48 protein-coding genes, 3 tRNA genes and 1 riboswitch (2 of these 52 only partly in view) are annotated in these 56,796 nt (G+C 61.0%); of the genes, 26 read left to right on the top strand and 25 right to left on the bottom strand.

All coding sequences use genetic code 11. From position 1 onward, the window contains the following. Positions 1 to 240, top strand: the final stretch of a protein-coding gene (locus tag Aeroheme_RS06100; RefSeq protein ID WP_394294542.1) for an APC family permease. Its footprint begins 1,140 nt before the window's first position; 240 of the gene's 1,380 nt are visible here — the last part of the coding sequence; the start codon falls outside the window, past its left edge; the stop codon is at positions 238 to 240. A gap of 435 nt (positions 241 to 675) precedes the next feature. Then, on the top strand, positions 676 to 1,986 hold the full coding sequence (locus tag Aeroheme_RS06095; RefSeq protein WP_106887887.1) for an APC family permease: 1,311 nt from the start codon (positions 676 to 678) through the stop codon (positions 1,984 to 1,986). Between the two features lie 78 nt (positions 1,987 to 2,064). On the opposite strand, the gene Aeroheme_RS06090 is transcribed toward Aeroheme_RS06095, so the two are convergent. Continuing rightward, positions 2,065 to 2,457, bottom strand: a complete 393-nt coding sequence (locus Aeroheme_RS06090) for a hypothetical protein (RefSeq protein ID WP_163147315.1) — start codon at positions 2,455 to 2,457, stop codon at positions 2,065 to 2,067. 250 nt (positions 2,458 to 2,707) lie between these two features. Between Aeroheme_RS06090 and Aeroheme_RS06085 the strand changes: the two genes are divergently transcribed. From Aeroheme_RS06085 to Aeroheme_RS06070, 4 genes are all read left to right on the top strand, one after another. Next, positions 2,708 to 3,862 (top strand): Na/Pi cotransporter family protein, encoded by a 1,155-nt coding sequence (locus tag Aeroheme_RS06085; RefSeq protein ID WP_213345071.1) that lies wholly within the window; start codon positions 2,708 to 2,710, stop codon positions 3,860 to 3,862. 151 nt (positions 3,863 to 4,013) lie between these two features. Continuing rightward, positions 4,014 to 4,484 (top strand): FKBP-type peptidyl-prolyl cis-trans isomerase, encoded by a 471-nt coding sequence (locus tag Aeroheme_RS06080; RefSeq protein ID WP_106886177.1) that lies wholly within the window; start codon positions 4,014 to 4,016, stop codon positions 4,482 to 4,484. 272 nt (positions 4,485 to 4,756) lie between these two features. Continuing rightward, positions 4,757 to 5,524, top strand: a complete 768-nt coding sequence (locus tag Aeroheme_RS06075; protein WP_411166873.1) for a DODA-type extradiol aromatic ring-opening family dioxygenase — start codon at positions 4,757 to 4,759, stop codon at positions 5,522 to 5,524. 161 nt (positions 5,525 to 5,685) lie between these two features. Then, positions 5,686 to 8,898: a response regulator gene (locus tag Aeroheme_RS06070; protein WP_411166872.1), complete on the top strand. Its 3,213-nt coding sequence runs from the start codon at positions 5,686 to 5,688 to the stop codon at positions 8,896 to 8,898. 193 nt (positions 8,899 to 9,091) lie between these two features. On the opposite strand, the gene Aeroheme_RS06065 is transcribed toward Aeroheme_RS06070, so the two are convergent. Then, positions 9,092 to 9,292, bottom strand: a complete 201-nt coding sequence (locus Aeroheme_RS06065) for a YbfA family protein (RefSeq protein ID WP_025327782.1) — start codon at positions 9,290 to 9,292, stop codon at positions 9,092 to 9,094. Between the two features lie 214 nt (positions 9,293 to 9,506). Between Aeroheme_RS06065 and Aeroheme_RS06060 the strand changes: the two genes are divergently transcribed. Beyond that, positions 9,507 to 9,800, top strand: a complete 294-nt coding sequence (locus tag Aeroheme_RS06060) for a hypothetical protein (RefSeq protein ID WP_411166871.1) — start codon at positions 9,507 to 9,509, stop codon at positions 9,798 to 9,800. A gap of 75 nt (positions 9,801 to 9,875) precedes the next feature. On the opposite strand, the gene Aeroheme_RS06055 is transcribed toward Aeroheme_RS06060, so the two are convergent. Continuing rightward, positions 9,876 to 9,949 (bottom strand) — tRNA-Cys (locus Aeroheme_RS06055). A gap of 57 nt (positions 9,950 to 10,006) precedes the next feature. Then, a tRNA-Gly gene (locus tag Aeroheme_RS06050) sits at positions 10,007 to 10,082 on the bottom strand. A 248-nt stretch (positions 10,083 to 10,330) separates the two neighbouring features. Between Aeroheme_RS06050 and Aeroheme_RS06045 the strand changes: the two genes are divergently transcribed. Continuing rightward, the gene (locus tag Aeroheme_RS06045) at positions 10,331 to 13,768 is read left to right on the top strand and encodes an ATP-binding protein (protein ID WP_411166870.1); all 3,438 of its coding nucleotides are present in this window, start codon (positions 10,331 to 10,333) and stop codon (positions 13,766 to 13,768) included. A 23-nt stretch (positions 13,769 to 13,791) separates the two neighbouring features. Here the strand turns inward: Aeroheme_RS06045 and Aeroheme_RS06040 are convergent, their stop codons facing one another. Together Aeroheme_RS06040 and Aeroheme_RS06035 are read right to left on the bottom strand one after the other, a co-directional pair. Continuing rightward, a complete protein-coding gene (locus tag Aeroheme_RS06040) occupies positions 13,792 to 14,622 on the bottom strand; it encodes an SPOR domain-containing protein (RefSeq protein ID WP_411166869.1) in 831 nt (276 codons plus the stop codon). A gap of 451 nt (positions 14,623 to 15,073) precedes the next feature. Beyond that, a complete protein-coding gene (locus Aeroheme_RS06035) occupies positions 15,074 to 15,958 on the bottom strand; it encodes a LysR family transcriptional regulator (RefSeq protein WP_411166868.1) in 885 nt (294 codons plus the stop codon). A gap of 207 nt (positions 15,959 to 16,165) precedes the next feature. On the opposite strand from Aeroheme_RS06035, the gene Aeroheme_RS06030 reads away from it, so the two are divergent. From Aeroheme_RS06030 to Aeroheme_RS06015, 4 genes are all read left to right on the top strand, one after another. Further along, positions 16,166 to 17,302, top strand: coding sequence for an alpha/beta hydrolase (locus Aeroheme_RS06030; protein ID WP_289976262.1), 1,137 nt, complete (start codon positions 16,166 to 16,168; stop codon positions 17,300 to 17,302). Positions 17,303 to 17,402: 100 nt separating this feature from the next. Next, positions 17,403 to 18,908 (top strand): cyclophilin-like fold protein, encoded by a 1,506-nt coding sequence (locus Aeroheme_RS06025; protein WP_289976261.1) that lies wholly within the window; start codon positions 17,403 to 17,405, stop codon positions 18,906 to 18,908. Between the two features lie 110 nt (positions 18,909 to 19,018). Continuing rightward, positions 19,019 to 20,143, top strand: a complete 1,125-nt coding sequence (locus Aeroheme_RS06020; protein ID WP_411166867.1) for an MFS transporter — start codon at positions 19,019 to 19,021, stop codon at positions 20,141 to 20,143. A 100-nt stretch (positions 20,144 to 20,243) separates the two neighbouring features. Then, positions 20,244 to 21,305, top strand: a complete 1,062-nt coding sequence (locus tag Aeroheme_RS06015) for an NAD(P)-dependent alcohol dehydrogenase (protein WP_234675872.1) — start codon at positions 20,244 to 20,246, stop codon at positions 21,303 to 21,305. Between the two features lie 483 nt (positions 21,306 to 21,788). Here Aeroheme_RS06015 and Aeroheme_RS06010 read toward each other — a convergent pair. Continuing rightward, positions 21,789 to 21,878: transfer RNA gene (locus Aeroheme_RS06010), tRNA-Ser, on the bottom strand. 373 nt (positions 21,879 to 22,251) lie between these two features. On the opposite strand from Aeroheme_RS06010, the gene Aeroheme_RS06005 reads away from it, so the two are divergent. Together Aeroheme_RS06005 and Aeroheme_RS06000 are read left to right on the top strand one after the other, a co-directional pair. Then, positions 22,252 to 23,169 (top strand): L,D-transpeptidase family protein, encoded by a 918-nt coding sequence (locus Aeroheme_RS06005; protein WP_106886166.1) that lies wholly within the window; start codon positions 22,252 to 22,254, stop codon positions 23,167 to 23,169. A gap of 19 nt (positions 23,170 to 23,188) precedes the next feature. After that, on the top strand, positions 23,189 to 24,187 hold the full coding sequence (locus Aeroheme_RS06000; RefSeq protein WP_411166866.1) for a DUF481 domain-containing protein: 999 nt from the start codon (positions 23,189 to 23,191) through the stop codon (positions 24,185 to 24,187). Positions 24,188 to 24,250: 63 nt separating this feature from the next. Here the strand turns inward: Aeroheme_RS06000 and Aeroheme_RS05995 are convergent, their stop codons facing one another. The 3 genes from Aeroheme_RS05995 to Aeroheme_RS05985 all read right to left on the bottom strand — a co-directional run bounded on the left by Aeroheme_RS05995 (position 24,251) and on the right by Aeroheme_RS05985 (position 26,807). After that, complete coding sequence (locus tag Aeroheme_RS05995; protein WP_163153423.1) at positions 24,251 to 24,973, bottom strand: MaoC family dehydratase; 723 nt, start codon at positions 24,971 to 24,973, stop codon at positions 24,251 to 24,253. A gap of 252 nt (positions 24,974 to 25,225) precedes the next feature. Beyond that, positions 25,226 to 26,167 (bottom strand): 23S rRNA (adenine(1618)-N(6))-methyltransferase RlmF, encoded by a 942-nt coding sequence (gene rlmF / locus Aeroheme_RS05990; protein WP_411166865.1) that lies wholly within the window; start codon positions 26,165 to 26,167, stop codon positions 25,226 to 25,228. 151 nt (positions 26,168 to 26,318) lie between these two features. Beyond that, complete coding sequence (locus tag Aeroheme_RS05985) at positions 26,319 to 26,807, bottom strand: C40 family peptidase (RefSeq protein ID WP_025327795.1); 489 nt, start codon at positions 26,805 to 26,807, stop codon at positions 26,319 to 26,321. A gap of 276 nt (positions 26,808 to 27,083) precedes the next feature. On the opposite strand from Aeroheme_RS05985, the gene Aeroheme_RS05980 reads away from it, so the two are divergent. Next, positions 27,084 to 27,806 (top strand): 4'-phosphopantetheinyl transferase family protein, encoded by a 723-nt coding sequence (locus Aeroheme_RS05980; protein ID WP_111910004.1) that lies wholly within the window; start codon positions 27,084 to 27,086, stop codon positions 27,804 to 27,806. After that, the gene (locus Aeroheme_RS05975) at positions 27,803 to 28,651 is read left to right on the top strand and encodes a tetratricopeptide repeat protein (RefSeq protein ID WP_411166864.1); all 849 of its coding nucleotides are present in this window, start codon (positions 27,803 to 27,805) and stop codon (positions 28,649 to 28,651) included. The genes Aeroheme_RS05980 and Aeroheme_RS05975 overlap by 4 nt, the downstream gene beginning before the upstream one ends. Positions 28,652 to 28,783: 132 nt before the next feature. On the opposite strand, the gene Aeroheme_RS05970 is transcribed toward Aeroheme_RS05975, so the two are convergent. After that, a complete protein-coding gene (locus Aeroheme_RS05970; protein WP_025327798.1) occupies positions 28,784 to 29,026 on the bottom strand; it encodes an Lpp/OprI family alanine-zipper lipoprotein in 243 nt (80 codons plus the stop codon). A gap of 223 nt (positions 29,027 to 29,249) precedes the next feature. Then, positions 29,250 to 29,903: a 3,4-dihydroxy-2-butanone-4-phosphate synthase gene (gene ribB, locus Aeroheme_RS05965; protein WP_106886160.1), complete on the bottom strand. Its 654-nt coding sequence runs from the start codon at positions 29,901 to 29,903 to the stop codon at positions 29,250 to 29,252. A 104-nt stretch (positions 29,904 to 30,007) separates the two neighbouring features. After that, a riboswitch (FMN riboswitch) is annotated at positions 30,008 to 30,165 on the bottom strand. 209 nt (positions 30,166 to 30,374) lie between these two features. Between ribB and purU the strand changes: the two genes are divergently transcribed. Then, a complete protein-coding gene (gene purU, locus Aeroheme_RS05960) occupies positions 30,375 to 31,211 on the top strand; it encodes a formyltetrahydrofolate deformylase (RefSeq protein WP_005326970.1) in 837 nt (278 codons plus the stop codon). A gap of 64 nt (positions 31,212 to 31,275) precedes the next feature. Here the strand turns inward: purU and Aeroheme_RS05955 are convergent, their stop codons facing one another. Both Aeroheme_RS05955 and cls read right to left on the bottom strand, forming a co-directional pair. Then, positions 31,276 to 32,544 carry a DUF945 family protein gene (locus tag Aeroheme_RS05955; RefSeq protein ID WP_163147757.1) on the bottom strand — a complete coding sequence of 423 codons (1,269 nt, stop codon included), beginning with the start codon at positions 32,542 to 32,544 and terminating at the stop codon, positions 31,276 to 31,278. Between the two features lie 107 nt (positions 32,545 to 32,651). Then, complete coding sequence (gene cls, locus Aeroheme_RS05950) at positions 32,652 to 34,133, bottom strand: cardiolipin synthase (protein ID WP_106886158.1); 1,482 nt, start codon at positions 34,131 to 34,133, stop codon at positions 32,652 to 32,654. A 96-nt stretch (positions 34,134 to 34,229) separates the two neighbouring features. Here cls and Aeroheme_RS05945 point away from each other — a divergent pair, with 96 nt between their 5' ends. Continuing rightward, positions 34,230 to 34,781, top strand: a complete 552-nt coding sequence (locus Aeroheme_RS05945) for a DUF1439 domain-containing protein (protein ID WP_161507403.1) — start codon at positions 34,230 to 34,232, stop codon at positions 34,779 to 34,781. On the opposite strand, the gene Aeroheme_RS05940 is transcribed toward Aeroheme_RS05945, so the two are convergent. Beyond that, positions 34,772 to 35,212 (bottom strand): GNAT family N-acetyltransferase, encoded by a 441-nt coding sequence (locus tag Aeroheme_RS05940; protein WP_289976245.1) that lies wholly within the window; start codon positions 35,210 to 35,212, stop codon positions 34,772 to 34,774. The two genes, Aeroheme_RS05945 and Aeroheme_RS05940, sit on opposite strands and share 10 nt — an antisense overlap. 325 nt (positions 35,213 to 35,537) lie before the next feature. On the opposite strand from Aeroheme_RS05940, the gene Aeroheme_RS05935 reads away from it, so the two are divergent. Continuing rightward, a complete protein-coding gene (locus Aeroheme_RS05935) occupies positions 35,538 to 36,236 on the top strand; it encodes a lytic transglycosylase domain-containing protein (protein ID WP_111910000.1) in 699 nt (232 codons plus the stop codon). Positions 36,237 to 36,604: 368 nt separating this feature from the next. Here the strand turns inward: Aeroheme_RS05935 and aqpZ are convergent, their stop codons facing one another. The 4 genes from aqpZ to Aeroheme_RS05915 all read right to left on the bottom strand — a co-directional run bounded on the left by aqpZ (position 36,605) and on the right by Aeroheme_RS05915 (position 39,602). Then, entirely contained in the window at positions 36,605 to 37,291 is a 687-nt protein-coding gene (gene aqpZ / locus Aeroheme_RS05930; RefSeq protein ID WP_234691193.1) for an aquaporin Z, read from the bottom strand. A 314-nt stretch (positions 37,292 to 37,605) separates the two neighbouring features. Beyond that, the gene (gene ruvC / locus Aeroheme_RS05925; protein ID WP_025327806.1) at positions 37,606 to 38,127 is read right to left on the bottom strand and encodes a crossover junction endodeoxyribonuclease RuvC; all 522 of its coding nucleotides are present in this window, start codon (positions 38,125 to 38,127) and stop codon (positions 37,606 to 37,608) included. 263 nt (positions 38,128 to 38,390) lie between these two features. Next, positions 38,391 to 39,299 carry a Gfo/Idh/MocA family protein gene (locus Aeroheme_RS05920; protein ID WP_411166863.1) on the bottom strand — a complete coding sequence of 303 codons (909 nt, stop codon included), beginning with the start codon at positions 39,297 to 39,299 and terminating at the stop codon, positions 38,391 to 38,393. 63 nt (positions 39,300 to 39,362) lie between these two features. Further along, the gene (locus tag Aeroheme_RS05915) at positions 39,363 to 39,602 is read right to left on the bottom strand and encodes a hypothetical protein (protein ID WP_163147754.1); all 240 of its coding nucleotides are present in this window, start codon (positions 39,600 to 39,602) and stop codon (positions 39,363 to 39,365) included. Positions 39,603 to 39,981: 379 nt separating this feature from the next. On the opposite strand from Aeroheme_RS05915, the gene Aeroheme_RS05910 reads away from it, so the two are divergent. Both Aeroheme_RS05910 and Aeroheme_RS05905 read left to right on the top strand, forming a co-directional pair. Further along, the gene (locus tag Aeroheme_RS05910; protein WP_163136624.1) at positions 39,982 to 40,401 is read left to right on the top strand and encodes a hypothetical protein; all 420 of its coding nucleotides are present in this window, start codon (positions 39,982 to 39,984) and stop codon (positions 40,399 to 40,401) included. A gap of 307 nt (positions 40,402 to 40,708) precedes the next feature. Beyond that, entirely contained in the window at positions 40,709 to 41,518 is an 810-nt protein-coding gene (locus Aeroheme_RS05905; protein WP_163136622.1) for a GIY-YIG nuclease family protein, read from the top strand. A gap of 130 nt (positions 41,519 to 41,648) precedes the next feature. Here the strand turns inward: Aeroheme_RS05905 and Aeroheme_RS05900 are convergent, their stop codons facing one another. The 4 genes from Aeroheme_RS05900 to Aeroheme_RS05885 all read right to left on the bottom strand — a co-directional run bounded on the left by Aeroheme_RS05900 (position 41,649) and on the right by Aeroheme_RS05885 (position 48,844). Further along, positions 41,649 to 44,087: a YgiQ family radical SAM protein gene (locus Aeroheme_RS05900; protein WP_411166862.1), complete on the bottom strand. Its 2,439-nt coding sequence runs from the start codon at positions 44,085 to 44,087 to the stop codon at positions 41,649 to 41,651. Between the two features lie 101 nt (positions 44,088 to 44,188). After that, positions 44,189 to 44,560, bottom strand: a complete 372-nt coding sequence (locus Aeroheme_RS05895) for a hypothetical protein (protein ID WP_411166861.1) — start codon at positions 44,558 to 44,560, stop codon at positions 44,189 to 44,191. Positions 44,561 to 44,654: 94 nt separating this feature from the next. Next, complete coding sequence (locus Aeroheme_RS05890; RefSeq protein ID WP_411166860.1) at positions 44,655 to 47,792, bottom strand: efflux RND transporter permease subunit; 3,138 nt, start codon at positions 47,790 to 47,792, stop codon at positions 44,655 to 44,657. Continuing rightward, a complete protein-coding gene (locus Aeroheme_RS05885; RefSeq protein WP_411166859.1) occupies positions 47,792 to 48,844 on the bottom strand; it encodes an efflux RND transporter periplasmic adaptor subunit in 1,053 nt (350 codons plus the stop codon). The genes Aeroheme_RS05890 and Aeroheme_RS05885 overlap by 1 nt, the downstream gene beginning before the upstream one ends. Before the next feature lie 210 nt (positions 48,845 to 49,054). On the opposite strand from Aeroheme_RS05885, the gene Aeroheme_RS05880 reads away from it, so the two are divergent. Both Aeroheme_RS05880 and Aeroheme_RS05875 read left to right on the top strand, forming a co-directional pair. Further along, positions 49,055 to 50,611 (top strand): diguanylate cyclase, encoded by a 1,557-nt coding sequence (locus tag Aeroheme_RS05880; RefSeq protein ID WP_411166858.1) that lies wholly within the window; start codon positions 49,055 to 49,057, stop codon positions 50,609 to 50,611. Positions 50,612 to 50,644: 33 nt separating this feature from the next. Next, positions 50,645 to 51,508: a patatin-like phospholipase family protein gene (locus Aeroheme_RS05875; RefSeq protein WP_262111006.1), complete on the top strand. Its 864-nt coding sequence runs from the start codon at positions 50,645 to 50,647 to the stop codon at positions 51,506 to 51,508. Positions 51,509 to 51,577: 69 nt separating this feature from the next. On the opposite strand, the gene Aeroheme_RS05870 is transcribed toward Aeroheme_RS05875, so the two are convergent. Both Aeroheme_RS05870 and Aeroheme_RS05865 read right to left on the bottom strand, forming a co-directional pair. After that, the gene (locus tag Aeroheme_RS05870) at positions 51,578 to 52,939 is read right to left on the bottom strand and encodes a sodium-dependent transporter (RefSeq protein WP_163153459.1); all 1,362 of its coding nucleotides are present in this window, start codon (positions 52,937 to 52,939) and stop codon (positions 51,578 to 51,580) included. Between the two features lie 195 nt (positions 52,940 to 53,134). Further along, a complete protein-coding gene (locus Aeroheme_RS05865; protein WP_005298604.1) occupies positions 53,135 to 53,401 on the bottom strand; it encodes a helix-turn-helix domain-containing protein in 267 nt (88 codons plus the stop codon). Between the two features lie 258 nt (positions 53,402 to 53,659). On the opposite strand from Aeroheme_RS05865, the gene Aeroheme_RS05860 reads away from it, so the two are divergent. From Aeroheme_RS05860 to ompA (Aeroheme_RS05850), 3 genes are all read left to right on the top strand, one after another. Beyond that, entirely contained in the window at positions 53,660 to 54,253 is a 594-nt protein-coding gene (locus Aeroheme_RS05860; protein ID WP_139744056.1) for a hypothetical protein, read from the top strand. A gap of 308 nt (positions 54,254 to 54,561) precedes the next feature. Next, positions 54,562 to 55,581 carry a porin OmpA gene (ompA, locus tag Aeroheme_RS05855; RefSeq protein WP_025327822.1) on the top strand — a complete coding sequence of 340 codons (1,020 nt, stop codon included), beginning with the start codon at positions 54,562 to 54,564 and terminating at the stop codon, positions 55,579 to 55,581. Positions 55,582 to 56,006: 425 nt separating this feature from the next. Further along, positions 56,007 to 56,796: the 5' portion of a porin OmpA gene (gene ompA, locus Aeroheme_RS05850; protein WP_106886139.1), read on the top strand. The gene runs 209 nt beyond the window's last position; only the first 790 of its 999 coding nucleotides appear in the window; its start codon is at positions 56,007 to 56,009; the stop codon falls past the right edge of the window.

Below are 56,796 nucleotides of genomic sequence, written 5' to 3'. Positions count from 1 at the left end.
AACAAAACCTGGCAGGATCGCCTGCAATACCTGGTGCTGCCCCTGCTCGGAGCCGGGACAGTGGCCATACTCTGGCTCAACCTGGAGCAGACCTCCCTGATGCTGGGGCTGATCTGGGCCGCCATCGGCGGGATTTACCTGTTTTTGCGCACCACTGTCTGGCGCGTCTCGCTGCCGAGCCAACCGGCGCAAAGCCTTGCCAGCAGCGGGCTGGCCCCCCTGCCGTCGACACCGGAATAGGCGCGGTTTATTGATGTAAACCCTGTCCTTGTGCATTCTCTTGTCGGGAATGCCGATCCTGGCTTGTCATCCCCCCCCATCTGGGGCAAAATGCGCGCCGATTTGAATAACCGATGTGATCCTCACATCGGTTATTTTTCATTTTGAAAACAAGTGTCTACTTCGAGGCCGGAACCACTCCGGAAATGATATCTAGGTTCAGATGGACCTAATGCCGCAATGAGGAAAAACATGGGGCTCTTATTGGCTTTGTCTCCGGTTGTCGCCGGAACCTGCTTTGGTCGCCGCGCGACCAACGTCTGTGGTTTGCATACCGATCCGCTGCGGATGCGAGAAACCAGTCCCATGGCCTCACGCCATTCCACCTCCTGCCTGCCGTGCAAGGAGGAAGCCTGAGTGAGCCAGCAACCCGTTCGTCTGATAAAAACCCTCAGCATGTGGCAAGTGGTGGTGATGGGCCTGGCCTATCTGACCCCCATGGCCGTGTTCGACACCTTCGCCATCGTCGGTGACATCACCGAGGGCCGGGTCGCCACCGCCTACCTGCTGGCACTGGGCGGCATCCTGCTGACCGCCTTCAGCTACGGCCACCTGGTGCGTCGCTTCCCCTCGGCGGGCTCCGCCTACACCTATGCCCAGAAGGTGTTCCACCCCTATGTGGGCTTCATGGTGGGCTGGTCCTCCCTGCTCGACTACATGTTCATGCCGATGATCAACATACTGCTGGCCAAGATCTATCTGACCGCCATGTTCCCGAACGTCGATCCCTGGATCTTCATCTTCGGCCTGGTGACAGTGATGACCTTCCTGAACCTGCGCGGCATCAAGCTGGTGGCCAACCTCAACGGCTTCATCGTGTTTATCCAGGTTGCCATCATCCTCACCTTCCTCGGCCTCATCGCCTGGGGACTGCTGCACGGCGAAGGAACCGGCACCCTGCTAAGCAGCCGCCCCTTCCACCTGGAGTCCGCCGGCATGCTGCCGCTCTTCACCGGCGCCACCATTCTCTGCTTCTCCTTCCTCGGCTTCGACGGCCTGAGTTCGCTGTCGGAAGAGACCCCGAACGCCGGCAAGGTGATCCCGCGCGCCATAGTGCTGACCGCACTCATCGGCGGCATCATCTTCGTCACCGTCTCCTACAGCCTGCAGCTCTTCTTCCCGGATCTGGCCCGCTTCAAGGAGCCGGACGCCGTGCTGCCGGAGATCGCCCTCTACGTCGGCGGCACCCTGTTCCAGAGCGTGGTACTGGTGTGCACCACGGCGGCGGTGCTCGCCTCCGGCATGGCGGCCCACGCCGGCGTGTCGCGCATCCTCTACGTGATGGGGCGCGATCGCATGATCCCGGAGCGGGTGTTCGGCTACATCCACCCCACCTGGCGCACCCCGGCCATCAACGTGCTGCTGGTGGGGGCCCTGGCGCTCTCCGCGGTGTCGTTCGATCTGGACATGGCGCTGGCGCTGGTGAACTTCGGCGCCCTGGTGGCCTTCACCTTCGTCAACCTGTCGGTCATCGGCCAGTTCTGGGTACGTGAGAAGCGCAACAAGAGCCTGAAGGATCACCTGCTGTTCCTGGTGCTGCCGCTGCTGGGGGCCGCCACCATAGGGGCGCTCTGGATCAACCTGGAGCAGAGCTCCCTGGAGCTTGGCCTCATCTGGGCGGGGATCGGGGTTACCTACCTCTTCCTGCGCCTGGCGGTATTCCGCATCCCCTTCCGTCAGTACGAGGAAACGGCCGACGGCCAGTAAGTCCGGCCGGATGACAGCCAAACAGAAGGGGAGCCCATGGCTCCCCTTCTTGCATGCAGACCTGCGCAGGACTATCCCTCACCCCTGGTTGATCACCGCGGTGGCGGCCGCCTTGACCGGATCCTTGGCCACGGCTTTGACATCCTTGCGGGTCTGGTTGACCTTGTCCTGAGTCTGTTTCAGATCGGCGGTCTGCTTGTCCAGGGCCGCATTGGTATTCTGCTTTGCCTCTTTCAGGCCCGCCGTCTTCTTGTCCAACACATCCGTGGTGGTGTTCTTCATCTCGGCCTTGGCCTTCTCCTTCTGCTGACGCACCAGCTTGTCCGCATCGCAGTTGCCCTTGACCCCCAGGGTCGCATTCATCGCCTCGTTTCTGGCCGCCTTGTCGAGGTTGCACTCGGACTTGAACACGCTGGCCTGCGCACCGGCAGACAGCAGACCCAGGGAAAGACACAAAACCCATGCACGCATCATCACTTCCTCAGTTTGAAGACAGGAAAGCCTGGCAGCATATAACCCAGGGATCTCAGTGCAAGGTCAGGGGCTGACTCTGAGCCGGATGGCGCCATATCGGCATTTGCTCCGACACTTTTTGTCTGCGACGCCCCCTGCCGCCCTGTCACCAAAACATCATAAAAGTGTCACTTTGTCATATTTCTGTCATGGAGCGCTGCTGTAATGCGCCCGTCCATTTCAACGCAGAACGACCCCAAGAGGCCATATGCACAGCACCGCATCTTCCGCACCCCAGCAGACCCGCCGTCCCGGCCCCCTGTTCAACTGGCTCGCGGTGATCACGCTGATCTACCTGATCCTGGTCGCCGTTGGCGCCGTCTCCCACGGCTTCAAGGGCTTCTCCGGCGGCGCCGAGGGCGCGGCCCAGATCTTCGCTTTCGCCAACAACCCCTTCGTTGCCCTGCTGCTCGGCATCCTGGCCACCGCCCTGGTGCAATCCTCCAGCACGGTCACCTCGGTGATCGTCGGCCTGGTGGCCGGTGGCCTGCCCATGGAGATGGCCATCCCCATGGTGATGGGGGCCAACCTCGGCACCACCATCACCAACACCATAGTCTCCCTCGGTCACATCCGGGACAGGGAAGAGTTCCGCCGCGCCTTCGCCGCCGCCACAGTACACGACTTCTTCAACCTGCTGGCGGTCTTCATCTTCCTGCCGCTGGAACTGATGTTCGGCCTGCTGCAGCAGAGCGCTGAGTGGATCTCCGGCCTGCTGATGGGCTCAGCCGACATGTCGATGAAGGGGATGGACTTCATGAAGCCCCTCATCTCGCCGTCGCTGGATCTCATCGACGCTGCCGTCGCCTTCCTGCCGGGCAAGGGCCCCGCCATCGCCACCATAGTCATCGGCATACTGCTGATCCTGGGTTGCGTCACCAGCCTCGGCAAGGTGCTGCAACGGGTCATGGTGGGCCGTGCCAAGGAGCTGCTGCACAAGGCACTGGGCCGTGGCCCCCTGACCGGCATCGCCTCCGGCACCCTGGTGACTGTGATGGTGCAATCCTCCTCCACCACCACCAGCCTGATGATCCCCCTGGCCGGCGGCGGCGTGTTCAACACCCGCCAGCTCTACCCCTTCACCCTGGGGGCCAACATAGGCACCACCATCACAGCCCTGCTGGCCGCCACCGCCATCAGCGGTGCCGGTGCCCAGCTGGCGCTGACCATAGCCCTGGTCCACGTGCTGTTCAACCTGTTCGCCGTGGTGCTCATCTACGGGGTCCCCTTCCTGCGGGAGCTGCCCATCAAGGCCGCCGAGACCCTGGCCCGGGTGGGCAGCGAGAACAAGCTGCTGGCGCTGGGCTATGTGGCCGGGCTCTTCTTCGCCCTGCCCGCCCTGATGATGGTGGCGGTGAAGTAATCCGCCACATGAGACCAGGGGCCAGGTTCTGGCCCCCTGGTCCTCTGTCAGCCCCGTCACATCCTCCTGCGTCCCACTCGCCCTCCCTCCCCGACTGGGATAAGATGCCGTTCTCATTGCACTCTTTGCATTTCAGGGAATAGGAAAACCGATGAAATTCATTCTGATAGCCTTGCTCGTCGCCGGGGTGGCCTACTACTTCTACTCCAGCAGCAACAACAAGAAACTGGCCGAAGAGAACGTGCGCAAGGGCGCCGAGTTCCTCGCCAGCAACAAGGAGAAGCCCCTGGTGACCACCACGGCCTCCGGCCTGCAGTACGAAGTGCTGACCCAGGGCAGCGGCACTGTTCACCCCACTGCCACCAGCAAGGTGAAGGTGCACTACGAGGGCAAGCTGCTGGACGGCACCGTATTCGACAGCTCGGTCGCCCGCGGCGAGCCCATCGAGTTTGGCCTCAATCAGGTGATAAAGGGCTGGACCGAAGGGGTGCAGCTGATGGTGGAAGGGGAGAAGACCCGCTTCTACATCCCCGCCAACCTGGCCTATGGCGACCGTGCCGCTGGCAAGATACCGCCAGGTTCGGTGCTGATCTTCGATGTTGAGCTGCTGGGTATTCAGTAAGGCTTCTGGCTCGGCCACCACCAGGCGAGAGCCCGCCGGGCATCCAGCAATAACCGGCTGATGAAGAACAACGGGGCCAGCATGGCGATGCTGGCCCCGTTGCTTTAAGGTCATCTTCCGTCTTCATCTATCAACTCATAGTGAACAGTGCTTATACATATTGCCGCATTGTTAACTTCCTATTGGGGGCAGATAATGACCCCATCGTCAGTGCCCCCTTGCCCTGACCCGGCCATGCTCTGCGTGCCGGCCTCATTGATAGGAGTCTCCCTATGGCTATCGCCCCCGTCTGGTTTATCTCCCACGGCGCCCCGGATCTGGTTCTGCGGGATCAGCCTGCCACCCGGTTCCTGAAACAGCTGCGCCTTGAGGGTATCAGGGGGCTGGTGGTTCTCTCGGCCCACTGGTTCAGTCGCAGCGAGCTGCAGCTCAACGTCGAGCCGAACCCGGCCTTGATGTACGACTTCTACGGCTTCCCCGAGCCCCTCTATCGGATCCGCTGGCCGGCCAAGAGTCCACAATGGCTGCAGGAGGCGGTGAGCGATCAGCTGCTGCTGGCGGGCTTGCCCGCCACTCCGGTAAACCGCGAGCTGGATCACGGGGTCTGGTCGCCCCTCTCCCTGATGGATCCCCAGAGTGAGCTCCCCCTGGTACAGCTCTCCATCCCGGCCGGCTTCACCCCGGCCCAGCTGTGGCAACTGGGGGAGGCGCTGCAAGATCTGCGCGCGCAGGGCATCGCCATCCTCGCCTCCGGCGCCATCACCCACAACCTGAGGGCGCTCGGGCCGGACGACAGCCCTGTGCCCCGCTGGGCGAGCGATTTTGTGCACTGGCTGGAGCAGACCATGGATGAGGGTGACAGGGCGGCGCTGGAAGATTATCGGGCCCGGGCCCCTGGCGCCGTGGAATCCCATCCCCATGACGATCACCTGCGTCCGCTGTTCGTGGCGCTCGGGGCGGCGGGGAGCGACAGACCGACCAGGCTGCACCAGAGCTGGGACTATGGCAGCCTCTACATGGGCGCCTACCGGTTCGGCTGATCCCGGCAACCCCTGGGTATGGATGGCGGCTCACGCCGCCATCTTTGTGCCTTTCATGCTGGCTGCGGCCAAATAAGGGACTCGTTATAGCCATTTTCCGGTAGAATGGCCGCCTTTGGCCCAGACCCGGCAAGGATGGCTGTCCCGTTCCAGGTGGCATGATGAACCTCTATCGATCACTGATCCTGCTCTGTCTGCTGTTCATCCAGCCTGCGCTGGCGCTGACGCTGCACAGCCGTCACGACCCCGAGATAGCCCCTCCCCGCTGGTCCAAGGCCGAGCAGGCCTGGTTACGGCAGGCAAGGCAACTGCGGGTCGGCCTCCTCGCAGAGGATTACCGCCCCTTCAGCATGATCGTCTCAAAGCACAGGTTCGAGGGGATCTCCGCCGATTACCTCGGCATCCTCGCCCATCTACTGCAAAAGCCCCTGTCACTGCACCGCTTCGCCGACAAGGAGAGCGCCCTGCTCGCCCTGCGCCGGGGAGAGATCGATCTGGTCAACCTCGGCAACCTGACCCTGGCGGACACCGAGGCCACCGGGATCCGGCTGAGCAACCCCTACTTCAGCAGCGCCCTGGTCTTCTCGACCCCCAAACCCTATCAGGGCCCCCTGCTGGCACCGGGCCAGCGCGTCGCCGCCGTAGCGGGGCAGATTGATACCCAGAGGTTCAGGCTCTACTACCCCACCCTCACCCTGGTGACCCATCCCTCCAACATGGAGGCCTTCGACGCCGTCTTCTTCGGCCGCCAGGAGATACTGCTCAGCGACGCCCACGCCATGCACTACCTCAACAGCGAGCGCTTCGACCACCTCAGGCAGCGCGGTGAGGCACAACCCAGCCTGGCACCGGCCGACTTTCGCTTCGCAGTCTCCGCCCGGGTGCCGGCCCTGCTCGGCCTCATCAATCGCGGCCTGGAGGCCATCGACGACGGAACCCGCAACGCCATCTTCAGCCAGTGGAACGGGCCCATACGTGACATGAATGACAGCGCGAGCGAGCGCTATGACGCCGCCGAGCTGGCCTGGATGCGCCAGTCTCCCCCCATCAAGGTGTGGCTGATGGACAACCTCTACCCCTATGGCGCCATGGATCACGACGGCCAGCTCACCGGCATGACGGTCGACATGCTGGCCAAGGTGAGCAAGCGCACCGGCCTCTCCTTCGAGTTCATCCGCTTCGACTCCGACCGGCAGCGGGACAAGGCCATCCGATCGGGGCGCCTCGATTTCATCGGTGCCATCTCCCGGCCCGTGGCCGAGCGCTATGGCCTGCGCCCCTCGGTTCCCTATGCCACGGACGACATCTACGTGATCCTCACCCATCAGGGGGAGGAGAGCATAGACTCGCTGCGGAGTCTGGCGGGCAAGCGCGTGGGGATGACCCGCTACACCCCGCTCGCCAATCAGCTGGAGGGCAGCACGCTCACCATCATGGAGAGCGCCGAGGAGGCGATGCAGGCCGTCGAGGGGGGCAGGCTGGATGCCGCCATAGTGCCACTCTATTTTGCCCGCCACGCCCTGGACAATGATCCGCGAACCCGGCTGCGCATCGCGGGGCCCGCCGATGACGAGCCCATACGGATGGGCTTTGCCAGCCAGCCCGGCAACGAGATGCTGATGAATATCCTCGACAAGACACTGCTCGCCATCCCGCCCAACGAGCTGGCCATGACGAGCTACGAGTGGCGCAACCGCAAACTGCCGGTACCCGGCTTCGTCGAGCGCCACGCCCACGCCTTCTACCTGTTGTTTGCGGTGCTCCTCGCCCTGGCCCTGGTGCTGCTCTATCGCAACCTCATGCTCAAGCGGCTGGCCCGCGCCGAGCAGGCCTCCCGCCAGCAGTTGGAGGCCCACGTGAGGTTCATCAAGGCCCTCGGGGAGAGTCAGCCCCACCCCATAGTGGTGCGGGACAAGAGCGGCAAGGTATTGTTGTGCAACAGCAAATACCTGGCCCAGCTCGGAGCCCGCCCGGAAGAGGTCATGGGTCAGCCCTTCGCTCAGGGACTGGAAGGGCTGATCGACTCCCGGAGCATCTCAACCCTGGAGCAGGACTTTGCGAGGGTGCTGCAGCATGGCCAGCCCATCTTCGCCGATCGGATTTTCAATCGCGAAGGGAGCCAGACCCACATCTATCACTGGATGGTGCCCTACTTCGATGCCGAGGGGGCCATCAGCGGGGTGATCGACGGCTGGATCGACATCACAGACCGCAAGCAGCTGGAGGAGGCCCTGCGCCAGGCCAAGCTGCAGGCCGACAGCGCGAGCCGGGCCAAGAGCGACTTTCTCGCCACCATGAGTCACGAGATCCGCACCCCCATGAACGCCATCCTCGGCATGCTGGAGCTCGCCACCGAAGATCCCGCCCTCAGTCGTCACAGCGCCGAGCTGCTGCGCATTGCCGCAGACTCGGCGAACGGTCTGCTGGATCTGCTCGGGGATACCCTGGATATCGCCAGCATAGAGGCGGGCCAGATGACCCTGACCCCGACCCCCTGCGAGCTGACGCCGCTGCTGCTGTCGGTCACCCGGGTGTTCGGGGGCATGGCCGGGCAAAAGGGGGTGGCCTATAGTGTCGAACTGCCCGTCACCCCCCTGCCGACTGTACTGATCGATTCCCTTCGACTGCGGCAGATCCTCTTCAACCTGATCGGCAACGCCATCAAGTTCACGGAGCAGGGCGAGGTGAGCATCAGCGCCTCCCTGGCGGGAGACTCCCTACAGGCCCCCATGCTGCATCTGGTCATCGCAGATACCGGGGTCGGCATCCCGGCGGACAAGCTGCCCCAGCTGTTCACCCCCTTCTACCGTGCACACTCCCCCGAGCAGTACCCGGGCAGCGGCCTTGGCCTGAACCTGGCCCGCATCCTGTGCCAGATGATGGGAGGAGAGATAGGCATCGACAGCGAGACGGGACGGGGGACCCGCCTCGAGATAAAACTACCCCTGACCCTGGCCACCCCGGATCTCCCGCAGGTGACGGCCCCCCTCCCTCCCCGGGAGCCAGGGCCCCGGCTGCGGATACTGGTGGTGGATGACAACCATGCCAACCAGATCCTGCTGCGCCAGCAGCTCAAGCACCTGGGACACGAGGTCAGCGTGCGCAGCAACGGGCTGGAGGCCTTGCGTGCCGTCGGCAGCCACCCCTTCGATCTCGTCATCACCGACTGCCAGATGCCGGTGATGGACGGCTTCGAACTGACGCGCAACCTGCGCGCCCGTGGCCATGAGCTGCCGGTCTGGGGCTTTACCGCCCACGCCTTGCCTCGCGAGCGGGAGCTCTGCCTGGCCGCCGGCATGAACGACTGCCTGTTCAAACCCATAGGCCTAGCCCGCCTGCGCGCGGCGCTGGCCGAACTCGGCCGGGAGGCATGACGGGGCGCCATCGGGGGCAATCGTGGGTATGAAGGGGGAAGAGAGAGGCGCTGGGTGAGGATAAGCGCGGTGGAAACCCGCCCTGGTGCAAGCCAGGGGCTGACTTCTCAGCCATGCGGGAAAGAGGCCCATGCCGGGAGCCGGCCATAAAAAAAGACAGCCTGGGCTGTCTTTTTTCATTGTGGGCAGGGGATCAGTAGAAGATCCGCTCGCCCCGTTCGCTCATCTTGAGCCACACCGGCTTGGTGCTGGTCTTGTTCCAGATCCGGTGCAGGTAACTGTAGAAGCGTGCGCGATCGCGGCGAAACAGCATCACCGGGAAGGCGAGCAGACCCACCATCAGTACGAAGATGCGGCGAAGGATTATCTGAGTCAGGGAGAAGGGATGAAACATGATTTAACGCCTCACTGGTAAGACCACTGAGCAAAGATTACTCCACAAGCTGTAGGATTACTACACCAACAAGCCCCTTTTTTTATAAAAAAACCGCCTAAAAACCAGAAAGTGAAACTGGGTTACATTATTTAACCAAAGAGTAACAAGGCTGGCAAAAACCACGCCTTGGGCAAGAGTTAGAACATGGGCAGATGAATGGGGGGAGAAGCACATGAAACTGGCAGATGTTGCTGTCCTGAGCGTGCTCGGTCTGCTCGCCTGGTCACAGTGGCAGGAGTGGCGACTCAATCGGGATGACTCCATCACGCTGGCGTACCAGGGAGTGCCCGTCGTCAGCCTGTGGCAGTGCGGTCAACTGAAGCAGAAGATGGCCGATCTGACCGACCACGCCGCCGAGCTGCAACTTCAGTATCGGGGGCAATCCCTCGACGAGATAAGTCACTATCTGCAAAGAGAGTGGCGCCATCAGGGCTGCGAGTTGTTATTGACCCAGCAAGGATATTGAACGCAAGGGGATATGCCGAAACACGTTTCCGGGATGAAACAGGGCATGGAACAAGAATGAAACTGAGGAAGAAGATGGAGGCACGTTCCGGAGTCGAACCGGACTAAACGGATTTGCAATCCGCTGCATAACCGCTTTGCTAACGCGCCATGCTGACAAGACTGATTGTCTTGAAAGTGATATCCACCGTTGGTGCGATGGAAAATTGGAGCGGGAAACGAGACTCGAACTCGCGACCCCGACCTTGGCAAGGTCGTGCTCTACCAACTGAGCTATTCCCGCCTGACTGCCGTGTGCCAGTTGCCTGACAACGAGGCGCATTATACGTACCCCGAGCCCGGGCACAACCCTTTTTTATGACTTTGCGCGCTTTTCCGGAGCGTTTGCTCAGGCTTTAAACGCCTTGCTCAAAATTCCCGCCACTCCCTGTGACCCGACGAGCGAATTTAAGATAAAGCCATTGAAATAGTTAGTCTTTAGTCAGAAACTCACTGCGCTTAGTAACTGGATTCTCAATTGAAAATCACACAATGAAATGGATCTTCAGGCCTCGTGGGCTCAGACCGCAGCTGATGCTGGCTTTCTTCATGTTGGGCCTGGTGCCCTTCCTGGTCGTCACCCTGTTTTTCCTCTACAGCCACGGCAAGGACCTCACCACCCAGACTTCCAACCATCTGGTCTCGGTGCGCAACATCAAGAAGAGCCAGCTGGAAGACTACTTCGGCAACCTCAAAGAGCAGATCATCAACTTCTCCCAGCAGGACTTTGCCGGCAACAGTATCGGTCGCTTCTACGGTTTCACCGGGGCCTTCGAAAAGCTCGGCACCACGCCCCAGGAGGCCCGCGCCCGTGCCCAGGCCCGCTATGTACCCGGCTCCTGGGACAAGCTGCAACAACCGGACAGCCAGGTGGAGATCGAGCCCTCCATCAGCGCCCTGATCCTGGCAGACGAGATGTATGGCCGGGTGCACCAGCGCTTTCACCGCGGCTACGCCGACATGGTGCGCAAGTCCAACTACAGCGACATCTTCCTTGTGGATCTCAACGGTGACGTTGTCTACTCGGTCACCAAGCACCCTAATTTCGCCACCAACCTGCTCTCCGGCCCCTATCAGGCCAGCGGCCTTGGCAACACCTTCGCCAAGATCAAGCGTCGCCTCGATGGCGGCCAGAAGCCCCAGCAGATCTTCGAGTTCACCGACTTTGGCCGCAACGAGCTGACCGGCCAGGTGGTCGCCTATCTGGCAGCCCCCGTGATGCAGTACGACTATGTGCGCGGCGTGGTGATCTTCGAGCTGCTGCCGGACAAACTCAACCAGATCATGGCGGAGCGGGAGGGGCTCGGCGAGACCGGCGAGACCATCCTCATAGGCCCGGACAAGCGGATGCGCGCCAACGCCTGGCTGGCCCCCGAATTCAGCGTGGAGAACAGCTTCAGCCCCAATTTCAGGCCACTGCAGACGCCGCTCGTCATCAAGGCCCTCTCCGGCGAGCAGGGGGTCGGCCCCTTCCTCTCCTATCACGATGACGAGGTGCTGGCCGCCTACACCCAGGTCAAGGTATTCGACACCGAGTGGGCCTTCATCGCCGAGGTCTCCACCAGCGAGGCCTATGCCCCCATACGCCAGCTGGAGACGCTAGTGATCCTGCTGGGGGCAGGCTCACTGCTGCTGCTGATCCTGTTCTCCCGCTGGCTCTCCCACTCCATCACGGCGCCGCTGCGCTCCCTCACCGCCGCCGCCGAGCAGGTGGCCGATGGCGCCCTGGAGCACCCCATCACCATTCCCCGCACCGACGACGACATCGACCGGCTGGCCCAGGCATTCCGCCACATGCAGCGCTCGGTGAAAGACAAGATAGAGCTCATCGAGCGCCAGACCCAGGAGCTGCAACAGCAGGTCAAACTGACCCACAAGCAGAACCTCAGCCTGCAGCAGGCGGACAAACTCAAGGATGAGCTCTTGGCCAACACCTCCCACGAGCTGCGCACCCCCATCCACGGCATCAAGGGGATGGCAGAGTCCATGCTCGCCAGCCAGCAGGACCTGACCGAGGGCCAGCAGAAGCAGCTCGGTCTCATCATCAAGAGCGCCGACGGCCTGGCCCGGCTGGTGGACGATCTGCTCGACTATCACCAGATGCGCTACGGCCAGCTGGAGATACACCCCCAGCCGGTCTCTTCAAAGGGGGTGATCCGGCTGGTGCTGGATCTCTGCCAGCACCTGGTGCAGGCCAAGCCCCTCACCCTGGTGGACATAAGCCCGGCGGAGCTGCCGCCGGTACTGGCGGACGAGCAGCGGCTCGAACAGGTGCTCTACAACCTGGTGGGCAACGCCATCAAGTACACGCCCCAAGGCAAGGTGGTGCTGAGCGCACTGGTGGAGGGCAACTTCCTGCGCATCAGGGTGACAGACACCGGCATCGGCATTGCCAAGGACCACCTGGAGCACATCTTCGAGCCACTGGTGCAGATGAGCCCGGAGGTGAGCAAGCAGGGGGCTGGGCTCGGGCTTTCCATCACCCGCCAGCTGGTGCACCTGATGGGGGGTGAGCTGTTCGTGGAGAGCGAGCCTAGCGTCGGCTCCACCTTCGCCTTCACCCTGCCGCTCGCCAGCGGCAAGGCGGGCAGCCTGACCCTCGACAGCCGCCAGATAGAGCATCAGCTGGTGCGCCAGCAGCCCCTCATACTGCCGGACTGGGAGAGCGACGATCTGCCCCCGCCCCCACCAGACGCCCCCCTCATCCTGGTGGTGGATGACGAACCCATCAACCTGCACATACTGCGCCACCTGCTGCAGCCCTGCGGCTATCGCATACTGCCGAGCAGCGACGGCCACGACGCCCTGGCCAAGCTGGCCCAGGAGCCGGTGGATCTCATACTGCTGGATGTGATGATGCCGACCCTGTCCGGCTTCGACGTCTGTCGTCGCCTGCGCCAGCAGCATCCCAAGGACAAGCTGCCGGTGCTGCTGCTCACCGCCCTCAACCAGCCCAAGGACATCGAAGAGGGCTTCAACGCCGGGGCCAACGACTACCTGGTGAAGCCGTTTTGCAAGGAGGAGCTGTTTGCCCGGGTCAGGGCCCTGCTGGAGGCCAGCGCCGGCCGTGCCTCCCTGGTGGAAAATCACCTGCTCAAGCAGGAGATAGAGCACCGCCTGCGCCTGCAGGCCCAGCTGCATCAGGATCAGGAGCGGCTGCTGGCGCTGCTCGGGGAAGGGGCAGACCCCATGGTCTTCATCGACGAGCAGGGGGTGGTGCTGTTTGCCTCCCGCGCCCTGGCCCGCTTGCTGGGCCAGGAGCCGGAAGCCATGGAAGGCTTGCCCCTCGACGAGTGGCTGGCGACCCCGCTGGCGAGCCAGTGGCCCGACATGGCGGCGCGGCCGGAGCAGGATCTGAGCTTCCTGGTGGCGGGCCAGAAGGATGGACTCAATGCCCGGGCCCTGCCCATCAGCCTGGGGGGACAGCACGCCTTCGCCCTCACCCTCAGCACCGAGCAGCGCCAGGATGACAACAGGGTGATGGCGCTGGAGAACGCCCTCAAGAGCCTGTCGCGCCAGGCCATCATCGAAGATGGCCAACTGCTGGGTGAACTGAGCCGGCTGGGGGGGGAGTTTAGATCGCTGGCCGACAACCTCATTCGCCAGCAGGATGACGAGCCTCTGCGCCGGGCCCTGGTGGACACCATGCGCCTCACCCTGGATACCTGGCAGCAGAGCACCGGCAAGGGCAAGATAGTGCTGGCGGAGAAGAGCAAGCTGTGGCGCGTCTACATGGACAGATCCAGCCCCCAGACCCGCACCCTCGACAAATACCTGAGCCTGGACACCCTGCCCAAGGCGCCGCGCTGGAAGACTGTGGTGGCCAGCGCCGAATACGTGCTCAAGCAGTGCCCCCTGAGCGAGGTGCAGCAGCAGAGCCTGCACCAGAGTACCCAGCTGCTGCGCCAGCTCGCCAGCCGCAAGGGCTGAGCCCCGTCATCCAGGCAGCAGGGCTACTGTTGCAATTCGCGCTTCACCTGGGCGAATGACTTGGGCCAGGGATCCGCCTTCTGCAGGGCTGGCGACAGCGTGCGAATGGCCGCCTGGGCCTGGCTCATGCCGGCATACTCCCCCTTCAGCACTACGTACCAGGGGCTGCCGTTGAACCGGGTCTGATAGACCCACACCTGGCCGGCGAGCCGGTTGGCGAGCACAAACTGCTCTATGGCCGCCAGGCTGCGGGACCCCATCAGTTGAACGCTGAGGTGGTTGCCGTTCTTCTGTTGCAGGACCTTGGCCGGCGTCAGACTCACCTTGCCGGGCGCCGTGGCTTGCGCCTTGGCCGCAGGCTTTATCTCGGGCTTGCTCTCGGACGTGGGCGCCGGTTTGGACGCGGGCTCGGAGGGGACGGGATCCTTGGCCGCAGGCTGAGGAGCTGCTGGGGGGAGGCTTGCCGGTATCCCCATGGGCGGCTGATGGGCAACCTTCTCTTGCGCCGCTATCTCTTGCGGCGCTGTAAAGACGGCCGCGCTCGGCTCGCCCATCATGGGGGTGACTGTCACCCCGGCGGTCATCCCCTCCCCTTTCTCCCCATCAGCCCCGGCCGTCAGCGCCGGCAGGAGGAAGCTCGCCTCATCCCCTTGGCGGGCGGTTGCCGCGGCGCCGCTCGTCCGGGATTGGGGCGAGGAGGCTTCTGCTGGCGCGGGGGCCGTCTCGGGCACGCTCTGTCGAGCAGGGCTCACATAGCTCAACATCAGCAAGCAGAGGGCGCCGGCCGCCAGACCTATCCCTATCTGGCGAATGAGAGAAGCGGGGTTGCACTTGGGCAGATGGCATTCGGTCATATGTCCTCCTGGACGGCATGAGAATGGGGGGCCGCCGGTGCGGCAGAAAGAGATCATGGACCGGCATAGTGACGGCCGCTCGTCGCGGCAGAAAATGGGCGTCGTCCGTGAGAGCAAGCCCGAGTCAGGATGTCACCCCATACCGCCGTCCCTCAGCGTCTTGGCGGGCAACGGGCAGGGCTCAACCTGCTGCCACCTCGCTTGCCATTCGTTGCCTCGCATCGACGCCGAGCACCATACCGGGGTAGCGCTGAACTTGGCCTGAATCCTGCGCCTATCCAGGGGCCTTGATCCTGACCAGGCGCTTGTTTCCTCTGGTATTTGTCCAAAAACGCCCTGATGGGCGATGTCGCCATCAGCGCCCGTGCCCGAGTCCATCCTGCGAGCAGGGTTGAGGCATCATGGCGTTCACCCTGTCGGCGCCATATGCCAAGGCATCTGGCTTCTCTCCTCACAGTTTCAGCGTGTCGATGAGGGCTCTCAAGGCGGGCGACACGTTGCGATGGGGGTAGTAAAGATAGAGGCCATCCAGGCGGTGGCTGAACCGCTGCAACACCCGGATCAGGGTTCCCCGCGCCAGTTCATCAGCGACCAGCTCCTCAGGGACATAGGCCAATCCCAACCCCATTCTTGCTGCCGCCGCCTCCATGTAACTGTCGGAGAAGACCCACTGTCCCTGGGGCCTATGCTTGACCAGTTTGCCCTCCTGCCACAGCTCCCACTGATAGAGGCTGCCATCGGCAAACTGATAGGCAATGCAGGGATGCACCGCCAGCTCGGCCAGTGTCTGCGGAAAGCCGTATTGCAGAAAGTGATCCGGCGTCGCCACCATCACCATCTCCATATCCGGGGTGATGCGCACGGCCACCATTCCTTCGTCCACCTCCCCCCCCAGCCGCACGCCGGCATCGAAGCGCTCATCGATGATGTTCACGAAGCGGCTCTCGCTGATGAGTTCCAGCCGGATATCCGGATAGTGTTGCCTGAAGAGGGCCAGCTTGGGCAGCAGCACCTTGTCGATGGCGTGCTGACTGGCGTTGATCCGCACAGTGCCGGAAGGGGTATCGCGAAAGTGGGCGAGGGTGGCGAGCCCCGCATCCAGAGACTGAAAGCCGCTTTGTGCCGTGCGGTATAACTGCTCGCCAGCCTGGGTCAGTGACAGGCTGCGGGTGGTGCGCACCAGCAGTTGCACCCCGAGCCGGGTCTCGAGATCCCGGATGGTGCGGCTGATCCCGGACTGGGCCAGCCCCAGCCTGGCAGCCGCACGGGTAAAGCTGCCTTCCCGGGCAACCAGCATGAAGACGTGGAGATCGTTGTAATTCTCGCGGCTTGTCATCTTGTTCCACCCACATTTTTCATCCAGCCAGAGTTTGTTCAACGTCCATTGGACGCCCTAATTAAGAACACAAGCGCATCAATGTTATCAAAAAACCCGATCTAATCATCATCAATAGTTCTAACTAGAATGCAGCTCATGGTTCACAACACCATCAAGCCACCCTCAGGACCACGAATCAGAAATCCGATTTCAAGGAGCTTTACCATGAATGTTATCCCCAAGAAGCTGACCGCTATCGCGTCTGCCCTGCTGCTGGGCGCCGCATTGACCGGAGTCTCCACCATGAGCCATGCCCAAACTGCCAATCCCACTGAACCCGTCTCCATGGTGACCCAATGGGACAAGACCTTTGCCCAGAGCGACAAAGTCGAGCATCGTAAGGTGAGCTTCAAGAACCGTTATGGCATCACCCTGGTCGCTGACCTCTATCTGCCGAAGAACCGGGGAAACGCCAAGCTGGCGGCCATTGCCCTGGGCGGCCCTTTTGGCGCGGTGAAGGAGCAGTCGAGCGGTCTCTATGCCCAAACCCTGGCCGAGCGCGGGTTCGTCACTCTGGCGTTTGACCCCTCCTACACCGGCGAAAGCGGCGGCCAACCGCGCGATGTGGCCTCACCCGACATCAACACCGAAGATTTCAGTGCCGCCGTCGATTTCCTTGGCCTGCAAGGGGAGGTGGACCGTACCCGGATCGGTCTGCTGGGGATCTGCGGCTGGGGTGGTATGGCCCTCAATGCCGCCGCCGCCGATACTCGCGTCAAAGCCGTGGCGACCAGCGTGATGTATGACATGAGTCGAGCCATGGGGCATGGGGTGGGCGATGGCAAGGATCGTTACACCACTGCCGATCGCCGCGCCATATTGAAACACCTGAACGAACAACGCTGGCAAGACGCGGAAAGTGGCTCTTTTGCCCATAGCAATCACGATCTCTATGTCGATCAGAAGGGTAAGGTCACGGCAGCCAGCCGGACCCTGCCAGAGGCACTGCCGGACAATCCGCATCCGGTACTCAAGGAGTTCTTCGATTACTACCGTGTCCCGCGCGGTTTCCATGCGCGTTCGGTGAACTCTAACGGTGCCTGGACCACCACCATGCCGCTGTCGTTTATGAACATGCCGCTGTTGAGCTATGCCAGCGAGATCACGATTCCTACGCTTGTCGTCACCGGCGAGAACGCCCACTCGCGCTACTTTGCCGAAGATGCCTTCAAGGCCGTGGGAAGTCAGCAAAAAGAACTGGTCGTGGTACCGGGCGCCAACCATGTGGATCTCTACGATAACGTGGCAGGCAAGATCCCCTTTGGTCAGTTTGAGCAGTTCTTCAAGACCAACCTGAAGTAAAGACCAAGCACGCGGCGGGCCATACCGCCGCGCGTTTTCCATCGGATGTGGTGTCACATGACATGTCTGCTGCACGAAAGCTGATGTCGGGAGAGCGGCAATGACCACTAAAACACGCACCATACTGCTGGCCTTGCTGTTGATCGCGGCGGCACTGGCCGCCTCGGCCATGCTCTTTATCGGGCAACCGCAGATGGGGGCCATCCCTTCAGGCGCACGCCTTGATGCCATCACCCGCTCACCCCATTACCGAGGCGGTGAATTTCAGAATCTAGAGCCCACACCTGTACTGACCGGTGACAGCAGTACCCTCTCGATCATCCTGTCGGGGTGGCTGAATCCTGCCAAAGATCTGACTCCCGCCGCCCCCCTCGCTGCCGTCAAGACCGACCTTCACCGTCTTGACCGCCATGCGGATCTGGTGATCTGGCTCGGACACTCCTCCTATTACGTCCAGTTGGCGGGCAAACGCATCCTGATTGACCCCGTCTTTAGTGACAATGCCGCCCCCCTGCCCTATGCCAATGAAGCTTTTGCAGGCAGTAATCCGTATAGCGCCGGGGATTTCCCCGACATTGACTACCTGCTGATCAGCCACGATCACTGGGATCATCTCGACTACCCAACCCTGAAGGCACTGCTGCCCAGGGTCAAGGCGGTGGTCAGCGGACTCGGTGTCGGCGCTCATCTGGAGCGCTTTGGCTACCCACAGGCCCGCATCCATGAGGCGGATTGGAACAGCACCCTGCAACTGGATCCCGAACTGACCATCCATCTCTTGCCTGCACGTCATTACTCCGGGCGATTGTTTAAGAAGAACCAGACGCTCTGGGTCGCCTTCGCCCTTAAGAGTGTCCGGCAAACCCTGTTCTTCAGCGGTGACAGCGGCTACGGTCGCCACTTTGCCGATATCGGCCGGCGCCTGGGGCCAATCGATCTGGCCGTGCTGGACATGGGGCAATACGACCCGCGCTGGCCACTGATCCACATGACACCGGAGGAAGCCGTCAAGGCAGCAGAGGATCTGCAAGCCCGTGCCCTGATGCCAGCTCATTTGGGCAAATTTGCCCTGGCCAACCACCCTTGGATGGCGCCGCTGGATCGGATCAGCCTTGCCAGCGACGGCAAGCCCTATCGCTTGCTGACACCACGAATCGGCCAGCCCCTCGCCATGGCTAGCCTCCCCGACACCACGGCCTGGTGGCAGCAGGAGTTCGCTCAAAACGTCACCCTCAGCCTCAACGGACAAGACAACATGCGCATCAAGATGACCATCAATGGCCGCACCGCCGTGGCGACGCTCGACGATACGCCGAGCGCCCGGGACTTTTTCTCCCTGCTCCCCCTGACCCTGGCACTGGAGGAGTACGCGCAGACGGAAAAAATTGCCTACCTGCCGCGCAAGCTGACGACTCAGGCGGCGCCAGAGGGGATAGACCCGCAAGTCGGAGACATCGCTTACTACGCACCCTGGGGCAATCTGGCGATCTACTACCGGGACTTCGGTTACTCGAGCGGCCTAATCCGACTGGGACGCCTTGCATCGGGTCTGGATGCCTTAACCGCCCAGCCTTCGGGCACCCTCACCATTGAAGCCGTCAAATGACGCACCTCCATCCTTCAATATCAGGTCGTGAAATGAATACTGAACATCCATCTATTGCACCCACTGAATACTCGCCCGTGGTACAGGAGCATTGGGGAGCCGTGGGGGCCATGTCCCTCTGCGTGGCTCTGCTGATCGCCGCCGAGTTTATGCCGGTCAGCCTGTTGACCCCGATCGCCCGCGATCTCGGTGCCAGCGATGGCCAGGCGGGCCTTGCCATCTCCATCTCGGGTCTCTTCGCCGTCGTCGCCAGCCTGCTGGTCACCCGGGTCTGCGCCCACCATGAGCGGCGTCATGTGCTGATGGTATTGGCACTGGTGATGCTGCTCTCCCTGATCCTGATCGCGCTAAGCCCCAACTTTGCGCTGCTGATGCTGGCCCGGGCCCTGCTGGGCGTGGTGGTCGGTGGATTCTGGGCACTGGCCACCGCCACCATCATGAGGCTGGTGTCCCCCGACTCGGTGCCTAGGGCCCTCGGCCTCATGTACACCGGCAATGCCGTCGCCACCGCCTTTGCCGCTCCGCTCGGCAGTTATCTGGGTGGCATCATCGGCTGGCGGGGCGTGTTCTGGCTGCTTACACCGCTGGTGGTGCTGAACCTGCTGTGGATGGCAGTCAGCCTGCCCTCGATGCGAAGCAAGCACAGTGCTGATCCGGTTCTGGGGCTGCTCAAGAGACCCAATGTGGCGATGGCCATGCTCGGCGTCATGCTCACCTTTGCTGGCGCCTTCTGTGCGTTTACCTACTTCCGACCGTTTCTGGAGACACGTACCCAAACCAGCCTGCCGGAGCTCTCCTCCCTGCTGCTGGCACTGGGAATGGCCGGTTTCGTGGGTACCACAGTGGCCAGCGCCACCCTGCATCGTCACCTCTATCGGCTGCTGCGATGGCTGCCCCTGATGCTTGCACTCATCACCCTTGGCCTGCTCGCCATGCAGCACTCCTTCTGGGGCGTCGCGCTGATGCTGACCCTGTGGGGTGCCATCAATGCTGCCATTCCGGTTGCCTGGTCAGCCTGGATAGCCCGGGGGATCCACGATGCCCCCGAGAGTGGCGGCGGCCTCATCGTTGCCGCCATCCAGCTCTCCATCATGCTGGGGGCTGGCATCGGTGGCTGGCTGCTCGATCACTACACCATAGGCGCCACCTTGATTGGCAGCGCCGCCCTGTTGATGGTGGCCACGCTGGTGGTCGGCAGCGGCAAGCGGCTGCACCCCTCCCAGGTGAACGGATGAGGTTCCGATCCCGTGACTCAACCCGTTCAAGACGCCGTGCAGCCCCTGCGTTGCACAGAGATACCCCGGCAACTGTTGCCACCCCATCGGAGAGAACACCATGATTAAATCCGTCAACGCATATGCGGCCGCCTCGGCCACGGCACCGCTGGCACTTCATCCCATCACTCGCCGACTGCCACGCCCCGATGATGTGGAGATCGACATTCTCTACTGCGGCGTCTGCCATTCGGATCTGCACACCGCCCGCAATGACTGGGGCTGGACCCGCTATCCCATAGTGCCGGGCCATGAAATCATCGGCCGGGTGGTTGCCATCGGCAGCCAGGTCAGCAGATTCAAGGTTGGCGATCGGGTCGGGGTCGGCTGCATGGTGGACGCCTGCGGTCATTGCGAGGCGTGCGAAGAGGGCCATGAGCAACACTGCAGCGAGACAGCAACCTACACCTACGGCGCCCCCGACCGTATCGATGGCAGCCTGACCCAAGGCGGTTATTCCGAGAAGGTCGTGGTCAAGGAGGGATTCGTCGTGCGCATTCCCGATAACCTCGCCTTGCAGGGGGCGGCGCCGCTGCTGTGCGCCGGCATCACGACCTGGTCACCCCTGAAAAACGCCGACATCGGCCCCGGCAGCCGGGTCGCCGTCGTGGGACTCGGCGGTCTCGGCCATATGGCCATCAAGCTGGCCAAGGCGATGGGTGCCGAAGTGACACTGTTTACCCGCTCGCCCGGCAAGGAAGAGGATGCCCATCGGCTCGGCGCCGACAGGGTCGTCATCTCGACCGATGCCGCCCAGATGGCTCAGGTTGCGGGTCACTTCCACCTCATCGTCGATACCGTGCCCTATGTGCACGATCTCAATGCCTACATTCCCACCCTGCGTTTCAAGGGGTCCCTGGTGCTGGTGGGTTATCTTGGCCCGCTCGAACCGGCCCTGGACAGCATGCCCATGGTGATCGGCGGCAAGGCGGTAGCGGCCTCCATGATTGGCGGTATGGCTGCGACTCAGGAGATGCTCGATTTCTGCGGCCAACACGACATAGTGTCGGATGTGGAAGTGATTGCCATCCAGGATATCAACGATGCCTATGAACGGATGCTCAAGAGCGATGTGAAGTACCGCTTCGTCATCGACATGGCCTCCCTCAAGGTGGAAGCCTGACAATCCCGGGCGGCCTTCCGAGGTGGCGGCCGCTCGGGTCTTCGCACATGAGAGGAAGAGCGCACAGTCACACAGGGACGATTGCCGTGAAGCCATGACCTGCACAGTCATGGCATCTCTGATATTCAAGGGGCCTGGAGTAGGCCCCCATCGCATGCCGATGCCCTGGAGCGCCGCAGTGCGGCCAGTTTGATCGAATGCCTACAGCCGGGTCATGGTCGATGACTCGCTTTTTCAGCCGCCTTGCGGCTGTTTTTTTGCCATTTTCTGATGGTAAAGGGGCTGCCCTCAGGTGAATGAGGAGTGCGCAGGCGATGAAGACATGTGGATTTCACAGAACCGAGTACGGCAGCAGGAGCCGGTATTGCCACCACTTCCTCGCGGGTGTCATGCCTCAGGCTCAATGCCATGCACTATGGCCGCGCACCATAAACAGCACATAAACAAAAAACCCAACCTGTTTGACAAGTTGGGTTTGATAAATGGCGGAGAGACAGGGATTCGAACCCTGGGTGGCATTGCTGCCACAATTGATTTCGAGTCAATCCCGTTCGGCCACTCCGGCATCTCTCCGCGGGCCCTCATATTGACCCAACCCGAGTCGGGAAATCAACGTAAATCTCGTTGCAGATCAGACGACTGGCTATTAAACCGTCAGCCTGTGGCGACTCTGACTCCCCTTGTCAGGCCCAGGCCTGCTTGCCGACATGCGGCGCCAAGGTGTCAGACATGGTCTCAGGGCCGACCACCCCGGCGCCGATTCAGGCTTATCCGCCTTTCCCCGGCAAACAGGGGACTGAGGGCCGAAAATCCCCCTCAACCTGCCTCAATCCGGCCCGGGAGAAGGGTGGTCCGGCGCTGGTAATCCCCGGTCGATTGGTTGACAATCTCCGCTCATTTTTGGGGAGGGAAGCGCTTCCCTCGAGAACTGCCGATAGGAAACACCATGCACAATACCCGTATCGTCTCACTGCTGCTGGCCGTTGCCAGCCTCTGGACCACGCCGGCCTGGTCGAAAACCTATCCGCTTCCGCCAGCGGACAGCCGTCTCATCGGTGAGCTGGAAGACTACATAGTCCAACCTGGCGATCATCTGGAGCTGGTTGGCAAACATACCCAGATTGGCTTTTTGGCGCTGCTCGAGGCAAATCCGGGGGTAGATCCCTATTTGCCCACCCCAGGCACCCGGCTGACCCTGCCGACCCAGATGCTGCTGCCCGATGTGCCGCGGGAGGGCATCGTCATCAATCTGCCGGAGCTGCGCCTCTATTACTTCCCCAAGGACAAGGCGGAAGTAATGGTGCTACCCATCGGCATAGGTGACATAGGCCGCGAGACCCCTGAGATGACCACCACCGTCATCGCGAAGAATCCGAACCCGACCTGGGTACCCGGCCCCATGGTGCGCAAGTCCTGGCTGGAGCAAAAGGGCATAGACCTGCCGGCCGTGGTGCCCCCGGGCCCGGACAATCCCCTCGGCAAGTTCGCCATGCGCCTGGGCTATGGCAACAAGGACTACCTCATTCACGGCACCAACAAGGAGTTCGGGGTCGGTCTGCGGGTCAGCGCGGGCTGCATCCGGCTGCGCCCGGACGACATAGAGACCTTGTTCAGCCTGGTGCCTGTCGGTACCCGGGTACAGGTGATCAACCAGCCGGTCAAGACGGCGCTGGAGCCCGACGGTCGCCGCTGGCTGGAGGTGCACTCCCCCCTCTCCCGCACCGAGGAGGAGATGTCCGAGGGTGCCCCGCTGGTGCTCTCCCCCGAGGTCGAGCAGTTCATCGCGGCCCCCGAGATAGATGGTTCCCGGGTGACGGCCCTGCTCGACGACAAGAACGGGCTGCCCCGCCCCATCAGCGGCTAAGACTCTCCCGGAGATCACCATGACGAGATGCGGCCTTCCCCTGCTGGCGCTCCTGTTGACCCTGCTGCCGGGCTCAGCGGCGATGGCGGACATACTGTGGATGCAGAACGGCGATCGCCTGACCGGCACCATAGAAGAGATCACGGACGATCAGATCCGCATCAAGCCATCCTATAGCAAGGCCCTGACCGTCCAGCGCCATGCCATCAAGCGCTGGCGCCTGGACAAACAGGAGAAACCCAAGCCGCTGACCAAGACGGGGATCCCCTTGCTGGACTCCCCTGACGAAGTGAATGCCTGGCTCCTGACCGGCACCAGCGATCTGAACATCAAGCTCAAGGAGAACACCAAGAAGACCAACAACGTCAACCTCAAGGTCTCCACCGAGCTGGCCAATCTGGACTGGCGTTACAGCCTGGATGGGGAATATATCTACGAGACGGCGAACAACATCACCGACAGCCACGAATACAAGCTCAAGCCCAAGCTCGACTTCTTCTTCGACGACCACTGGTTCCTGAGCTCCTCCATCGACATCGACTACAACCTGATCGAGGCCGGATACCTTGAAATAGACTATGCCTCCGGCCCCGGCTACCGCTTCTGGAATGACAAGCGACGCCGTCTGGAGCTTATTAGCCAGCTGGGTCTGGAGCGGGCCTACTTCACCCCTGATGTGTGGAGCAACTCGGATCTGTTCGACGAGCGGATCATCAACTACCCCTTCCTCAGCCTGGGGTGGGACTATCGCCAGCCCCTCGAGCTGTGGCAGGAGAAGTTTGAACTCTTCAGCAAGGGGCGCTATGAGAAGTTCATCGACCAGCCCTCACCCTATCTGACCAGACGGCAGTCCATCAGCGGCAGCCTGGGGCTTCGTTACTATTTCAACGATCACCTGCGCCTCTCCTGGTCGAGCGAGCTGGATTGGGACGACGCCTGGCTCGATTATCAGGACGCAAGAAGCAGCCTGAGCGAGAAGGAGTGGCGCCATATCATCACCCTGGGCGCCAGCTTCTAGGGACCCGGAAACGACACAGGCCCACCGAAGTGGGCCTGTGTGTATCGCCGTGAGGGACGGGCGTCAGAAATAGATACGGGTGACCGACTCGATGACGCAGCCAGGGCGGCGGATCCCCTCGATCTCAATCTTGATCTCCTTGAGCAGCTCGAGCCCACCCTTGATGGGGGTCACTCTGGACAGCCTGGTACGGGCACGGATGTTGCTGTCCACCTTGATGGGATACGGGAAGCGAACCTGCTCCAGACCGAAATTCACCACCATGCGGGCACTCGGGAATTCCGGCGTCGCCTCGTCCACCGAGCCGGTGAGCTGGGGCAGCAGGGCCAGAGTCAGGAAACCGTGGGCAATGGTGGTCTTGAACGGCGACTCGGCCGCCGCACGCTCGGGATCGGTGTGGATCCACTGATGGTCCCCGGTCACCGCCGCGAACTGATCGATCAACCCCTGGCTTATCTGCAACCACTCACCCACATGGGTCTCTTCCCCGATCCGGGCCTGCAGCTCGGCGTAGAGGGTGGCGGCTTCGCCACTCAGCTCCACCGCATTCTCTTCGATCAGGGTCGGCTGGCTGTTGACCGCCTGAGCCTGGGATGCGCGCTGCTGCCGCACCTGCGACTGCTCCGCCTGGAGATCCAGCACCCGTCCCAGCAAAGGGTGAAGATGTGCCTTTTGCTGAAACTCACGCCAGTAGTCACGGATCGCCGGAGAGAGCCAATCCTTGAGCTCAAAGGGGTGCTGCGCCAGGATTTCGCGCTTGTGCTTCAGAAAATCGACAACTTTCATGTACCGATCCCTATTCGATTCAAAGCCTGTAAAGAGGTCTAACCAGTCCCATTTTATGAAAGTTTCACAGGTAAGTACAAAAAAATCTCGGCGTACAACTGTACCGGGGATGAAAGTGGTCACTAACACGCAGGGAAAAACAGCCAGGCATAAAGCGGAAAAACGATTGCGGTGACGGCTCCTGGACGGAAACCGTCAAGGCAGGAAAAGGAGGCAGTCTGGGGTGTTTTTACTCTCAACCCCCCCTTTCCCTCAGCGGCCGGGGGCAGACCACCAGGCGGTTCGGCTCGCCTCGTCCAGGAAGCTCCAGGCCAGGATCCGGCTCACCTTGTTGCCCTGCGCCATGTCGATCACCCTGACATCCTGCGCCCCCACCCGAGCCAGCACCTTTCGTGCGGCAGGCAGATTCTCTTTTTTCGACACCAGCGAGCTGAACCAGAGGCACTGGCCTGAAAACTCCTTGCTCTGCTCTATCATGCTGGCCAGAAACGCCGCCTCCCCCCCTTCGCACCAGAGCTCCGCCTTCTGGCCGCCGAAGTTGAGCACGGGAGCCCCCGTCAGCGCCTTGCCGAGGTTGCGCAGCTTGCGCTCAGTCCCCTTGCTCGCCTCCGCCAGAGAGGCGTGGAACGGCGGGTTGCACAGGGTCAGGGCGAAGCGCTCCTTCGGCCCCAGGATGCCGCGAAAGATCTGCTTGGGGTTATTCTGATGGCGGCACGCTATCTGGCTGCCCAGGCCATTGCTCGCCGCCAGCAGGGTCGCCGCCTTGACCGACACGGGGTCGATATCCGATCCCACGAAGCGCCAGCCATACTCACGGGCCCCCAGCAGGGGATAGATGCAGTTTGCCCCGACACCTATGTCCAGCACCCGCACCCCCTTGCCCCTTGGCACCTCCCCCGCACTCTCGGCCAGCAGATCCGCCACCCGATGCAGGTAATCGACCCGGCCCGGAATGGGAGGACAGAGGTAGCCCGGCGGCAGATCCCAGTGCTGGATGCCGTAGTGCAACGCCAGCAGGGCCCGGTTGAGCGCCTTGACGGCGGCCGGATCGGCGAAATCCAGGGTCCGGGTGTCATGCTCGTTGACGAACACGAAGGGCAGCAGCTCGGGAGTACGCTGACAGAGGGCGTCAAAATCGTAAGGGGTCTGGTGGCGATTGCGCGGGTGCAATCCGGATTTGTGCTGGGTCTTCATGCTGGGCCTGCCAAAGATCGAGGGGGCCACACTATAGAGAGTCGGCCAGGGAAAGTCTAAACGAGAGCCATAAAAAACCGGGCTTCGAGGAGCCCGGTTCAAGTGAGGTTGGAAAAACAGTCCGTACTGCGAGCCGTTTGTCCAGCCTGACTCAGATCTCGATCCGGCGTGCCTGCCAGAACTTGCTGCGCCAATAGGAGTTGTCTAGCTTGGAGCGGGTCACCCCGGCGCGGGTGGAGGCGTGGATGAATTCACCGTTGCCGACATAGATGCCTACATGATTGAGGCGGCGGTTGATCTTGAAGAAGACCAGATCCCCTTCCACCAGATCCTGCTTGGAAACGCGGGTGCCTTCATGAACCTGGGAGCGGGTATCGCGGGGCAATTCGATGCCGACGGCATTGCGGAACACTTCACGGGCGAAGGCGGAGCAATCTATGCCTCGCTGGCTGCTGCCCCCCATGCGGTAAGGGACACCACGCCACTCTTTGTATACGGTCAGGATTTCGTTGACATCTGGTGTGGGTGAAACTTCGGGTTCAATCACGGGTTCCATCATGGAAACCTCGATCTTGCTCGCGACCTCGGTCTGGGGTGCAGAAGCACAACCCACCATTCCGAGCGCGACCAGCAGTAGCATCAGGTGGCGCAATCCTTTATCCCCGCAAATAGAGTGAAACTTGTTAAAATGCAGCCCGACAGGGCAATTTATAAGGCAACAGCACCCGACTATATCCAAGAATTCTATCGAGGCAAGCGAAAATCCCTATCGACCTCACATTTTTGCAAGGAAATGCACTGTTTTGCATGATTAATGTGATCATGGCCAAACAATATACAATCGCAAAAGTACCGGTTTTGCCCTGTCAAAACGGATCGTTATCGCTGTTTCGACCTCATTTTAAAGTGAAATATTATGCTCTATGCGGATCTCTATTTGTTAAAACCGGCGCTCATCGACGCCGAGCAGTTGATCAGGCTGCAATCAGAGCTCTCGCCGGACGAATATCGCCATTGGCATGAGATCCGCCAGCCTGGCCGCCAGCGAGAGTACCTGCTCGGCCGGATACTGCTGCGCCGCCTGCTGGCCGAGCGGCTTGGCTGTCCGCCCGATACGCTGGTGTTTCGCACCAGCGAGCACGGCAAACCCACCCTGGTCAGCCATGACTGGCAGTTCAATCTCAGCCACAGCGGGGACTGGCTGGTGCTCGCCCTCTGCCAGCAAGGCCCCCTCGGCGTGGATGTCGAGATGGGCTTGCGCCAGCGCCCCGTCCTGCCATTGGCCCAGCGTTTCTATGCCCCTGACGAATATCAGTGGCTGCTTGCCCTGCCATCCCGGGAGCAGGCCTCGGCCTTCTATCGGCTCTGGTCACGCAAGGAGGCAGTGCTGAAAGCCCAGGGGGCCGGCATTGCCGCCGGGCTCGACAAGGTGCGTTTTGTGCCAGAAGAGGGGTGGCGGCTGGACAACCGGCTCGATACCCGGAGCTATCAGGTGCTTGACTGGCGTTTTGGCAGCGGCTGGCTGAGCCTCGCCGCCCCGACTCGCCAGATCAATGGCTACCTGCTGGACGAACGCTTGAAATCCACGCCCCTGGACCCCATGTTGATCCACACCATTTTCCGAGAGTCAGCCTCATGATCGTCGACATCAATCCCCAGAACTTCCACGCCGAACTGATCGATGCGTCCATGAAAAAGCCGGTCGTCATCTATTTCCACGCCCCGCAGATGCCAGAATGCCAGGGCATGACCCCGCTGGTGGAAACCCTGGTCGGCCCGGCCAATCCCGCAGTCACCCTGGCCAAGGTCGACATGAACGATCCCCAGCTGCAACCCCTGGCCAGCCAGCTGGGTCTGCGCGCGCTGCCCGCACTGGTGCTGTTCCATCAGGGGCGCCCGGACGAGCAGGCCATCCTGGAAGGCCCGCAAGATGAGGCCACCCTGCGCCAGTACTTCGCCGCCTTCGCCCCCAAGGAAGAGGAGCTGCTGCTCGAGCAGGGTCAGCAAGCCCTGGCTGAGGGTCAGGCAGATATGGCCCATGCCCATCTCACCCAGGCCCACCGACTGGCCCCCGAGCGTCACGACATCAGCCTCTGGCTGGTGCAGGCGGCGCTGGATCTGGCTCTGCTGGATGAGGCACAGGCCCTGCTCGCGACCATTCCCATGGTGGCACAGGATGATCACTATCAGACCCTGAGTTCCCGCCTGGCCCTGGCGCTGCAAGCCAGCGACAGCCCCGAGTTGCGCGCCCTGGAGCAGCGTCACGCCGAGACACCGGACGACGACGCCCTCAGCCAGGAGCTGGCGGTGCAATACAGTCAGGTTGGCCGTCAGGAAGAAGCCCTGGCATTGCTGTTCAACATTCTCAAGCGCGACATGGCATTTGGCGATGCCAAGAAGATCTATCTCGATATCCTGACCACCATGGGGGCACACCCGGCTGCGCAGGGTTATCGTCGCAAGCTCTATAGCCTGCTTTATTGATCGATGAAGATATCAGGGGATGCCGAGCAATCGGCATTGCCTTGTTCAGGCAGGCAGTGCAGTAATAAGGGAAATGACGAATTTCAGGCAAAAAAAAATGGCGCATTAAAATGCGCCATTTTTTCGCATGGATTACTTCTTGTAGGAAGTAGCCATGTTGTCGATGCGCTGGTTAGCACGAGCTGCTTCTTGGTTAGCAGTTGCGATATCAGCAGCCATCTTGGATTGATCAGCACGAACTGCGCTAACATCTTGAGCCAGTTGGTCAACTTTGTTAGACAGATTCTGAACGGAAGTTTCCAGTTCGCTGGTGTTTGCACAACCGCCCAGCAGGGCAGACAGACCAACAACACCTACCAACAACATTTTCTTCATTTTTAAAGCTCCCTTTAACTCGCCAGACGTTTAGCAAGCGGCGTGATTATGGCACAAATAAATACGAGTTTGGATAGGCCCCATCACAGATAAATGCATTAAAACCCTCATTTTTTTTTAAACGCACACTTTCTGTGCAAATCTAAGTCAAAAACGAGTGCTCTGGATGAGGTTCGCACCAAGCGTAACCAAAAAATGCCCTTATTACAATTTCGTATGAAGCTTAAGCCGAACGTTCTGACAGCATTTGACGATATTGCACCAGATCTTCGATGGTCAGCACCGGCATCCGGTGCTGACGACCAAAGGCCACCAGATCGGGCAACCTGGCCATGGAACCATCGGCCTTGGTCAGCTCGCACAACACCCCGTAAGGCTTGAGGCCGGCCAGCTGCATCAGATCGACAGTGGCTTCGGTATGGCCACGCCGGGTCAGCACGCCGCCGGTGCGGGCACGCAGCGGGAAGACATGGCCTGGGCGATGCAGATCCGATGGCCGGGCGCCGTCGGCAATGGCGGCCTGGATGGTGGTGATGCGGTCGGCGGCGGAGACACCCGTGGTGACGCCCTGGGCCGCTTCTATGGTCACGGTGAAGGCGGTCTGATAATGGCTGGAGTTGGCCTCCACCATCATGGGCAGCTCGAGCTGGCGTACCCGCTCGTCAGTCAGGCAGAGGCAGACGATGCCGGAGCACTCGCGGATCATCATGGCCATCTGTTCGTTGGTCATGGATTCTGCGGCGAAGATGAGGTCGCCCTCGTTCTCCCGATCTTCATCATCGGCCACCAGCACGCCACGGCCGGCACGCAATGCGGCCAGCGCGGCTTCGACGCGGGCAATGGGATCACCAAATTCACTGAGTAGAGACTGATTCATGGTAAGACTCCTAGACAAGACAAGGACCAGAATCAGGGCATGGAAAGGCAGACAGAGATAGGTATGCAGCAGCCGGCCCGCGGGAGCCATGACTGCAATATCTGTCTTATCCTCTTTCATCCGGACTGTGACCGTCGGCTCCGGCATCTCACCGGATCTGCTGACCCCGTCCCGGTGCAATACCGGGTCGGGCGCTCGCGGGCTCCCCGAGTCAGATCGGGATACCGCCGGTGGGGAATTTCACCCCGCCCTGAGAATAAGCGCAGACAGCCTAAAGAAAAAAAACGCAGGATACCAGCCCAAAACCCATCAAAGATGAATAGGATGCCGCGCACCGCCGCCCGCTGGCGACTTGCCACTCAGCTGCACGGCGCGCTGTCCTTTCTGATTTTGTTTATGGCATAGTGCCAGCAAAAACGTGCAGCCCGCGCAGACTCGGGCGCCAACACCACAAACGGAATCATGACAGAGATGGAAAAGAAAATACTGCTGACCGATTGCCCCGACGCCAAGGGGCTCATCGCCAAGATCACCAACATCTGCTACAAGCACCAGCTCAACATCAACAAGAACGACGAGTTCGTGGATCACGAAAACGGCCGCTTCTTCATGCGTACCGAGCTGGAGGGGCGTTTCAATGACGAGACCCTGCTGGCGGATCTCGACGACGCCCTGCCGGCGGGCGCCCAGCGCCGTCTGGTCAAGGCGGGCAAGAAGCGCATCGTCATCCTGGTCACCAAGGAGACCCATTGCCTCGGCGACATCCTGATGAAAAACTACGCCGGCGCGCTGGACATGGACATAGTGGCGGTGATCGGCAACTACGACACGCTCGCAGAATTGACGGGCAAGTTCGACATCCCCTTCCATGCCGTGAGCCATGAAGATCTCAGCCGCACCGAGCATGAAGAGCAGGTACGCGCCCTCATTGACGGCTACCAGCCGGATTACGTGATCCTGGCCAAATACATGCGGGTGCTGACCCCGAGCTTCGTGGAAGCCTATCCGCGCAAGCTCATCAACATCCATCACTCCTTCCTGCCCGCCTTCATCGGTGCCCGCCCCTATCGTCAGGCCTTCGATCGCGGGGTCAAGCTGATCGGTGCTACCGCCCACTTCGTCACCGACGATCTGGATGAAGGCCCCATCATAGAGCAGGACGTGATCCACGTGGGTCATGCCTTCAGCGCCGACGACATGGCCAAGGCGGGACGGGATGTGGAGAAATCCGTGCTGAGCCGTGCCCTGGAGCTGGTGCTGAACGAGCGGGTCTTCGTCTACGGCAACAAGACTGTGGTGTTCAAGTAACCCTGTCCGTCGTTCGACGCCCAGCAAAAAGGCTCCCGAGGGAGCCTTTTTCGTCTGGCTGCGCTTATTGAGGCAGGGGCAGACCGTTGATGGTGACCAGCCCCTTGTCGAGCTTGAGCTCGGCATTGAGGTGCGCCGGCTCCGCCTTCAGATAACCCAGGGCCGTGAACTGGGCCAGCATGGGCGCCAGCTGCGGCACCGCCTTGCCCAGCTGATCCCCGAGGCTGGCATTGAGCAGCCCGGACAGGGCCTGCATCCCCTCCTCGCTTCCCATCAGCTGTGCCAGGGTCGTTGGCGCCAGCTTGGCCTCCCCTTTCAGGCTGACGGGCTCGCCGTTGAGCTGGGCGCTGAGATCGGTCAGCTCCAGCGTGGCGCCCCGTTGCAGCATCTTGTCCAGCGCCTGCTGGACAGCCGCCTCGTCCACCCGCTGGCTGCTGGCCTCCTGCAGGGTCTGATAGCCCTCCAGATCCAGCCCCTTGAGCGCCAGATCCAGACTTCCCTGGGTCAGTGCCAGGCTGTCGCTCTCGTTCTCCAGGTTGAGGGTCGCCACCTTCATCTGATAGCGGCTGGAGAGGGTCTGGGCATCATCCCCCGCCAGCTGGGTGTTGGTACTGACCCCCTGCAACGAGAGCTTGACGCTCTCCGGCAGTTGCAAGGAGAGGGCGGACAGCGTCATCTCGCTGTTAGGAGATAGCCAGATGCCGCTGATCTCGGCCATGTCGGCACTGCCCTTGAGATCCGCCAGGGCCAGATCCATCTTGCTCTGCGCATCGTGAACCGTCATGCCCAGCCACTGGAAGACCAAGTGGCCATTGCCATCGAGATCCCCGCGATAATCCCCGCTCAGGGGCAGGAAGCTGAACTCGTTGAGCCCCTCCTTGACCTTGAAGTCGCTGGCCCAGAAACGGGAGCTGTTGCTCATGGTCCAGAGGCTGCTGGCCGACTCCAGGCCAAGCTGCCACTGCTGCATGCCGAGGGCGGTGAAGACCGGGGCCAGGGTCCCCGCCGAGGTGTCGAGCAGCATGTTGCTCTTGATATAGAGCGGCAGCAGGCGGCTGTTGACGCGCAGTTGCAGCTCTATGGGCTCACTTCCCGCCATCTGGGGATCGAAACTCGCCAGCGTCTGGGGTGTCACCACCACCTTGAGCACCCCATCACGGGTGAACAGGTTCTCGCTGGTGGGTAACCAGGTGATCTCGACCCCGCTCTCCTGCTTGGCCCTCACGATCTGCTCCCCCAGGATGCGGTCGAAGGCATTGCCCGTGTACCAGCAGGCGCCCAGCCCACCCACCACCAATGCCGCTCCGGCAGCCATGGCCACTGTCTTTTTCATCTGCTCTCTTACTCCTGATTTTTCTATGGCGGGTGCATAGGCGCACTCTACGGGGAGGATGGGAACACAAGCAAGCCAGATCCCGGCTCATGGCCCATTCTCGACTGTCACAGCAAGGGGCTGAACAGGTAGAAGATGTTCTCCAGCAATTTTTTGTACCAGGGGCGGGCCCGCCACTGGGTCAGCGACATGGGGGTCGCCTCCAGCATGTAGCCCTGCACCAGCTGATTCATCTCGGCGACAAACACCGGGTTGTCGATGAGCAGGGTGATCTCGAAATTGAGCCAGAGGCTGCGTCTGTCGAGGTTGACCGTGCCCACCAGGGCGAAGTCGTCGTCCACCAGCACGCTCTTGGTGTGCAGCAGACCGGCATCATAGCGGTAAATTTCGACCCCGGCCGCCAGCAGATCCTCCATGAAGGAGTTGCTCGCGTGGTTGGCCATCAGGGAGTCGTTGCGCGCCGGCAGCACCAGTTGCACCAGCACGCCCCGCGCCGCCGCCGAGGAGAGCGCCGCCGCCAGGGGGTCGTCCGGTACGAAATAGGGGGTGGTCAGCACCAGGTGGTGGCGCGCCTGGTAGATGGCCAGCAGCAGGCTCTGCTGGATGCAGTCACCGCCGACGAAGGGGCCTGAGGGAATGAGTTGGGCCCGATAGTTGGTTTGCGGCCAGGCCTCGGGTTCGTGCTGCAGGCTGTCGAGCAGCCGCTCGCCGGTCTCCATCTCCCAGTCCCAGACGAAGGTGGACCACATCAGGGGCACCACTGGCCCCTGCACCCGGATCATGATGTCGACCCACTGGCCGACACCGGCATCCTGCTTGAAGAAGCGGGGATCCACCATGTTCATGGAGCCGGTGTAACCGACCCTGTCGTCTATCACCACCAGCTTGCGGTGCATGCGCAAGTCCTGGCGCTGGAACGGGATGCGCCAGGCCCCCACCGGCAGCACCTCCACCACCTTGACCCCGGCCGCCCGCAGCGACTTAGGCCAGCCGGAGCGGAAGAAGGTCTTGCTGCCGACGGAATCGAGCAACACGCGACAATCCACGCCGCGCGCCGCCACCTCGACAAGGGCCTCGCACACCGCGTCCACGTCCCCGCCTGGATGCCAGATGTAGAACTCCAGATAGCAGGACTGGGAGGAGCCGCGGATGTCGCGCACTATCTCCTGAATGATGGTGTCGGGCTTGTGCAGCAGTGTCATCCGGTTGCCCGAGAGCATGGGCATGGCCAGCCGCCCCTGGATCAGATCATGGAGCGGGCGCGCCTTGCTGCCCACCTCGCAGCAGTGCTGGGGGAAGAGGCGGGCGAGCTGGCGGATCCAGATGGCGTAAGGGCGGTACATGGCCTGGGCACGTTCGGCCCGCTTGCGGCCGAGCCGTATCTCCCCAAACAGCACATAGAAGCCGACCCCGGCAAAGGGGATGGCATAGATAAGCGCCAGCCAGGCGAGGGATACCCCTATGGGGCGCCGCTTCATCACCACTCGCAGGGAGATCCCCGCCACTATCACGGTGTGAAACAACAGCAACAGCCAGCCGAGAAAGCGGGAGAACAGCAACTGAATGTCGTATTCCAGACCGTCGAGCAAGACGACTCCTTGGTGTAATGAACAAAGGGCATGGGCAGATCCCACAGGGCCACAATGGTATGCTGTGGGACAAACCCATTCTATCAGGTCGTTAGCATGATCCTGCAATCTATGCTGCTGAGTCTGGCCATGCTAGGTCAAGGCTCATATGACATCAATGAGCAACAGATAAACCAGTACCTGCAATCCCAGGTGCAAGTCGACAAACAGCTGGAGTTGCCCGGCATCATCAAGGCCCATGTCCAGCTCGAGCAGAGCGACGTCCAGATCGGCCGCCAGAGCCCGGATACCGCCAGGGTCTTTGGCAAGGGCAAGCTGAAGATCTCCCTGCCGGACCAGACCCAGTACGATGCCCTGCTGAACATGACCTATGAGGCGAGGCCGCGCTACGACAAGGCCCAGAGCGCGCTCTTCCTCGACAACATGAAGCTGATTGACTACAAGCTGGAGCCCGCGGCGGCGGAGCAGAAGTTCGGTTTCATGCTGAGGATGCTGCTGCAGAGCATGGAGAAGCGGCTGGAGACCCAGCCCGTCTACAAGCTCGACGACAAGGATCCCAACCAGGCCTGGCTCAAGGAGAATCTGCTGGGGCTGGAGCTGTCACCGGGCAAGATCCGCCTGCTGACCAAGCCGAAGGATCAGTTGTAGACAGTGGCCGTCGCCTGACGCACCAGCAGCTCGATCTGATAACCCTGTTCGCGCTGCTGGTGATAGAGGGTATGAAGCGGTCCATCGAGTTCATGCAAAGGAAGGTGGGCAAAGCCCGCCTTGAGGTAGAAGGGTTTTTCGAAGGGCAAGGCGTGGCAGATCACGGGCTTGTCCAGCAGATCGCTGCAGGCATGCTGCAGCAGCCGGGAGCCCAGCCCCAGTGACTGGTAGTGCGGCAACAACCGGAAACCGCACAGGTGATAATAGTCCTGTTCGTCGCGCAGGCGCACGGCCCCCACCAGCCAATGGGCATCCCGTACCACGAAGATCCGTTCGGCCAGATCCGGCACATAGTGGGAAAACGTCGTCTCGTAATAGTCCCTGATCAGGGAAAGATCCGCATCACAGTATTCTTCGAATCTGAGCTCCATCGCCCGCCTGCTTCTCATACCCATTTCGCTCTGGCCACCTGGCCCTCTCTTGACCCATCAACCGGCCCCACGAAGAGATCAGACCAGAGTGGAGCAACAGCAAGATAACACGCCTTTAACTTACAAAAAAGCCAATAGCCAGCTGGGGAGTTGCGGCGCCGTCCACTGCCTCTTGCGAGGCTGCAGTACCCGCCTCGGGGAGCCAGTGGCCCCCTCTGCCCGGGCTTTTCTTGTGACTTGTCACTGGGCCCTTGTTCTGCCTCGCCACGGATGCTTTACTCAACGTGGCTAACAAGGCTTAAGGAGCAAGCCGTTGAAAGCATGGATGTTGCTGGGAGCCATTTTGCTGTTCCCCCTCAGTGCCTGGAGTCAGACGCCGCCACCGGCCGAGGTGGTGGTCCTGACATCCGAGTCGATCCCGTCACCCAAGGTGGCAGAGCCCGCACCGCCCCCCGCCACGCGCCAGATCCAGGTCTACAAGTCGGTGCAAAAGAACGGTGTGGTGCGCTATTCCGACATGATGCCGGAGCAGGGTCATTACGAGCTGCTGCTGTTCAACGACTGCTACGCCTGCGATCCCGCCTCCAGGGTCAACTGGCGCACCACAGGCCTCTTCCTCTACGACTATGCCAGCACCATACAGGCGGCGGCCAAGACCTATCAGGTGGAGCCTGCCCTCATCCGGGCGCTGATCCACGCCGAATCCGCCTTCAACCCGCTGGCCGTCTCCCGCAAGGGGGCCATGGGGCTGACCCAGCTGATGCCGGCGACCGCCCGCGAGCTCGGGGTCGGCAATGCCCTGATGGCCGAGCAGAATATCTTCGGCGGGGTGAAATACCTGGCGGGCCTACTCAAGCAATATGACGGCAACGTTGCCCTGGCCACAGCCGCCTACAACGCCGGGGCCGGTGCGGTGCAAAAACACGGTGGCATACCGCCCTATGCCGAAACACGGGCCTATGTGGCGCGGGTCAAGCTGCTGCACCAGCGCTATAAAGAGATGCTGAGCGCCCGGGGCCTGTAAGCCCTTTGCAAGACACAAGCATGGCGGCATCCCCTCCCATCCTTACTGAAACCCGGGCCTAGGTGGCGCGGGTCAAGCTGCTGCACCAGCGTTATAAAGAGATGCTGAGCGCCCGGGGCCTGTAAGCCCTTTGCAAGACACAAGCACGGCGGCACCCCCTCCCATTCTTGCCGAAACCCGGGACTAGGTGGCACGGGTCAAGCTGCTGCACCAGCGCTATAAAGAGATGTTGAGCGCCCGGGGTTTATGATCCCCTCATCCTCTACCTTAGAAAAAGAAAAACCGGGGTCATCCCGGTTTTGCTGCCCTCCAGAAACAAAAAAACACGCCCGCAGGCGTGTCGATACCACACATAGTTCAGTAACAGCTCACTCTTTGGTGGCGATCACGCGATAGGCCAATGCCCCCAGAATGGCACCGACGATGGGAGCGACCCAGAACAGCCAGAGCTGGCTGACAGCCCAGTCACCCACGAACAGTGCCACACCCGTGCTGCGAGCCGGGTTCACCGAGGTGTTGGTCACCGGAATGCTGATGAGGTGGATAAGGGTCAGGCACAGACCGATGGCGATGGGGGCGAAGCCCGCCGGTGCACGGCTGTCGGTGGCCCCCATGATGACGAACAGGAAGAAGCCGGTCATCACCACCTCACACACCAGGGCCGCCAGCAGGCTGTAACCGCCCGGTGAGTGCTCACCATAACCGTTGGAGGCAAAGCCGGCGCTCACGTCAAATCCGGCCTGGCCGCTGGCGATCACATAGAGCACGCCGCCCGCAGCGATACCGCCCAGCACCTGAGCCACGATGTAAGGCACGACACCCGATACCGGGAAACGGCCACCGGCCCACAGACCCAGGGTCACGGCCGGGTTCAGGTGACAACCAGAGATGTGACCTATGGCGAAGGCCATGGTCAGCACGGTCAGACCGAACGCCAGAGCCACACCCAGCAGGCCTATCCCCACATTCGGGAAAGCGGCAGCCAGCACGGCACTGCCACAGCCCCCCAGCACCAGCCAGAAGGTGCCCATAAATTCAGCTGCAAATGGTTTCACTCTCATATCTCCCGATGATGACTAGAACAGGAGCCTGGAAAAGGCTCATACGGACACTGCTATTCAACAGGCGCCATATTATGGGAGTGTGGTGGAGTAAGACGAAGCCGGCTTTATTTACGCAAAATGTGTGATGTGTGTCACAAGTTGTTGATTAAACGGGAGCTTCCGCACCTGCGTCGCCCCCATTTCTCATCAGAGTCCCCCCTGATCCTGCGACAGCTTGTGACCCAATCAGCGCTTTTGACAACAGCACGCCGGGCAACAGGATTGTGCCAGGCGCTATGGGCGTCCTCGCAGAGCCCGTCTGGGGATCAGCGGTAACGACCACGCACCGAGCCGGTGGCACGCCCCGCCATCTTGATGAGGCTCTGGCGGGTGTGGAAGTGACAGAGCGCCACCCCGAGGGCATCCGCCGCATCCGCCTGAGGGGTGGCAGAGAGCTTGAGCAGATGGGTCACCATATGCTGTACCTGCTCCTTGGCTGCCCCGCCCGTGCCCACTACCGCCTGCTTGATCTGGGTCGCCGAGTATTCGCTCACCGGCAGCAGGGCGTTGACCGCAGCCACTATGGCGCTGCCCCGTGCCTGACCTAGCTTCAAGGCCGAATCGGCGTTGCGGGCCATGAAGACCCGCTCGATGGCGAAGTCATCGGGCTTGAACTGGGTGATGATCTCGCTCACCCCGTCATACACCTGCTTGAGGCGTGACGGCAGCTCGCCCAGGTCGGTGCGGATGCAGCCCGATCCCAGGTACTCCGCCTTGCCCGCGACTATGCGGATGACGCCGTAGCCGGTGATCCGCGAACCGGGGTCTATGCCCAGAATAATGCTCATGAAGGGATCACCATGTCCGCCGCGACCGGGCGCTCTTCAGCGGCCCGTGGCAGGCCCGGCGCCATTTGCGAAACGTTGCTCATCACACTCTGTTGCTCTGCAGATCTTTCATGGGCGCCAAGATAGCAAACAAGCGCCCCCTTGGCTCGCGCGGCGGCGCCCTCCCCTGTCAACCGCGCAGGGATGCGTCATCTTGTACAGTACTTCGGTTGTTTTCTCGCCCCTGTGGCCCATCGGCAGTCCATGGGAAGGGCGAGCCGGGCTCACTCCCCCGCCAGCTCAACCAGTCGCTCCGCCAGCCGGTGGCTGTGCAGATAGCTCTCGATAAGTCCCCCATCTGCCTTGCCTGTTTCAATTTGCTGATACCAGTGATCCAGCATCGCAACGAATCCCCGGCTCGCCAATACTGGCTGCCAGTCATCGGGGGTCAGGTTCTGCACCACCTTGCCATGGGCCAGGGTGCCCCGGGTGCAGTTCTCCAGGTGGAGCGACAGGTTGTCGCCATAGGCATCGATGCGCTCCTCGGTGATACCGGCGCTGCGGTTCATGCTGCCGCTCACCGCCGCCTGCCCGCTCTGCCAGGCGACGCTCACCCCGGCCAGCAGCTCGGGCTGCTGGGCACTGCGCCTTAGCACCGCATGGAGATCCCCGCTCGGGGCGCCGCCATAGAAGCAGAGACTATCGAGCACATGGATAAAGTCGTCGAACAGGAACTGGCGCGGCAGCCCCGGCAGATCGTGCCTGTGTTTCTGCCAGTGAAGCTCGGTGAGCGGCTGAGCTCGGGCATCGGCCATGGCAGGCAGATAGCGGCGGTTGAAGCCCACAAACAGCGGGCAATCCTGCGCCATAGCGAGGTTGGCGAGCGCCTCCACCTCGGCGACGTTGTCACATAGCGGCTTGTCCACAAAGGTGGGGATGCCGGCGCGCAGGCACAGCTCCGCCAGCTTGCCATGCACGGCGGTGGCGGCGTGGATCATCACGGCGTCCGGGCGGCTCGCGAGCAGCGCGTCCACCTCGGTGAACAGCTCAGGCGTCCGGTACTGGCGGGCCAGCTTGTCCAGCACTTGGGGATTGCGGGTGCAGAGCAGCGGGGTGACCCGCTCGTCGCTCGCGAGCAGCGGCAGATAGGCCTTCTGGGCGATATCACCTAGGCCAATCAGGGCAATGCGCATGGGAACTCCTTGTGATGAGTGCGATGGCACAGGGTAACATCCGGCCTTTCTATAGAGAGTTTTCTATTCGAGCTCTTTCGAGAGCCCCTTGGCCTGCTCTCTGGCATCCAGCCATTTGCCCACTCTGGCCCCCAGCTCGGAGCAGAGCATGGCGCTGACCACAGCCCAGAGCAGCTGGTTGAAATCAAAGTTCGCCTGCTTCTCAAACAGCAGGGGCACCATAAGGTTGAAGGCAATGATCCCGAGCACCAGCCCGAGCCCGCTGCCAATCTTCTCTCTTCTGGATCTCGTTTTAATCGCCATCTGCTCACTCCTGTCGGGGATGACCGCTGCAATATGTATGGGGAAGAGGTCATTATCTCCTCCCCCCTTAAATCAGCCGCCAAGATAGCAAAGTCACTGTCACCTGGCCGCTTTTGATTGCGTCTTGCTATGCGCTTTGATGACCTGGTTCAAAAAACGACAACTTTCTGATGGTCATGCCACTGCTGATACTCGCTTGAGCAGCTTCGTTTGGCTTACCATGGCAATTCAGGACCTGTTGAATCGCGGCGGGTTGCTGCAACTGCGGGTCAATGGAGCATATTGGAGGCTGTAATCCACGGGCGGTAGCGTGAGATTTGGTAGCGTTACACCTTGCTCAAAAAGTGGATGTTACAGATTTCTAAAGTTGAGGAATGTTATGTCTACTTGGTTAAAAACTAAAAGCGTCATATGGCAAGTGAGCCCAATAGCTGGTTTAGTTGCAGAATTAGCAGAGAAAGGGTCACAATTAATTTCGAGCGCATCTGAGAAAGGCGTTGCGGAGCTGGAAGATGAGGCCACAAAACAAACCATTCAAATGCGGTTTGCACAACAGCAGGCCAGAGTAGCTCAAGAGCTAGCAATCGCAAGACGTATCGACAATGCTGAAGAGGTCGAAATAGAAGAATATTATGACTTATCAGGAAAAGGTACTCTCGGCCTATCTTTAGATCAGAAGAAACAGACAGGAACCCTTGGTCTAGGTGGTGAAGGTCATCAGGTAACAAAGCGAATCTATCGTTTTAAGGGATGGAATCAACCTGACGGAGACGTTGAACAAAGCTTGGACAAGGAATAGCTATAGCTCAACCTAACTTAAGTATCATATAAAAATGGCACAGGAATGAGCCCCGAGCTCTTCCTACTATATCTCTGCAGCTATTAATTTAGACCCCCGCCTTTGGAACAAGCAGCTATCAGCTTGCTTGCTGAAACGATTAGGGGGAGTGGATTCAAGCTGATGCTTGCAGCAAAAAGGTTGGTGTCCCAGAGTCCCTGTCCAAGTAAAACTTAGCACACAAGAGAATCTGCTTACCTAGGCCCGATTGTCATGAGATAACGAATTCACATGCGTATTATAGACATATTTACCTTTCGGAGCGGCGATGGATATTTCTGCCAGTAAAATACTTCCCATAGATAATCTTAGTGAGTACAAAATTCATTTTGCTGTTTGGAATGGTGAAGAGCAACCACTGGATGTTTTTGTTCGAGACCCGGATGAATGGAAGGGTTGGAATAGTTGGCGCGGCAGCCGCAACGATTTTAGTAGAAAATATATATTCAGCTTAATTCGATATTATCATCAGTCCGATAAATGGCTCTTTGGTGGGATTTTCGAAGTCACCCATCGCAACTCTGAGTCATATACAGTTCAACTATGTGACCTTCACCATGAATATATTGGACGTCTCCTTCTTAACTATCCCGGTCCAGGTGTGAGAGGACGAGCCTTTTATCTCGAAAATCATTTCAACGAGCTAAAAATCGCACAACTTTTCGAAAAGACATTTGAAGGTGAAGCATTCTGTGGATACGAAAATGTTGAGCATGGCTTTTCACAAATTGAAGCAATTATCAAGCAAAGTAAGCCTGACTGGAAGGCTGCCCTTGAAAATGTAAAAGGTGTCTATCTGATAGTAGATAAAAGCAATGGGAAGAAATACGTTGGCTCTGCTTATGGTGACACTGGCATTTGGTCAAGGTGGGCTTCTTATATCAGTACAGGTCACGGAGGAAATGAGGAATTAACAAAGCTGATTAATGCCTATGGGTTCGAGCACGCACGTACAAACTTTCAGTTTTCAATACTAGAATTTCGCTCAATGAGAACAGACGACGAAACAATTAGAAATCGAGAGCAATACTGGAAGAGAGCACTTCAAACCAATGCATTTGGCTACAACAGAAACTAAACACCTAAGACAAATTATATGTATTGAGTCTCTGGTACTAAGCCATAATATAAAAATCAAGTTCTGATATAGACAAGGGCGACCATCTGGTCGCCCTTTTTATTTTATATCACTTCCCAAATCAGGAATATCACCTTGCCGGTCGCTTGGCGCCATTGCCTTTGGCCGCGGGCTTGCCGCCATGGGCTACCGCTTTGGCACCCGGCTTGGCAGAGCCTGCACGGGTCGGGGCCTTGCCCTTATGGGCGGGTTTGCCGGCCGGTTTGCCTTGAGCTGCTCCTTGAGCGGCGGGCTTGCCGTTGCCAGCCCCTTTGCTGAGCTGGGAGCCTACTGGCTTGCCATTGCCCGCCTTGCCGCCCTTGCCGGCGGCAGGGGTGTCGCTGCGAGGCTTGCCTTGGGAGGCGGCGGCCCCTTGCGCGCCTGCCCCCTTACCGCCAGTGGCCTTGTTGCCAGACCCATTGCTGCGCTGATGGGTGATGGCGCTATGGCGGGTCAGGGCCGGTTTCAGCCCCTTGTTGATGCTGCGCTCGGCCTTGGCTTCGCCACGTCCTTCCGGCGGCACCAGGCAGTTGGGGCCGTTGCCGATGAGGTGGCCCTTGCCCATCTCGAGCAGGGCCTCGCGGATCATGGGCCAGCCGGCCGGATCGTGATAGCGCAGCAGCGCCTTGTGCAGGCGACGGCGGCGCTCACCCTTGACCACGAACACATCCCCACCCTGGCGGCTCACCTTGTTGAGGGGGTTTTTCTCCGTGTAGTACATGGTGGTGGCGTTGGCGAGCGGCGACGGGTAGAAGTTCTGCACCTGATCCAGCTTGAAGCTGTTGGTCTTGACCCAGAGCGCCATGTTCACCATGTCTTCATCCGTGGTGCCCGGGTGGGCCGAGATGAAGTAGGGGATCAGGTACTGCTGCTTGCCCGCCTCTTTGGAATACTTGTCAAACAGCTCCTTGAAGCTGTAGTAGCTGCCCATGCCCGGCTTCATCATCTTGGAGAGCGGGCCCTCCTCTGTGTGCTCGGGTGCGATCTTGAGGTAGCCGCCGACGTGGTACTTGGCCAGCTCCTTGATGTAGCGCGGATCTTCCACCGCTATGTCGTAGCGCACCCCGGAGGCGATCAGTATCTTCTTGATCCCCTTCACATCCCGCGCCTTGCGATAGAGGTTGATGGTCGGAGTATGGTCCGTGTCCATGTGCGGGCATATGGTCGGCCAGACACAGGAGGCGCGGCGACAGGTCTGCTCGGCCCTGGGGCTCTTGCAACGCAGCTTGTACATGTTGGCGGTGGGGCCGCCCAGATCCGAGATGACGCCGGTGAAGCCCGGCACCTTGTCGCGGATCTCTTCGATCTCTTTGATGATCGACTCTTCCGAGCGGCTCTGGATGATGCGCCCCTCGTGCTCTGTGATGGAGCAGAAGGAGCAACCGCCGAAGCAGCCGCGCATGATGTTGACCGAGGTCTTGATCATCTCGTAGGCCGGGATCTTCTCCTTGCCATAGGCCGGGTGCGGCACCCGCTGATAAGGCAGGCCGAACACGCCGTCCATCTCGTCGGTTTCCAGCGGGAAGGCGGGCGGGTTGACCCAGATGATGCGATCGCCGTGGGCCTGGGAGAGCGCGCGGGCACAGCCCGGGTTGGTCTCGTGGTGCAGGATGCGCGACGCATGGGCGTAGAGCACCTTGTCTTCCTTCACCCGCTCGAACGCCGGCAGCTTGACGTAGGTCTTCTCCCAGGGCTTCTGCTTCGGCGGCTGCACCAATACCGGCTTGGCCTCCTGCTCCACCGGCGCCGTGCCCTCGTCATCCGAGCAAGGCGCCCCTTCCATATAGGGGTTCATGATGGGATCGATGCGGCCAATCTGGTCCAGCTTGCTCGAATCCACACCGCGCCAGCCCGGCAGCGGCTCCTTGCGGATCACGGCGGTACCGCGAATGTCTTGCATGGTGTCTATGGTCTCGCCATTGGCGATGCGGTGCGCCACCTCGATGAGGGGCCGCTCGGCGTTGCCATAGATGAGGATGTCGGCTTTGGCGTCCAGCAGTATGGAGCGACGTATGGTCTCGGACCAGTAGTCGTAGTGGGCGATACGGCGAAGGGACGCCTCTATGCCGCCTATGACGACCGGCACCTCTTTGAAAGCTTCTTTACAGCGCTGGGTGTAGACCAGGGTGGCGCGGTCCGGCCGCTTGCCGCCCACATCCCCGGGAGTGTAGGCGTCGTCGTGGCGCAGCTTCTTGTCGGAGGTGTAGCGGTTGATCATGGAGTCCATGTTGCCCGCGGTCACCCCGTAGAAGAGGTTCGGCTTGCCAAGGCGCATAAAGTCATCCTTGGATGACCAGTCCGGCTGGGCGATGATGCCGACCCGAAAGCCCTGGGATTCCAGCATACGGCCGATAACCGCCATGCCGAAGCTCGGGTGATCCACATAGGCGTCACCGGTCACCAGGACGATGTCACAGCTGTCCCAGCCGAGCTTGTCCATCTCCGCTCTGGACATGGGCAGGAAGGGCGCAGTGCCGTAGCACTCGGCCCAGTAGCGGGGATAGGAGAAAAGGTGGGTAACCGGCTGCATTTTGAACACCTGGAACAATTCGGGTCGCGCATTATACCGGCAGAGACAGGCGGGGGCGATGGCTTTTTGCCCCCATAGAACAAGGGGAGAAGCGGCCGCCCTCAGAGAGAGGGGCGGGCCGGCATGAACCTGTGGTGGTGGCGCAGCAGCAGCTGATAGCCGCCGAGCAGGCACCAGATGAAGGCTGGCGCCAGGAAGATGGGGTGAGTGGCAAGGCGCAGCATCAACAGGCCCAGCAGGATGAGGGCGAAGGGGCGGCTCTCGTAGAGCAACTGCGGCCAACCTCGCCGCCGCGGCTGGCGCGACTTGTCTGGCCTGCGATGGGCACTTCGCCTGAACCAGGCGAGCGACCCGGCCAGATAGAAGGCCAGCCCGGCCAGCAGCAGCGCAGGCTGCCCGGCAAGGCTCAACAGCAGCAAGCCGCTGCCCAGATAGAGAAAAGGCAACGGCTCGTAGATGGCGGATGGCAGCATGAAGGATGACCCCTGTGGGAACTGGTCATATGCTAACCAGCCCGGCCTAGGCCGCCACCTCTTTTGCATCCCGCCCCCCGGATGGGGGGCAGGATCAGGCCGCCGGCTTGTCCCGGCTCTCGGAAGCGGCCTCGCTGACCCGGGCGTTCCCCTCGGCCAGCGCCTCGTCCACCAGCTGATCCCGCGCCCCCGTCATCCCTGCCCGTCTGGCGATCAGGTGATAGATGGCCGGCACTATCAGCAGGGTGACCAGGGTCGCGAGCGACAACCCGAAGAAGACCACGGTCCCCACGGCCATCCGGCTCTCATACCCAGCCCCCATGGAAACCATCAGCGGCACGGCGCCTATGATGGCGGTGAGTGAGGTCATCAGTATGGGGCGCAGACGGCGCACCGAGGCGGCTATAATGGCCTCCTCGAAGGATTCCCCCCGCTGGCGCAGCTGGTTGATGAACTCCACTATGAGGATGCCGTTCTTGGTCACCATGCCGATCAGCATGATCATCCCTATCTGGCTGTAGATGCTGAGCTCCTGCCCCGTCAGCCAGAGGCCGAGCAGGCCGCCGAAGATGCCAAGCGGCACAGTCACCATCACCACGGTCGGGGTCAGCAGGCTCTCGAACTGCGCCACCAGCACCAGATAGACCACCAGCAGGGCGAGGCCGAACACCATCACCATCTCCCCCTGGTTGTCGCGATAATCCTTGGACTCACCGGCGTAATCCACCGTCATGCCGCTCGGCAGATGCTCCCCTGCCCAGCCATCGAGGAAGTCGAGCGCCTCCCCCAGGGTGTGGCCGGGGGCCACGTCTGCGGTCAGGGCAATCGCCTTCTGACGCTGGTAGTGATTGAGCCGCTGCGGGCTCGCCACCTGGGTGACGGTGGCCAGGGTGGAGAGGCTCACCATCTCGCCATTGGCGGCCTTGAGATAGATGCGGCTCACATCCGAGATGCCGTTGAACTCCATCTGGTTGGCCCTCAGGTAGACGTCATACTCCTCCCCCCTGTCCACATAGGTGGTCTGGCTGACGCCGCCGAGCAGGGCCTGCAGGGAGCTCGCCACTGTGGAGACCGGAATGCCAAGCTGGCTGGCCCGCTCCCGCTCTATGGTCACCTGCAGCTCAGGGGTCTTCTCGGCGTAGTCGAGATCCGGGGTCAGCATCAGCCCGCTCTGGCCGGCGGCCTGTTGCAGTGCCAGCCCCTGCTGATAAAGCTCCCCATAGTCGGAGCCTTGCAGCACGAACTGCACAGCGGCGGTGGAGCCCCCCCTGAATCCGGGTTGGAAGGTGCGGATCATCACATCCGGAATGCCGGCCAGCCGCCCGCTCAAGCTGCGGCTAAACTCGGTGGCGGTCTCGTCCCGCTCCGCCCAGTCGGTGAGCTGTATGATGACCATGCCGGTCTGATCGCCGCCGCGCCCGAAGGCCGGGGTGCTGAAGCTCATGGCCTGCACCACCCCCTTGCCGAGCAGCGGCATGATGGCGGCCTCCACCTGCTGCATGTTGCGCTTCATCCGCTCTATGCTGGTGCCCTCGGCTCCTTTCACGAACACATAGATGACACCGCGGTCCTCGGTGGGGGTCAGGCTGGCGGGCAGCTTGCCAAAGAGGGCGCCGATGCCGCCAAGGCAGAGCAGCAGCACCAGCGGCATCCAGACGGAGCGGCGTAGCACGGCACCCAGCAGGCGGCGGTACTCTGTCTCTACCCGGCCGAGGCCCCGATCCAGCGCCGCCGTCAGGGCATTGGGCTTGTCGACGGCACGCATCAGCCAGGAGCCCATGGCAGGGGTCAGGGTGAGCGCCACCAGGGAGGAGAAGAGCACCGCGAGCGATAGCAGGATCGCAAACTCGGTAAAGAGTCGCCCGACCATGCCCTCCATGAAGGCGATGGGCACGAACACCATCACCAGCACGGCGGTGGTGGCGATGACGGCAAAGCCCACCTCCCGGGTGCCGTGCCAGGCAGCCATCAGGGGAGATTCACCCCGCTGCAGGTGGTGGTGGATGTTCTCCACCACGACGATGGCGTCATCCACCACCAGACCGATGGCGAGAATAAGCGCCAGCAGGGTGATGAGGTTGATGGAGAAGCCGAGATACCAGGCGCCGATGAAGGCGGAAATGAGTGACACCGGCACAGTGATGGCGGGGATCAGGGTGGTGCGCGCCTGCCCCAGGAAGAGGTAGAGCACCGCCACCACCAGCAGGGCGCAGATGGCGAGAGTCTCGTAGACCTCGTGGATCGCCTGCTTGATAAAGATTGTGGAGTCATAATCCACTTCAAGACTCGCCCCCTCCGGCAGAAAACGCTGCATCTCGGACATCTTCTGCTCGATCCCTTGCGCCACCGCCAGGGGGTTGGCGGTGGATTGGGCGACTATGCCTATCCCCAGGCTCTCGCGACCGTTGCGCTGATAGGCGCTGTCTTCATTCTTGGCTCCCACCTCAACATCGGCGATGTCCGCCAGATAGATGCTCTGGCCATTGACGGCCGTCTTGACCGGCAGGGCGCGAAAATCCTCGGCACTGTGGTAGAGGCGGGCGATCTGCACCGCCATCGTCATGCTGTTGTTGCGGATCTCCCCCCCGGGCAGCTCGATGTTCTCCCGCTTGAGGGCATCCTGCACGTCGGCGACCGAGATGCCGCGGGCCGCCATCTCGGCGGGGCGCAGCCGCACATACATGACTTGAGCAAGATCACCGGAGAGCATCACTTCGCTCACCCCGTCCACCAGACTCAAGGAGTCGACCAGCATGCGGTTGACGTAGTCTGTCATGGCGGTACGGTCCATCTGGGTGCTGCTGAAGTTGAGCCAGATGGCCACATCGCCGTTGCCATTGTCCTTGGTGACCATGGGCTCGTCCGCCTCGTCCGGGAGCTTGGGCCGGGCGCGGGAGATGGCGTCGCGCACATCCGAGGTGCCCTCCAGCATGTTCCAGCCGAGCTTGAACTCCACAGTGATGGAGGAGCGCCCCTTGCGGGTCACCGAGTTGATGTTCTTGATGCCGCTGATGCCGGAGAGCTGATCCTCGATGGGCTTGGTGACCTGGCTCTCCATCACCTCGGGGGCGGCCCCCTCATAGGTGGTGGTGATGGAGACGGACGGCGTCTGTACATCCGGCATCTCCCGCACCGTCAATTTGCTGAAAGCCACCAGGCCGAATACGGTGAGCAAGGCACTGATGACGACCGCCACCAGGGGGCGACGAACAGATATATCGGAGAGCCACATCAGCCTTTTACCTCGGTCAGATCACGGACCAGGGCGCCGTCACGCAGGTTGACCAGCCCCTCCACCGCGATGCGATCGCCGACGTTCAGCCCCTTGAGCACCCACACTTCTTCCCCATGGGTGTCGCCCAGCTCCACCGGAATGCGTTTCACCCGGCCGTCCGCCTCCAGGCGGTAGACGAAGCGAAGCTGCCCCGCATACTCCACCGACTGGGCGGGGATCAGGGTCATCTTCTGGGCTGGCAGGGAGAGATCTACATTCATCAGCATGCCGGGCCGCAGCTGGCCGTCGGGGTTGGGAAGTATGACCCGCGCCTTGATGTTCTGGGTATCGTTGGAGACGCGACTGTCGAGGGTTTCCAGCACGCCGGAGAAGGATTGATCCGGCCAGGCAGAGCTGGTGGCGGTCACCGTCATGCCGGGTTTGAGGAGAGAGAGGTAGCGCTCCGGCACCGCCAGATCGAGCCGCAATCTTGCCAGCTCGTCCAGGTGAAGCAGCACGTCGCCGCTGTTGACCAGGGCCCCTTCGCTGAGATCGATCAGGCTGACGGTGCCGTCGAAGGGAGCCGCCAGGGTGCGCAATGACAGCTCATAGCGCGCCGCGTCTACCCGGGCCTGGGCCTGGGCCACGGTCGCCTCCTGCCCTTCCAGCTCGGAGGTGGTGATGGCACCGCGCGCCACCAGGCGGCGCATGTCCCGCAGCTTGCGGCTCTCGTCGCGTACGCTGGCGCTCTGCTCGGCGAGTTCGGCCTGCTGCTTGCCCGCATCCAGGGCGATCAGGGTCTCCCCCTGCTTGACCCGCTGACCGGAGCGCACCGCAATCCTGACGATGCGACCCGTGACCTCGGGGCTGACCACCACGGAGCGATTGGCCGCCAGCTTGCTGACCAGCTTGATGGAGGGCTCTGCCAGGCTCTGCCTGACCGTTTCCGCCCTGATGTTGACCTGTCTGAGTTCGGGCTTGCTGACCGGTTTGGCCTGCCGGAAATACCAGGTGCCGGCCCCCAGCAGCAGGAGAAGAGGAACAAGCCACAGCCATACGCGCATTTTCATCAAACAATCCATGCAAGGTAAGAGATAAGGAGAAGAGGGAACTTCATCAATGATGGCATCATGTTACCCCCTGACTATGCCGTGACTATGTATAAATGTGACAAAACGTAACAGCCCGGGGGATAGATCATCAAAATCACATCCAGTTGAGACTGCGCTTTTTTTCTGCCTTACACTGATGTGCCGCTCCCGTCATCTTCCCGGTGCCCCATGCCCACATTGCCCCATGCCTTTGCCAAATATCGGTTGCAGTGGCTGCTGCTGGGACTGAGCATGCTGTTGCTGCTGCTCGCCCTGCAGCACGCCTTGCGCCAGATCACCGAGCTGAACAGGCGTGACGTCATCAATGCCGCGGCCCAGCTCAGCAGCCAGCACCAGAGGATGGAGGCCTTTCTCGAGGCCATGCGCGGCCAGGCCGAAGAGCGGCTGCGCAGCAACCCCCAGTCGGCCCTCTCTCGCCAGCTTTATCCGGCGCTACAAGCCGATTCGAGCGGCAACCTCAGCCTGGATCGCATCCCCGTCGATCTGCCCCCCGCCCTCATCGGCAACCTGACCGGGCTGGGCCCCTTGCCCGCCCCGGGCAGCGAACGGGAGGCCCGACTACACCTGGCGCTCAGCCTCTCTCCCCTGCTCGCGACCGCCAGCAAGCTGCTGGACAAGGCCGTGGCCTGGATCTATTTCACCAGCACCGACAACTTCATCTATCTCTACCCCTGGGTGCCCTCCAACCAATTTCGTTTCGACCCCGGCATCTACCACAAGTCTTACTGGCAGGAGGCACTGACCCGCCACCCGCCCGCTGAGCACGCCACGTTGTCGCGGCCCTATCAGGATTTTGCCGGCAAAGGGCAGATGATCACCCTGTCCCAGCCCATCACCCAGGTCGGGCAGATCATAGGCCTGCTCAGCATCGACATAGAGATAGCCACCCTGGAGCAGACCCTGCGCCGACTCTCCCCCCAGAGCGGCACCCTGTTTCTGGTCAATCAGCACCGGCAGATCCTGGCCAGCAGCCAATCCGGCACGGCGCCGCCCCTGAAACAGGAGGCATCACGGGCGGATTATCACTGGCAGCAGGGCGCCTTCCAGCTCGTCCATCCCGTCCCGGACACGCCGCTCATCCTGATCCACCGCATCGCGCTGCTGCCCCTGCTCGAGATGCTGCTGTGGCAATCGGCGACGGCGCTCCTCACCCTGCTCTGTCTGGTGGTGGCCATCTTCTCCAGCCTGCGATCCCGCCGTCTCAATCGTCGGTTGAACTACCTCTCCAGCCATGACGCGCTGACCGGCGCCTTCAACCGCCACCACTTCGATGCCTTCGAGCGCCGCCACATACTGGCAGGCAGCCGCCACATAGGCGCCATCATGTTCGACTGTGATCACTTCAAGCTGGTCAACGATCGCTTCGGTCACGGGGTGGGGGATCAGGTGCTGATCCGTCTGGTTCAGCTCTGCCAGCCTCTGCAGGCCCGGGGCTGCACCCTGATCCGCTGGGGCGGCGAGGAATTTCTGCTGCTGGTCACAGACAAGGATCTCCCGCTGGCTCAGCTTGCCGAACAGCTGCGGCTGCGCATTGCGGAACACGACTGGACCGAGATAGCCCCCGAACTGAGAGTGACCGTCAGTCTGGGCCATTGCCGCCAGGGCCCCGACGTTCGCCTGCAGGAAGTCATTCGCCGTGCCGATATTGCCCTCTATCAGGCCAAGGCCAATGGCCGCAATCGCAGCGAAGGCTGGCAGGGTGACGCACAGGAGAAGCAGGAGTAAGCTGGAACCCCAACTCACAACAGGAGACGCACAGTGGCACGAAAACCCCGCCTGGGCCTGGCCCTTGGCAGCGGCGCCGCCCGTGGATGGGCGCACATCGGCATCATACGGGCGCTGGAGCGCCTCGGTGTCAAACCGGATCTGGTGGCCGGCTGCTCCATCGGCAGTTTCGTCGGTGCCGCCTATGCCGCCGGCGAGCTGGACAAACTGGAGTCCTGGGTGCGCGGCTTCAGCCGCTTGCAGGTGATGGGGTTGCTCGACCCCGCCCTCTCCGGCGGCCTGTTCCGCGGTGACAAGGTGTTTGGCATCGCCGCCAACCACCTGGGGGATCCCGCCATCGAGAGCCTGCCGCTGCCCTTCGCCTGCGTCGCCACCGAGCTCGATACCGGCCGCGAGATCTGGCTGCAAGAGGGGCCCCTGCGCCAGTGCGTGCGCGCCTCCTGCGGCATGCCCGGCATTCTGACCCCGACCCGGGTTGATGATCGCTGGCTGGTGGATGGCGCCGTGGTCAACCCTGTCCCCATCTCCCTGGCCCGGGCCATGGGGGCCGAGGTGGTGATCGCCGTCAACCTCAACACAGACCTGCATCAGCCCTGGACAGACGAGCCGGACGAACCCGCCCCGGGAGGCCTCTTCAGCCAGTGGCTGGGTCGGGGAGAACCCAGCACACCCGGCATGTGGGGGGTGATGACGGGCTCCATCAACATCATGCAGGAGCGTATCACCCGTGCCCGCATGGCCGGGGATCCCCCCGAGATCCAGCTCTGTCCGCGCCTTGGCAGCCTCTCCATCATGGACTTCCACCGCGCCAGCGATGCCATCAACGAGGGGGAGGCTTGCGTCGAGCGCAACCTGGATCAGCTCAAGGAGGAGCTCTCCCGACTCGGTGTGATCTGAGGGCGCCATCGGGACACGCCAATGAAAAAGAGCGCCATCAGGCGCTCTTTTTCTGTCCGGACCGCGGGGTCAGAACAGCCCCAGTCCCTTGAGCATGACGATCAGGATGAGCGGCGGCGACACGTAGCGGATGATGAAGAACAGGGGCTTGAGGATGGCCAGCTCCAGCTCGCCCCCATTGGTCAGCGCCGTCTTCATCCGCTCGAAGCCCCAGACCCAGCCCACGAAGAGGCAGAGGAAGATACCGCCAAGGGGCATCAACACATTGGAAGAGACGAAGTCGAACAGATCGAAGAAGGTCTTGCCCGCTATCTGCACATCCGCCAACGTGCTGTTGGAGAGTGCACAGGTCGATCCGACCGCCCCCAGCACCAACAGGTTGATCAGGGTCGCCCTTCTTCGGCTCATGTGGAAACGCTCGGAGAGCACCGAGACCGGCACTTCCAGAATGGAGAGCATGGCCCCCGTTGCCGCTATGGCGGAGAGCACGAAGAAGAGCACCATGAAGAGGTGGCCGAACGGTATGCTGGCAAACACCGCCGGAATGGTGATGAACAGCAGGGAGGGGCCGGCGGTCGGCTCGAAACCGAAGGCAAACACCGCCGGGAAGATGGCGATCCCCGCCAGCATGGAGACGAAGAGGTCGGCGCACATCACCCGGACCGTGGTGAGCGGTATGTGCTGATCGTCCCGAAAGTAGCTGCCATAGGTCATCATGCAGCCCATGCCGATGGAGAGCTTGAAGAAGGCCAGCCCCATGGCCGTCAGCACCACGCCGGCGGTGACCTTGGAAAAATCAGGGGAGAACAGGAAATGCAGCCCCTCGCTCGCCCCGGGCAGGGTCAGACTGCGCACCCCGATCACCAGCAGCAGGATGAAGAGCACCGGCATCAGCCGCTTGGTGACGGCCTCTATCCCCTTCGACACCCCCATCAGCAATATGCCCCCCATCAGTGCCAGCACCAGCCACTGCCAGAGCAGGCTCTGCAAGGGATCCGTGATGAGCGAATTGAAGGCCGCCCCCGTGACGGCGGGATCGGTCGAGAGGATCTCGCCGCTGGCCGCCTTGAAGATGTAGGCAAACACCCAGGCTGCCACTTCGGAGTAAAACGACATGATGAGGAAGGCCGCCGTCACCCCCATGGCCGCGATCAGCCACCAGGGTTGCCCCTTGGGTGCCAGCTTGATGAGCCCGCTCACTGCATCGGATTTTGCCTGACGCCCCAGCATGATCTCCGAGATCATCACCGGTAGCCCCACCAGCAGGGTGGCGATGACATAGACCAGCAGAAAACCGGCGCCCCCGTTTTCCCCGGTCAGATAGGGAAATTTCCAGATGTTGCCAAGGCCTACCGCCGAGCCCAGGGTCGCGGCAAGCACGCCGAAGGTGCTGGTAAAGCCATCTCTGGCTTTGGGAAGGGTATTGCTCATGCGTGTCTCGCTCTGTGGATCAGGGGCCTGAAATTAAAGGGTCGGAATTTTCCGGGGATTAATCCAGCTTGCCAAGGTGATTTAGTTGAAATCGCCACATGAAGCACACAACGCACTCTTTATTTAAATAAATGCCTGTTTTGACAAATAAAAAATGCCGCCTCGCGGGCGGCATTTTTATCAAGGCTCAGGCAATCAAGCCTTGGCAATATCGTCCGGACCGATCTGACCGATTTCGGCGACTTTCTTGTCGGCCAGCAGCCAGAGGGTGAACTTGTGCAGTTCCGGGTGATGAGCCAGGGCGACCAGGAAGGCGCCTCCAACTTCACGGTAACCCAGTTCATAGTTCTTCAGGGTAGTCGGGGGGACGCCCAGCAGATCGGCAAACTTGGGACGGCTCAGGCCAACCGCTTCGCGGATCTGACGGATCTTCTTGCCAACAGTTACGATATTTGAATTCATGTGTTCCATACTCCGTTCGGCGGATTCACTCCACCTTTATTTTTCGCGACGACTCGTAGTCAAGTGTATCAGTTTTGAACGGACTCGTTATGGTCGAGCCTCTATCTTTAATAAGCGTCTTTCGACGACAACCCTAACAAACCTCGGGGATGGTAATCGCAGAGTCGCTTCAGGTAAACAGTCTCGAAGAGAAACCTTTATTGTTGCCACGGCCATAACTCGTATAATTCGCCGGTTATCCCTTAAAGAGTATTCAGCATGGCCTTTCCCGGCATCATCTCCCGACTTCACCCGGATTCAGACCCGGATTCCCTCCCCCGTCAGCTCCGTCAGAGTCAGCAAACCCGGGCCGAGGCACTCTGGCTGCCCGCCGCCATGCAGAGCGAGGCCGCATCCGTACTGGCTTCCCTCCCGGACAAGTGCAGCCTCTATCTCGAGCAAGCTACCCCGCTGCCCCTGCGCAGCCACGACGGCGTCCTGCAGCAAGATGGCCGCCTGTTACTTGGCAACGGTAACCACATGACGCTGGCGACGGAGAAAGGGGATGGTGGACTGGTGCCCGAGCAGGGCCTGCAGGAGATGGCCCAGTGGCTGGAAGCCGGCCATCAACATTTCATCTGTTCAGCCGCGATTCAGCCGGTGGCCAGGGCCATCCTCAATATCTGGCCCCTGGACCCCTATCTCGCCCGTCATTTTTTACTCGGCTTCACACCCTTGCTGTGCGAAGCAACCGAGGCCGACTATCTCGCGGTTTTTGCGGCCAGGGACGCCATCGCGACCCCGCAGCACGCTTGGGTTGAGGCCTATATGAAGCTTGAGCGAAAGCTGCATCGCGCCTACTTGGATCACTAATAAATCCAGATAAACAGCCAGTTATCCATACGACACAATCTGCCCCACAGATTATCTGTGAGCTTGATCATGTTTTGAAATGAGCATAAAGTGCGCCACGTCATCGGAATGACATCGGCTGTTCGTGGCGAAGTATGCGCTCTCGATAGTGCAACTCGCTCACTTGTGCACCCAGATAACGTGCCTCCTGGATGGATCTAGGATCCCTGCTCGGCGCAACCCTTGTTGCCCGGCAGAGCCAGCAGCTTACATAAATTACAAAGTGCGAAGCACGTGAACAACGTGCCATCTCAACGAGGATTAATTTTATGATGAAAATGGCTCCTTCCCTGATCGCCATCGCCATGGCTGCCATGGGTGCAACTGCTGCACACGCCGCTGATGATATCTACTTCGGTGCCGGTGTCGGTGCAACTCACTTCAACGGTCTGAACAAGATCGAAGGCGTGAACGCTGGTGAAGAAGACGCGGCTGCTGCCAATGCCTTCGTCGGTTACAACTTCAACGAGTACTTCGGTTCCGAGCTGGGCTACCAGTACACCGGCCGTGGTAACACCGATGGCAACCGTTACGAGAGCCAGGGTGCCACCCTGTCCGGTATCGCTCGTCTGCCGCTGGGCAACGACTTCTCCCTGTTCGGTGAAGCTGGCGCCTACTGGGGCCACACCGACGGTATGGGCACCAGCGATACCAAGGTATCCCCGCTGGCCGGTGCCGGTGTGACCTACAAGGTCAACGACGCGCTGGATCTGCAAGCTCGTTACCGCTACATGTGGGACGTGGCTGACCTGCACGCCGACAACGTACGCTACAAGTCCAACCAGAGCGTTGCGACCCTGGAAGCCGTTTACCACCCGTTCCGTACTTCCTACGTAGCACCGGCTCCGGCTCCTGTTGTTGAAGAAGCTCCGGCTCCTGCTCCGCAGATCGTTGAGAAGAACTTCGCCCTGAACTCCGACGTGCTGTTTGCCTTTGGCAAAGACAGCCTGAAGGCCGAAGGCGTGGAAGCTCTGAACGCCCTGTACCAGCAGATCGTTGAGTTCCAGCCGAAAGACGGTAACGCCGTTGTTGTTGGTTACACCGACCGTATCGGTTCCGACGCTTACAACCAGAAGCTGTCTGAAGCCCGTGCCCGCACCGTTGCCAACTTCCTGGTCAGCAAGGGTATGGCTGCCAGCAAGGTTGCCATCGAAGGTCGTGGCGAAGCCAACCCGGTTACCGGCACCAAGTGCAACGGCGTAACCGCCAAGGCTCAGCTGATCTCCTGCCTGGCCCCGGACCGTCGCGTAGAAGTGCGCGTATCCGGCGTACAGGAAGTTCAGCAGTAATCTGATTCACTCAGATAACGCAAAAAGGGGATGCCACGGCATCCCCTTTTGCATGTCTGTCGCCTCAAACGTCACCCTCTGTCTCATCACGCTGTACCTGCCCCCCCTCTCTGCTCAGGCCCCGCCCCCGTCGCGCCACCATAGTAGCTGCATATCTGTGCAGAAACTTGATCAAGCCGATTCAAAAGAATACAGTAGCTGCGCTTGTAAGACATTGGATGAACTATTAAAAGTGCCCATTGCCCGGTTAGTTGTCCATGGAGAAACAGCTTCATGAGAATCCAGGTTACCATCCATTTTTTATTCAAGCCGTCCGTGACCAGGTCACGGAATCGCAACATGACAACATGAAGTGTCATCTGCGATCGGTATAACAAAGAGTGCGCAGTACGCCCATAGCACGGCAACTCAACGAGGATAAAATGATGAAAATGAAAATGGCTCCAACCCTGATTGCTCTGGCTATTGCAGCCATGGGAACCTCCACCGCCCAAGCGGCCGATGACTGGTACACAGGTATGGGTGCAGGTTGGGCTTATGGCCATGACCTGGACTCCTTCGGTCTGGATGCTGACAAGGACGCCACCGCGATCTCCCTGTTCGGCGGTTACAACTTCAATGATTACTACGCGGCCGAGCTCGGCTACCTCTACGCCGGCAAGGGTGGCGTCGATGGCGTCGACTTCAAGACCCAAGGCGCGACCCTGTCCGGTCTTGCCCGTCTGCCGCTGGGTGACATCTTCTCCGTGTTCGCCGAAGGCGGTGCCTACTTCAACCATGTCAACGGCAATGGCGAGAGCGACAACGGCACCTCGCCCCTGGCCGGTCTGGGTCTGACCGCCAAGGTCTCCGACCTCATCGATCTGCAGGCCCGCTACCGCTACATCTGGGATCTGGGTGACGAGCAGAAGACCTGGAAAACCGACATGAGCGTCGCGACCCTGGAACTGGTGATGCACCCGAACCGCACCTCCTATGTGGCACCTGTGGTCGCCCCCGTGGTCGCCGAGCCCGAGCCTGTCATGGTCGACAAGAACTTCTCCCTGAGCTCTGACGTGCTGTTTGCCTTCGGCAAATCCACCCTGAAGCCGGAAGGTACTGCCGCCCTCAACACCCTGTATCAGCAGATTGTTGACGTTCAGCCGAAAGATGGCAGCGCCGTGGTGGTAGGTTATACCGACCGCATCGGTTCTGACGCCTACAACCAGAAGCTGT

It is taken from the genome of Aeromonas sp. DSM 116730 (assembly GCF_046581335.1).
GTDB classification, from domain to species: Bacteria; Pseudomonadota; Gammaproteobacteria; order Enterobacterales; family Aeromonadaceae; genus Aeromonas; species Aeromonas rivipollensis.
Note: the sequence above shows the minus strand (reverse complement) of the source record. Positions and strands in the feature narration are given on the sequence as shown.

Excerpts from the sequence above, each read along its gene's own strand:
- Aeroheme_RS05920 (WP_411166863.1), bottom strand. The coding sequence starts at position 39,299 with ATGCGCATTGCCCTGATTGGCCTAGGTGATATCGCCCAGAAGGCCTAT.
- Aeroheme_RS05980 (WP_111910004.1), top strand. The coding sequence starts at position 27,084 with ATGCTCTATGCGGATCTCTATTTGTTAAAACCGGCGCTCATCGACGCC.
- purU (WP_005326970.1), top strand. The coding sequence starts at position 30,375 with ATGGAAAAGAAAATACTGCTGACCGATTGCCCCGACGCCAAGGGGCTC.
- Aeroheme_RS06095 (WP_106887887.1), top strand. The coding sequence starts at position 676 with ATGTGGCAAGTGGTGGTGATGGGCCTGGCCTATCTGACCCCCATGGCC.
- Aeroheme_RS06005 (WP_106886166.1), top strand. The coding sequence starts at position 22,252 with ATGCACAATACCCGTATCGTCTCACTGCTGCTGGCCGTTGCCAGCCTC.
- Aeroheme_RS06035 (WP_411166868.1), bottom strand. The coding sequence starts at position 15,958 with ATGACAAGCCGCGAGAATTACAACGATCTCCACGTCTTCATGCTGGTT.
- ompA (WP_025327822.1), top strand. The coding sequence starts at position 54,562 with ATGATGAAAATGGCTCCTTCCCTGATCGCCATCGCCATGGCTGCCATG.
- Aeroheme_RS06030 (WP_289976262.1), top strand. The coding sequence starts at position 16,166 with ATGAATGTTATCCCCAAGAAGCTGACCGCTATCGCGTCTGCCCTGCTG.
- Aeroheme_RS05970 (WP_025327798.1), bottom strand. The coding sequence starts at position 29,026 with ATGAAGAAAATGTTGTTGGTAGGTGTTGTTGGTCTGTCTGCCCTGCTG.
- ruvC (WP_025327806.1), bottom strand. The coding sequence starts at position 38,127 with ATGAGCATTATTCTGGGCATAGACCCCGGTTCGCGGATCACCGGCTAC.
- Aeroheme_RS06015 (WP_234675872.1), top strand. The coding sequence starts at position 20,244 with ATGATTAAATCCGTCAACGCATATGCGGCCGCCTCGGCCACGGCACCG.
- Aeroheme_RS05880 (WP_411166858.1), top strand. The coding sequence starts at position 49,055 with ATGCCCACATTGCCCCATGCCTTTGCCAAATATCGGTTGCAGTGGCTG.
- Aeroheme_RS05985 (WP_025327795.1), bottom strand. The coding sequence starts at position 26,807 with ATGCTACTGCTGGTCGCGCTCGGAATGGTGGGTTGTGCTTCTGCACCC.
- Aeroheme_RS05905 (WP_163136622.1), top strand. The coding sequence starts at position 40,709 with ATGGATATTTCTGCCAGTAAAATACTTCCCATAGATAATCTTAGTGAG.
- Aeroheme_RS05910 (WP_163136624.1), top strand. The coding sequence starts at position 39,982 with ATGTCTACTTGGTTAAAAACTAAAAGCGTCATATGGCAAGTGAGCCCA.
- ribB (WP_106886160.1), bottom strand. The coding sequence starts at position 29,903 with ATGAATCAGTCTCTACTCAGTGAATTTGGTGATCCCATTGCCCGCGTC.
- Aeroheme_RS06070 (WP_411166872.1), top strand. The coding sequence starts at position 5,686 with ATGAACCTCTATCGATCACTGATCCTGCTCTGTCTGCTGTTCATCCAG.
- Aeroheme_RS05895 (WP_411166861.1), bottom strand. The coding sequence starts at position 44,560 with ATGCTGCCATCCGCCATCTACGAGCCGTTGCCTTTTCTCTATCTGGGC.
- Aeroheme_RS05860 (WP_139744056.1), top strand. The coding sequence starts at position 53,660 with ATGGCCTTTCCCGGCATCATCTCCCGACTTCACCCGGATTCAGACCCG.
- Aeroheme_RS05935 (WP_111910000.1), top strand. The coding sequence starts at position 35,538 with ATGTTGCTGGGAGCCATTTTGCTGTTCCCCCTCAGTGCCTGGAGTCAG.
- Aeroheme_RS05945 (WP_161507403.1), top strand. The coding sequence starts at position 34,230 with ATGATCCTGCAATCTATGCTGCTGAGTCTGGCCATGCTAGGTCAAGGC.
- Aeroheme_RS06085 (WP_213345071.1), top strand. The coding sequence starts at position 2,708 with ATGCACAGCACCGCATCTTCCGCACCCCAGCAGACCCGCCGTCCCGGC.
- Aeroheme_RS06075 (WP_411166873.1), top strand. The coding sequence starts at position 4,757 with ATGGCTATCGCCCCCGTCTGGTTTATCTCCCACGGCGCCCCGGATCTG.
- Aeroheme_RS05915 (WP_163147754.1), bottom strand. The coding sequence starts at position 39,602 with ATGGCGATTAAAACGAGATCCAGAAGAGAGAAGATTGGCAGCGGGCTC.
- Aeroheme_RS05940 (WP_289976245.1), bottom strand. The coding sequence starts at position 35,212 with ATGGAGCTCAGATTCGAAGAATACTGTGATGCGGATCTTTCCCTGATC.
- Aeroheme_RS06060 (WP_411166871.1), top strand. The coding sequence starts at position 9,507 with ATGAAACTGGCAGATGTTGCTGTCCTGAGCGTGCTCGGTCTGCTCGCC.
- Aeroheme_RS05975 (WP_411166864.1), top strand. The coding sequence starts at position 27,803 with ATGATCGTCGACATCAATCCCCAGAACTTCCACGCCGAACTGATCGAT.
- Aeroheme_RS06000 (WP_411166866.1), top strand. The coding sequence starts at position 23,189 with ATGACGAGATGCGGCCTTCCCCTGCTGGCGCTCCTGTTGACCCTGCTG.
- Aeroheme_RS05955 (WP_163147757.1), bottom strand. The coding sequence starts at position 32,544 with ATGAAAAAGACAGTGGCCATGGCTGCCGGAGCGGCATTGGTGGTGGGT.
- Aeroheme_RS06090 (WP_163147315.1), bottom strand. The coding sequence starts at position 2,457 with ATGCGTGCATGGGTTTTGTGTCTTTCCCTGGGTCTGCTGTCTGCCGGT.
- Aeroheme_RS06065 (WP_025327782.1), bottom strand. The coding sequence starts at position 9,292 with ATGTTTCATCCCTTCTCCCTGACTCAGATAATCCTTCGCCGCATCTTC.
- Aeroheme_RS05900 (WP_411166862.1), bottom strand. The coding sequence starts at position 44,087 with ATGCAGCCGGTTACCCACCTTTTCTCCTATCCCCGCTACTGGGCCGAG.
- Aeroheme_RS06025 (WP_289976261.1), top strand. The coding sequence starts at position 17,403 with ATGACCACTAAAACACGCACCATACTGCTGGCCTTGCTGTTGATCGCG.
- Aeroheme_RS06080 (WP_106886177.1), top strand. The coding sequence starts at position 4,014 with ATGAAATTCATTCTGATAGCCTTGCTCGTCGCCGGGGTGGCCTACTAC.
- Aeroheme_RS05995 (WP_163153423.1), bottom strand. The coding sequence starts at position 24,973 with ATGAAAGTTGTCGATTTTCTGAAGCACAAGCGCGAAATCCTGGCGCAG.
- Aeroheme_RS06040 (WP_411166869.1), bottom strand. The coding sequence starts at position 14,622 with ATGACCGAATGCCATCTGCCCAAGTGCAACCCCGCTTCTCTCATTCGC.
- Aeroheme_RS05890 (WP_411166860.1), bottom strand. The coding sequence starts at position 47,792 with ATGTGGCTCTCCGATATATCTGTTCGTCGCCCCCTGGTGGCGGTCGTC.
- Aeroheme_RS06020 (WP_411166867.1), top strand. The coding sequence starts at position 19,019 with ATGTCCCTCTGCGTGGCTCTGCTGATCGCCGCCGAGTTTATGCCGGTC.
- Aeroheme_RS05865 (WP_005298604.1), bottom strand. The coding sequence starts at position 53,401 with ATGAATTCAAATATCGTAACTGTTGGCAAGAAGATCCGTCAGATCCGC.
- Aeroheme_RS06045 (WP_411166870.1), top strand. The coding sequence starts at position 10,331 with ATGAAATGGATCTTCAGGCCTCGTGGGCTCAGACCGCAGCTGATGCTG.
- Aeroheme_RS05870 (WP_163153459.1), bottom strand. The coding sequence starts at position 52,939 with ATGAGCAATACCCTTCCCAAAGCCAGAGATGGCTTTACCAGCACCTTC.
- rlmF (WP_411166865.1), bottom strand. The coding sequence starts at position 26,167 with ATGAAGACCCAGCACAAATCCGGATTGCACCCGCGCAATCGCCACCAG.
- Aeroheme_RS05885 (WP_411166859.1), bottom strand. The coding sequence starts at position 48,844 with ATGAAAATGCGCGTATGGCTGTGGCTTGTTCCTCTTCTCCTGCTGCTG.